The following is a 57,090-nucleotide window of genomic DNA, read 5'->3' as shown; positions in this document are numbered from 1 at the left end:
AGGTATAGGCATTGATCCAACTCAACAGCACAAACTATTTCGCCCCTTTGTGATGGTGAATGGCACAACCACGCGCCAGTTTGAAGGTACTGGACTGGGACTAGCAATTTCACGAAACTTAATCGAACTTATGGGAGGCAGCATTACTCTTGAGAGTGCGGGACTTCATCAAGGTACGACACTGAAAATTACCATACCTTTGATTGATATCTCGCTGTTAGCTGTTCCAAAGAAAGAAGGAAATGTAGGGGATCTTGGATTTTCCTCTGGGAATGACGGGGGAAAAGCAAGCCACTACCCTAGCCTACAGGAGTCTGGGGGAAGTACCTCTTTGGGGATCAATAAGTCTGTGAAAGTAGAGGTAGATAAAGAGATGTTCCCCAAGTCTCTGCTGCTACTTGGGAAGGATACTTGCGAGATTCGTCTTTCGCCGCTGCAAACTATCCTAGTAAGTCTTCCAAAAGGAGGAGTTTGTGCTAATGGGACTTTCAAGAGATAATTTAGTCAAAAGTCCATATTCAAGAGTCACTAGTTATTACTGTTGATCCTTGACATCATTCAGAAAAACAGGTTTGCCGCCTTGCTCAAGAGATACTGTTAGTGCAGCAAGAATTTCTACTAACTGTGTGCCTACCCAGCCAGACGAAACCTCTGAGGGAGTATTGTTGAGAATAGAGACAACAAAGCCGGAGCAAACTCGCCCCAATGGTTCCCCTGGCTCTAATTCCAGCACTACCTGCCTTTGATTTACAGGAATAAATTGATTGCCCTGCTGTTCAAACTCCCCATGTAGCAGCGTTAGAGGTAACGATCGCGACATTTCATCAAAAATCAAACTACCAAGGCTACCCACAATCCCCAGGCGTCGCTGCTTATCAGGATTCAGCCAGCACAAGTGAATATAAGCTTGAAAGCCATCTGGGTATGTCAGTGTTAACCATACTAGATCAGCTAATCCCTTCTCCCCGCATCCCTGTAGCCATACCGTACCCGTTGCTTGTACTTTCACAGGAATCTTACCCAGCCAAGCGTTAAAAATAGCAATATCGTGAATCGCTAAGTCCCACAGCGCATCAACATCTTGCCGGACAGGCCCCAAATGGGTGCGCGTCGCGTAGCCATAACGTAAATCACCTAATTTCCCCGCTTGTACTACAGTTTTGCCTCGCTCAACTGCTGGATGAAATAAATAAGTATGGTCAACCATGAGTATCAAATGATGTTGCTCTGCTAAATAGCAAAGTTCCCGACATTCTGCTAGGTTGAGAGTTAGGGGTTTTTCAGCTAAAACATGGTATCCCAGTTGGAGAGCGTCTTTAATTAAAGCATAGTGGGTGGTAGCTGGAGTTGCGATCGCCACTCCTTTCAACCCTGGTACTTTCTTTAAATCTTCCCACTGAGTTGTTAAGACTACATTTTCATCCAAGTCAAACTGCTGCTTTATCGCCGCCAATCGTTCTGGATGGGGGTCTACTACAGCAACTACATTTACTTGGGGATGTGCTAAAAAATTCCGCAGTAGATGCACTCCCCAACGCCCAACTCCGATGACAGCAATTTTAATTTGGTTTGTCATTAGTTATTTGTCATTTGTATAGAAAGGACGAGGCACAAATGACAATCAACTGATTATCGGCTAATCACCCGTCTTTTAAGCTCAGGGTTTTTCCGGATTAAGAATTGCTAAAAAAGCTACCTTAGCTGCGGCTTGTTCAGCGGTTTTGATCGAGCGTCCCTTACCAACTCCTAGCTTGTTGTCGTGCAGCCACACTTCAGCGACGAAACGTTCTTGATTGCGGTGCGGTTGAGTGAGTTCCACAACTCGATATTCTGGTAAAACTTTAAATTGCGCCTGAGTCCATTCTTGGAGAGCAGCTTTGTAATTAAGTCTGGCAGGATCGAGGCGAATTTCTGTGGTTAGTTGTTGGAAGTGGGGATCTAGCCAAGAGCGGATTAGTTCCAGATTTTGAGTACTTAAGTAAAGCGCACCCAGAACTGCTTCAAAAGCATCTGCCAGTCGTGACTCTTGACCAACTTTATCAGCGGTAGCACTGCCAGCGACTAGTAAGTATAACTCCAAACCATAAACTCTTGCCAATTGGGCGAGGATGCGATCGCTCACCAACACCGAACGAATTGCCGCAAAATCCCCTACTGGACAATCAGGATAATTTTCCCATAACACAACAGCCGACACCAGCCGCACCACTGCATCGCCAACAAACTCTAGCTGTTCATAATTTGCCGAATCAGAGACAGTGGGATGAGTTAGCGCTAAATCCAACAGCTCCCACTTTATAGGTGCTTCTAGCGACAAACCTAATTTTTGGATTAAACTTTCGAGTTGCCGTTGACGGCGTGGATAAGCAAGGGGCATTACATGACAAGGGGAAAGGGGCAGGGGGAGTAGGGGAAGGCTACTAGCTATCTATCTTACTTATATCTCTAAAGTTCTTGGAGTATTACTCTAGCAACTTTTCGCTACTTCTCTCTATCTAGCTTCTCTTGGATAGCTTGACGGCAAAACTCAGGAGGATCGTCCTTAGCTTTTACCTCTTCCTTCATTTCCTTGGTGACACGCAAATGTAGATATTCAGTTAGTGGTCGCTCTCTGTGCGTGGTGAATGGTTTTAAGTTATCTGGATTACCTTTATTTTTAGACATTTAGCTTCTGTATCAGTAATTATACATTTTTTTATAACTAAATATACATGGCTTTTATCGTGCCGACCTACTTACTTCCTTTTATTTCTATCTAGCTTCTCTTGGATAGCTTCTCTACAGAATTCAGGAGGGTTATCTTGTTGCTGCACTTCCTCTTTCATGGATTTTGTCATACGTAAGTTCATCTTCTCAGTCAGAGGTTCTTCCCTGTCAGTTTTGAAACCATAATTTTTAATATCTGGATTACCGCGATTATCTTTAGACACTTTACGTTACTTAACAAAGCTGTACTAATGTGGAAGCCCATTGAATAATGATTAATTGGTGGATGAAACTTTCTGAGGGTATGCATCCACCGATTCCCACTTTTACAAGAGGTAACTCTATTTTATGTTTACACGCACAGAATCAGAAGTGAAAAGCTTGAGAGCATTACGCGATTTATGCCTGATACAGTACAGCATCCAAGCAATAGGGAACCCTGCTGATAAGGCATCCTATATTAACGCACTCCTGACCTTCCCTGTTATAGCCTGTAAGCAAGTATCAGAGAATAAAGGATTGAAGACTCCTATGCTCTCTCAAGTACAAGCGCTAGAAGCAACGCTAGAGGCTATGGGAACACCTACACCAGAACAGTCAGCATTGCTCAGGGTGATCGATGGAGGAAAGGAAGCTAGAATACCCAGCCCGGTACAGTCAAGAGAAGCTGTTTGGACTATATCGGGTGAAATGGCATCTGGATACAGCATTAGAGATACTGGGAATGCTTTAAATTATGAATTAAACATCGTCCAAAAAAGAATGGAGTACAAACCGTTAAAGGTTCATACTCCATTGCAGGGGAAAGACTAGGTAGTAAGCCGGGTTCTGTTCTCTTGCGAGGGCAGTTATCTATCTGGGACGCTTGTTACCAAACGCCTCTAGCGGCTCTCGTTGAGCGGAACTGGTAAAAGACCAACCGTAGTTCCTATCGCCTTGCTCCCAACCGGGGTTTACCGAGCCAGTACCTCTCGATACTGCTGGTGCGCTCTTACCGCACCTTTGCACCCTTACCAAATTTAGTTAGGAGTTATGAGTGATGAGTTAAAAGTTAATAATTCCTAACTCCTAACTTCTAACTCCTAACTGTTTTGGCGGTATCTTTCTGTGGCACTATCCTCACGATCGCTCGCACTGGACGTTATCCAGCAAGTTTGGTCTTTCGGGAGTCCGGACTTTCCTCAAACCAGTTACTATGACTGATCTGCAACCGCCTGCGCCTACTCTCTCCTTAGATCCAGTGTAATCTTCGATGGCATAGTATGTCTGGTTGCTATTGCTTTTTTTTATTCCAAGGTAGAGCGTAAGTCCAAGGTAGTTTCCTGACTGTGAAAGGACAATTGATAATACTAATGGCAGGAAAATCACGACCTGGGGCTAGACCTAAACGCACCTCAGATATCCTAAGCACCAGTTGTAGAGAAAAATCCAACTCCTTTCTTCTGTTAATAAAGTCGTTGTACAACTTTTTTTGCCCTTTTTGCAGCCCGTTGATATCAATTAGTGGTTTTTTCGCTAAATAGGTTCCAGTTACTTGATCGCGCTCGAAAACATCTTCTGCTGTCACCGTCTCAGAAAGTGTTTTCTTGGGGGCAATCAGGCTAGGACTTTGGGGGACTGCTAAGTCGCGGGTTAAGTCTGGTGATTTCCGAATCACGCGGCGCGATTGCTTGCTATGTTCAACTACTAAAGAGCTGTTGTCCCAATCAACGTATACGGCAATATTTTCAGATTTATTTTCAATGCCAATTCCTAAATCTTTCAAATCGTCAATTGGGTATGAGGGTTTGAGTTTAAAGGAAATTCCAATTTTATCGTCGAGATTTTGTTCTTTCAATTGTTCGTCAACGGTTCCTTTTTTAAACTCAAATTTAACTTGGTCATCGATGGATTCAACCATGCGGTTAAAAACATAGGAAACACCGATAATATAAATCGTCAAAACTACTAAATTCTGGTCGCTACTCCTCATAACTCAGAATCTCAACTCCCGGTGCTAATGAATGTATATTTGAAAAAAAGAGGGAGTGGGGAGTAGGGAGTAGGGAGTAGGGAGTGGGGTAATATGGGAATGAGTGCTACTCCAACTTGGTACAAAGGAACTGAATTTATTCATGGAAAACAAAAAGATATTTGTTTTGAGACTATTGCCCGAAAAAAGAAGACATCCTGATCCTCATCCCTTAAATTTATTTATGGGGTTCCCCATTCCCCATTCCCCATTCCCCATTCCCCACTCCCCACTCCCCATTCAATCATTGTGTATCTGCAATTATTAATTACGCTTAATTATTACAGAATTTTGCAGCCAGCCTCGGCGCCAAAAAAAGAATAGCAAACCAAGTGCGATCGCAGCCATTACTACCAAGCAAACTGGGTAGCCCCAATACCAATTCAATTCAGGCATATTATATGGCGATTTTTCAGTACTGAAATTCATCCCATATATTCCGGCTACAAAAGTCAGTGGAATAAAAATTGTTGAAACTATCGTTAGTACCTTCATAATTTCATTCATTTTGTTGCTCACTGCCGAAAGGTACACATCCATTAATCCAGATGCTAGTTCTCGATAAGTTTCCACCATATCCATCACTTGTACCGTATGGTCATAACAATCTCGCAGGTAGATTCGCACTTCTTCACTAATCAAATCACTGCCATCTCGAATTAAGGAATTAATTGCATCCCTCTGTGGCCAGATAGCACGACGTAGTTGCAGTAATTCTCGCCTAATTTGATAAATATTTTGTAGTGTTTGTGGGGTTGGTTTGACTATTACCTCCTCTTCTAACTCTTCGATTCGCTCCCCATATAGCTCTAGCACTGGGAAAAAGCCATCAATAATCGCATCTAACACAGCGTAAGCTAAATAATCCGCTCCCTGTTTACGGATAGTACCTTTATTTTTTTCAATTCGCGATCGCACCGCTTCAAAACAATCATGCTCTGGTTCCTCTTGTACTGTCAGCAAATAATTTTTCCCTAATATTAAACTCACCTGCTCACTATAAAAACCACATGTTCTTTCCTTTGCTACTACCATGCGGCTAATGAATAGCAATTGGTCTTCATAATCCTCTGTTTTGGGACGCTCCGGTACATTAACTACATCTTCTAAAACTAGAGGATGTAAATCAAAAACTTTACCCAATCGTTGTAATATGTCTTGACTGCCTAAACCTTGTACGTCTACCCAAGAAACCGATTCCATCTCCAGATATGGAACACACTCCTCTGGAGTTGCTATTTGTTCACGGGTGAAATTAGTTTGGTTATAGTCAATCAAGAAAATTATCGGTGGCGGAGCATCTGCATCAATAATAATGGTTCCTGGTAGAGTCCCTGGTTCGTGATAGAACTCATTTTCATATGGTCTAGTTACTATTTTGGGGAGGCGGCGCAGTTTTCGTGCCATTAAATATTACCTAATAGTTATTTGTGATTTGTCAGTCGTAAAAACAACTGACAACTTACAGGTAAGTTTACAAAATTTAATAATATAAAGACGTTAATTTCTAGATTAAGCAATTATTTAGGTGGCTAATTTGATCATCAGCATTTTGTTGGTAATCAGTTATACTCATAATTAATCATTGAAAAGCGCGGTAGAGAACATTGTTCATACGGATCAAGTTAAGGTGAAAGCTAGTCTATAACAAGCTTTCAGAGATGATCTCTGATCTCGTTCCCAGTCTGAGACTGGGAATGCCCGTCGTTGAGGCTCCGCCTCCCTTAGTGACGACAAAGCCGCAATGAAAAAGCATTTCCAGCCTCAGACTGGAAACGAGGTTTGAAAAGGGTTTTACCTTAAGTTGACATCAATGAGCAATGTTCCGTACAACACGTGTGGTTCAAATAGATCAAAACTGATGTAAGTTTATTTACGTTCAGTGAGTTACCAGCAATACAGATAACATATTGCTTCTGAATCAGCAATGCTATAAAAAACAGTTTGCCTTGGCAAGACAAACTGCTTAAAAAATATTTATCTGGGTGAGCAGAAGTTAGAACATGCCCATGCCGCCCATGCCGCCCATGCCGCCCATGCCGCCCATGCCGCCCATGCCGCCCATATCAGGGGCAGGAGCAGCCGATTTTTTCTCCGGCTTTTCAACAATGATCGCTTCGGTGGTTAAAACTAAACCAGCAATGGAACCAGCGTTTTGCAAAGCTGAACGCACGACTTTGGCAGGGTCGATAATACCAGCAGCGATCAAGTCTTCAAATTCCCCGGTAGCAGCGTTGTAGCCAATGTTGAAGTCGCTATCCCGGACTTTAGAGACGATCACAGAGCCTTCAGCACCGGCATTGTCTGCTATTTGGCGCAAGGGAGCTTCTAGCGCTCGTCCGACAATATCAGCCCCAATTCTTTCTTCTTCATTTTGTAGGCTGTTTTTAATCGCTTCTACGGTTTTAGCCAAGTGAATTAGGGTCGTCCCACCACCAGGAACAATACCTTCTTCCACAGCAGCTTTAGTGGCGTTCAGCGCGTCTTCAATCCGCAGTTTGCGGTCTTTGAGTTCGGTTTCGGTTGGCGCACCCACTTTAATCACTGCCACACCGCCAGCAAGCTTGGCGATGCGTTCTTGCAGTTTTTCTTGATCGTAGTCAGAATCGGTTTCTTCCAACTGTTTGCGAATTTGAGCAATCCGCTTTTGCACCTCTGGCTTAGTGACACTGCCAGCTACAATTGTGGTGGTTTCTTTGTCAATGGTGATTTTGCGGGCAGTTCCCAGCGCTTCTAGAGCAGCTGTATCCAAACTTAAGCCGATTTCTTCAGAAATCAACTGTCCATCGGTGAGAATAGCAATATCTTCTAACAAAGCTTTGCGGCGATCGCCAAACCCAGGCGCTTTAATCGCAGCCACAGCTAGTACACCTCGCGCTTTGTTCACCACCAAAGTTGCCAAAGCATCACCTTCGACATCTTCAGCGATAATCAGCAAGGGCTGACCAGAACGGGCGACTTTTTCCAAAATTGGCACTAAATCTTGGATGCTGCTGATTTTTTTATCTGTCACCAAGATCCGGGCGTTTTCAAATTCCACAATTTGCCGCTCGTTGTTGGTGACGAAGTAAGGAGAAATATAACCCCTGTCAATCTGCATCCCCTCAACCACTTCTAGTTCGGTGGTTAGGGATTTGGATTCTTCAACGGTAATTACACCATCTTTGGTGACTTTTTCCATTGCTTCGGCTAACATTTGGCCAACTTCTTCATCATTACCAGCTGAGACAGTGGCAACTTGAGCGATCGCACTTCCTTCTACTGGCTTGGCTACCCTGGCAATTTCTTGTACCAGTGCCTCAATGGTTTTGTCGATCCCGCGCTTCAAACTAACTGGGTTACTACCCGCCGCGACGTTCTTCAAACCTTCCCGAATCAAGGCTTGTGCTAAAACTGTGGCGGTGGTGGTGCCATCTCCAGCAACATCTTTAGTTTTTGATGCTACTTCTTGCATGAGTCTTGCACCAGTATTTTCCAAAGGATCTTCTAATTCAATTTCCTTGGCAACAGTGATACCATCGTTGACAATTTGAGGTGCGCCAAATTTTTTCTCTAAAAGGACATTGCGACCTTTGGGCCCCAAGGTGATTTTTACGGCATCGGCAAGGGCGTTAACACCCCTTTCCAGAGCTCGCCGCGATTCCTCGTTAAATGCAATAATTTTCGCCATGTTTTATTTCTCTAGCGCTTCCATTAGACAATTTAGCACTCACAGAGCAAGAGTGCTAATCTCCCAAGCCGCTCAATTTATAAATGGAAATAAAAAAATTGATTAATATACAGGTGATGCTCATATTAGATACTGGCAGTAATGCATGAATTGGGAGATGAATCTAGAGAACTCCCTTAAGTCCCTTGGTATTGCCGACCCTGGCGGCACCGGCTGGTTGGCAGTAGTATTTACATTCCTCTTGGCTTGGGTTGTAACTTGGCGTTTAATTCCGACAGTCCGCAAATTCGCCTTGCGGGTAGGTTGGGCTGACCAACCCAACGCCCGGCGACTAAACCGAGAACCTTTACCCAATGCAGGGGGGCTGGCTATCTATGCGGGTGTGATTGCCGCGCTCGTATTAGCTAGCCTTTTACGACCGATCGAACTCCAAAACGTATTGGCTCAGGTGCTCACTATTCTGTTGGGGGGTTCGATATTAGTCCTTGTGGGCTTTATCGATGATCAGTTCGGCTTACCGCCCTCTGTTCGATTGTGGGCGCAAATTGTCACGGCACTGTTGCTGGTCGCTAATGGCATCAGCGTCAAAGTGATGTTTGGTACCCCCATAGACTCGTTCCTGTCCATGTTGCTAACAGTACTATGGGTAGTAGGGATTACCAACGCCATCAACTTGATGGATGGTATGGATGGCTTGGCAGGAGGAATCAGCTTTATTACCGCCATGAGTTTGTTGGCCGTTGCAGCCCAATTTAACAATCGTGCAGCCGCAATCTTGGTACTCGCAGCCTTGGCAGGTGCTGCACTGGGCTTTTTGCGCCATAATTTCCATCCGTCACGAATTATTATGGGTGATGCCGGAGCATACTTTTTCGGCTATGTGCTGGCAGCAACTAGTATTTTAGGCAAACTGCAACAAAACACAGTTTATGCACTAATTCCTACGGTTTTATTTCTGTTGTTACCAGTGCTAGACACCACTCAAGTATTTGTGCGGCGGCTACTAGCAGGAAATAACCCTCTCAGTACTCCTGGCAAAGACCACCTGCACCACAGCTTGCTTGCTTGGGGACTCTCCCAGCGCCATGCTGCATTCACGCTTTGGTCAATTACCTTAGTTTTCAACTTGCTGGCGATGAGAATACAAGGTATGAGTTTGGCTGTAATAGTGACTACCGCCAGTAGCATTATCATTCTTTTGGGCTTTACTGTCTGGCAAAGGATACGCCAACAGCCCTAGTTGCTTGTAGGGTGGGCATTGCAATGCTAGCCCTACTATGCTTTATTCTCTGCATGACCAAGATATTTTACCAATGGAAAACGATGTCTACAACGGGCTAGTCGGTGATATGGAATTATACCTTGACCAGTCCATCAAAAATTCAAGCTTGAGTTAAATTGTCTTGCAACCAAGCGACTAAATCTCCTTCTGTGGAAAAATCCAACAGTGCCTCAGCTAGATTCTCAAGCTGTTCGATAGATAGCTGACTGATGCTGTCTTGCAATTGCTGAGTCAAATTGCCAATGCGTCGTCTCAACTGACGCATGACCACTTCTAGAGTCTGTTCTTGCCTGACTTCATCACGGACTTCCTCATAAATTCTGGTAGTTTTGATATCAAAATCACCGAGTCCAAACATTTTTATCAACTCCTGACGACTGATAAGCGGTAGTTTGTAGACTACAATTGTTTCTATTAAATCTAGCACTTTTTGTTGAAGTGCTTTATCCAGCACTTCTGAACGTGTCTTTGTAATCAAATTTTTGGCTAATAGGGGAGTTTGTTTTTTATTCACAACTACTAATTTGATGATACCAACTCCCAAAGAATGTTCAGTTACTTCTCCAAGCTCATTTAGATATAATCGCGTGACTAGTTGGCTTTCGAGTAAGACTCGATACGGTTGCACTTGGGTTGGTTCAAAGCTGCGGCGAGGAAATATAACTACTGTTCGCCAATCTTTAGTAGGTGCGTAAAGTCGTAAATACAGAAAAAGTTCTGAAAATAAACGAGCATAAAATTCGTTATCTTTTTGAAATTGAACCTCCACAAAATAAATCGCGTGACTGCTAGGATCAGCAACAGGAAGAAAGACTCCATCGATACGAAATGCTGTTTGCTTCAATTCTACTGAAGCGAAATTATATGCATTTGCTGCTGATGCTTCCAGATTAATTAATTCAAAAAAAGCACTGGGAAAAGTTTGAAATAAACGATAAAAAATGGAGTCTGTTTTCATAATTAGTTTGTCAAGTTTGATTTAATAAGTTCTTAGTTGGCGCTGTCTTCGCTAAAGCGCCAACTAAGAACAATCCCTAACCCTCAATTATTTATTGATTATTAAGGAACACATTTTATAACCCTTAGCTAGTAGCGATCGCCAGATAAAATCGGTGCGTTAGCCTACGGTGTAACGCACCTAGCAAAATTACTAACTCCTAACTCAGCACTATTTACGCCATTACCATACCGCCATCGACGTTAAAAACTTGTCCAGTGACGTAGGCGGCGGCGGGATCGGCGGCGAGGAAGCGTACCATGCCAGCGACTTCTTCAGGCTGACCAAAGCGACCGAGTGGGATGTATTTGAGGATATCTTCGAGGTTGTTGAGATTGCTGGTCATGTCGGTGGCAATAAAGCCAGGGGCGACGGCGTTAACGGTGATGCCGCGAGAAGCAAGTTCTTTGGCAACGCTTTTGGTGAAGCCGATTACACCTGCTTTGGCGGCGCTGTAGTTGGACTGACCTGGGTTGCCCATTTGCCCAGCAACAGAGGTAATGTTGATAATCCGCCCCGATCGCTGCTTGAGCATGATTTTACTGACGGCGCGTGTACATAAGTAAACACCAGTAAGATTAAGGTCTATCACAGCTTGCCAATCTTCTGGCTTCAAACGCAAAAGCAGTGTGTCGCGAGTAATACCTGCGTTGTTGACTAAGATATCCACGCGGCTGAACTTTTCGATGACAGCGTTAACTAGTGCGTCTACTTGATCGATTTTAGAAACATCAGCTTGGATAGCGATCGCCTGACCTCCGGCTGCTGTAATTTCTGCAACAACTGCCTCAGCTGCTGCACTCGAACTGGCATAATTAACAACTGCGATCGCTCCCTGTGTAGCTAATTCAATTGCGATCGCTCGGCCAATTCCTCGTGATCCACCTGTGACAATTGCGACTTTATCTTGTAATAGTGTCATTTAATGTTCCTCAATCTTAGAAATACCGCGCTAATTATCTTATGGTGATTTAGGGAACATCTGAATATTGTCTGGATAAAATCTAACTCTTGGAGGGTGACAATCTTGCTAGCATGATGCAATCGAGATATCTAAATAGATAACAAATAGTCAGTTTAAGATTTATTTTATAAATGGTCTCTAATGGCTATACACAAACGAAAACTATATGTGTATTTTATTATAATTTTTTAATATTTTCTTCATGGCAAATCAGTCTATATTAGATTTATCCGAAAATTAGATTTTGACCCTTGATTGATAAGGCTTTGAGGTTAATTCGCGGATATGTCTATTGATTAATATAGTCCTTTCCCAAGAAAAACCCATAAACCTATACCGATTTTATTTTCTAAGAATTACTATTGAAACAAACAATTGAAAATCGGTGTGTGTCATATGGCAACTAAAAAGCAATTTAACAGCTTTGAAGAGATGCTGTCTGCTTCTGATGTACCTGTATTAGTAGATTTTTACGCTGACTGGTGTGGTCCCTGTCAAATGATGGTGCCAATTTTAGAGCAAGTCAATGCCCAACTTAAGGATCGCCTACGGATTGTCAAAATTGATACAGAAAAATACACAGATTTGGCCACTCAGTACAAAATTGCCTCTCTCCCAACCTTAGTACTATTTAAGCAGGGTCAGCCTGTGGATCGGATAGAGGGAGTGATGCAAGCACCGCAGTTAGTGCAATATCTACAAACAAAGGTTTAAGCTAACACTTAGAATTTGGGTTTTGGTTTTTAGAGGCGCGAAATATCGCGTCTCTTTCAGTAAATAGTGATTAAACTTCTAGCAGATAAAACCTTAAGTAAATATTAAGCATATTTACTTATACGTCTAGAGAAAGTAGTTTAGAAATTGAGACGGCTATATCGTATGGATATAACAAAATATTTAGACAAGCGAAGCAATATATGGATAATAAACAGGAAAGACCTAACAAAGCCGATATTTGGGTGAATATTGATTTTGATAAGGTTAAACACAGAATAAATGCGGTGACTTGCCAGATTGAGCGGGTTATACAAAAGCACCAACTTTCAAATCAAGCTCGTAACTCAGGCAAAAGAAACAATTAAGTTATCTGTGGGGTAATGTCTAAGATAAGCTTATGCCTATGCACTTTATTTTTAGTTTAGCGTAGGCGTAGCCCAACCTAGACATCGCACCAGTTTTGCACAACACATTTTGGGCAAAGCGACTATATTTTTGGAAAACACCAAACAATATTCTTTGATAATCGTCCACCAAGTTTCTACTTATTTATTAGTCATTATTTTATCCTCGACACTCCTGAAAAGGAGTGTTATTTTTGGGAGGATATCTGCTTGCTAGTTATGCTGTGAAAGGGTGTGAAGAAATGATGGGATGGTTATTTGGAGGTCTTGTTAAACAATTTGAGGGTGCAGCCAAGGAGGTCGTCAGAGAGACTAGCAAAGAAATAGCTGACTTGTTTGATGACAAACTTTACCCTTTAGCCGATAAGCTTGATTATATAGCTCAAGAAAGCATTAGTCATGCAATAGAAAAAACTGAGCAATTAGAAAGTAAGGTTAAAGCTGACATTGAACATCTGCTAAATACAGCAGATGAAAAAGTTAAACATCACCTTTATAAAATAGATAAGATTCGTGAAAAAGCCCTCACAGAGACTATTAGTAAAACTAATTTTTATCTAGAAAACAGAATTAATCAAATGTCGCTAGCTGTAATGCAGGCAATTAGCTTGTCTCAAAACAGCATTGAGCAGAGTTTGGAAAGAATCGAATATTTGGAAAATAAGTTATTTCAAGATACTAATCAAGTAGTTGATAAAATCTCTGAACTGATGGATGGCAAACTTGAACTAATTCGCAATGAATTAAAAAAATACTGAGTCGGCTCGCCACTTTTTGCCCAAGTCTAAAAGCTCTGACACTTTTGTGTCTTGGTTCTCTGCAAGGATGTATAGCGTATCAGCAGGATAAGCAATGAAATGGATGATGCTTGTTTCAGGCATGGGACGATAGTTTGCCATTGCAAGGAGGGTATCAACCATGCCACCGAAGCTTAAACCGTTTTCGTCTGGTGCAAAGATTGGTTTTGTAAACAGAAAGCTTGCCCATAAATTCGTGTGGTTGGAAAGGTCAGTAATCACTTCTTCGCCATCAAACTCATTGAACCGACGCTGCCAAACCAAGGCAGCAAAGAGTTCTTGAGGAGAATAGGATTGAGCAATCGATTGGATTTTGGCTAAGTCAAGCATCGCATTTACGATAAGTAGTATTTTTAACAAAACATTTGTAACTACCCTTGCAGTTTATTTACTCAGCGGCTGTTATTCTTATAGCTACTTCGGTCTGTCATAGCAGATAGATTATCCTCGATAATGTTTTTATTTATTAGCGCTCATATACCATCGTGGTCATGTGGGTGCTTTTACTTTATCCCCTGATGGCATAAAACTGTCCGGTTCAATTTTGAGGCGATGTCTGGTGTTTGGTACACTAAGCTGACACTGAAGCTTTAACTTGACCAAAACGGCGATCGCGACTTTGGTAGCTCAACAAAGCCTGAAAAAATGCTTCTCTATTAAAATCTGGCCAAAGGATATCGGTAAAATACATCTCTGTATATGCCATTTGCCACAAGAGAAAATTACTCAACCGCATCTCACCGCTGGTACGAATCAGCAAATCAGGTTCTGGAGTATCTGCTGTGTAAAGATGTTGTTCTACAAGACTTTCATTAACTTCTTCGGCACTGAGTTCGCCCTGTTCTACGAGTTGAGCTACTTGACGACAAACTCTGGTAATTTCATTGCGGCTACCGTAGTTGACTGCAACAGTAAAGTGAATTGCTTGATTGTTCAACGTCTCTCTCATTGAACGTTCCATTTCCGTCTGTAGAGACTTGGGTAAAGCTGATAAATCTCCAATAAACGAGATTCGCACTCCTTCCCGATGCATCTGAGCCAACTCGCGGTGTAGTAATCGCTCAAACAACAGCATCAGAAAATCTACTTCTTCAACCGGACGCTGCCAATTTTCTGTTGAGAAAGCGTATGCTGTCAAGGCTTTGATTCCCCAATCCTTGCAGCAACGCAATAGTTCTTTGAGTGTTTTTGCTCCTTGGCGATGTCCGGCGATGCGCGGTAATCCTCGACTGGTTGCCCATCGTCCGTTACCATCCATGATGACGGCGATATGTTGGGGTATTTTTTCGGGATTTAAATCGGTGGGTAATTTTGAGGAAAGTTTGGAAGTCATGGATTTTTTGCTTTGATGAATAAGATTTACGCACAAGAGATCCCCCCAACCCCACCCTTAAAAAAGGGGGTTTTTAGAGCAATACGCTTGGGTTTGTGATATTTTGATCTCCCCAACCCCCTTAAAAAGGCTTGCTCTAATTCCCTCCTTGAGGCGCACAGGAGAGTGCAAAAGGTTTATTCAGTAATTCCAAATAAATCTTGTAAATAGTCTGGTGTTAGGCTATTGTTCCAACTCCACAGACGACGCATTGTGTAGGTGAAGGTAAAGAGGAGAGTTGTTTTGTTGGTCAATGACCAAGCATTCCAGTTAAGGGTAGCCATCATGCGGCGGAGGGTACGCATGAGGTTGTTACGCTGATAGTTTGGCGATCGCGTTTTGATCAGCGTGCGTCCAATTCGCATCAACCCAGTATCAGGGAAAGTCCAGACTCCAAACCCCCAGAATTTGGTCATGTGGTTGATTTCATCCTGTGCTAGTTCCTCTAAAACATCTTGGAGTGCGCCAGTAGTGTGAGCCATCAACCAAATATAAAGACAGGTTGCACTGTATTCTGTGGCTATGCGGTGTAAGCCGTGGCGATATAGGTCTTCGTCAGGATCATCTGTGGGGAGATAGCTTCTAACAGTCCGAAGTTTTGGGGTAATTTTCTTGCCTGTTAATTGGGTGTAGATTTTGATTAATGCGGGTGTGTGCTGACGTTCTTCCTTTTCCCACAAACCAAGTTCCAGCAATTCGCCATCTTCACGGACTGTTCCACCAACAAACCTAGCCATCTGAGGATGCAATTTTTCCAAATACTGCCGACTTGTTTGGGTATAGCCACGAATGGGAGCTTCTGTATCCATCGCACCTATCAATAGAGATAGAAATACCTCTGCGTCTAAGCCGATAATTTGATTGCGGTTAATTGTTTGCCAGTCGATAAGTTTCCAGGCACGCGGTTGGGGATTGGCAAACTGTATCGGTAAATCTTGCAGATGTTCATGTAGTTTTTCGACTGTAATATATCTGTCTATGAGGGAACGAATACGATGTTGTGTTTGAAGGTAATGACGGCTGGGATAGCTTTTGACTGCTAATTCTTCTGCGACGGGGCTGAGAGTATTAAGCATATTTTTATACTTTAATTTTTATCTCTATGCCCAATAGCCTAAGCGATCGCACTTTGTTTTGTCAGTCGGCTGAAGTCGGCAGTTTTATGTGATGTGGTTGCAAAAGTCGGGGAAAAAGTTGGTTATAGAAAATTTGGGTTTAAAAACTCGCTTTTCTAGGGCTACTTTACAAAGTTAGAAGAGAGAATTGCAGAGAATGTGGCGAAATTGTTAGAACAAGGGTAGATAAAAGTTGAGTAACAGGATAAATCATGAACGTTTATAAAAGATATATCACCATTGCAGATCCAAAGCAGTTAGTATTATCTGATTTACCATTTAAAGCAGGACAGAGAGTTGAGGTGATTATTTTGACAGAGGATAATCAAAGGGTTACTTTAGCAGAAGAATTAAAAAAGTTATTCAAAGAAATACAAGCGATACACGCAGATAATCCCTTAACTGATGAACAGATAGCAGCAGAAATTGAAGCTTCGTAGAGAAAAGGTGATCGCGCTTGAAAACAAATTTAGCGCAATCTAAAAGTTAACCATAGTGTGCTTTTCTATGGCAATTAGGACATACAGCAATAGCATTATCCACCGTATCGTCCCCTCCTTGGGCTAAGAGCTTTTTATGATGAACCTCCAAGTAAGGCGTACCATCAGAAGCGCGAATAAAAGGCGCTGGACTTCTACAGGCTTCACAGATTCCATTTGCTCTATCTAAAACTTCAGCAATAACATCAGTATTTCTCTTAAATACTATTTGATTAATTTGAATACTTTCAGGTATTTTATGAGCTTTTTCAAGTCGTTCTCTTCTTTCTGACTTACTAATTTTTTGAGAATGTCTAACCTTTTCTTCTAATTCTTGTAAATATCCATTTTTCTCTTTCCTGGAATTAGCAATCCAGAAATCACTCAATCTTTTTTTGACCCGGCTTTTCTGAATTGAATCACGAGGGCTAGAAATTCCATAGTTCAGAATTTTTTCTGAGGCCTTAGCGTAAGATTTCCATATATCACTATTCTCAATGATTATTGAAACTATGTCGAAAGAATCAGCGTATGCCCAAATTAGTGAAGCTTCATACTTTAGAGTTGATTTAACAGGTCGATAGTCTAATCCATAGACTTTTGGTGGGTATTGATCTACTAAGAGCCATATACCTTCTCTTAAATGAACTGCTGCCAAAAAAATTCCACCTATAACAAGACTGATAACTTCTTTATGAATACCAAACCATGCTTGCTCTGGATAACATGTATTAATAAAAGCATATTCAAAGAAAGTAATAAAATCTTGTTCTAAATCTGATTGAATATTTTTTTTATGTTTAGATAACCATTCTTTGACTTCTTTTTTCCATTGATAATCGTTCATATTGATATGATTTTCACTTCGACAAATGTATATTTTATGGTTGAAATTAACTTTTTATCGAACATATAAATTACATATAATATAAATTACAATCAATCTTAATATTTTTTAATAGATAGCCAACTTATATAGCGCTCGCACTGCTCAACCCTCTGGCAGTTCACCAAATTGCTGACGATAACGCTCAAGTTGTTTTTGCGCTAATTCAAGCTGTTCTTCTGGAGTTTGATAGCGCTTCCCTTGTTGGTCATACCAATACAAAACCTGACGCTGGATATTACCAGATACGTATTGAGATCGCCCAATTCCCAAACCAATTTCTGGCATCCAAAAGGGTTCACCAATTTGCAATTGATAGCTACCATCTACTAAGCGATAAATTTCAAAAGGTTGGTGGCGATCTCTTTGCCAATACTCTGGATTGTAAATAATGTAGTAAAGTACACCTAACTTGGCATAAATGTCTAATTTCTTGTCGTATTCTCCACCCGGAGTTAAAGAGACAATTTCCAAAGCCAAGATAGGTACAATGTAGTCTTCTTCCCAGAGGACATAACTTTTACGAGATTTCCCTGCCTTGCGCCGTTCTACACCCAAGCTCAAAAATCCGTCTGGAACAATTGGCACAAGTGGACTAACCCCTGTGGTATGGTAAACGCCCATATCCACGCTGAAAAACCAGTCATTACGGTTTGCCCAAATATATTGCAGCAAGAAAAGAAGCAGGTTAGGAATAAAATTCTGGTCTTCATTATCCACAGGGGTATCGTCTGAACAAGGAAGTTCAGCACTACTAGGCAATTGACGGGGATCTGATTTCACCATAAGTAATGATGGTGCTGAGATGACCTAATGATTTTTATTTTATTAGACGAGAAGGCTTTATTTGGAAAAGTCGGGAAAAAAGTCGGATTTACAGAATCTTATCCGAAAACTCTAGCAATATAACTGTAGAGTCATTTATAGTTGTCCCTAAAATCTGAACTATCCTCGTCGTTACACAATGGACGCCCAAGCAGCATTAGCATGGTTAGATGCCATAATTCCCCCTCAGACTGGGGAACGGTTGAGCGATTTGCAAAAAGTGATTCTTGTGCAAGTTTGGTTGGGTAGAAAATACTTAGATATCGCTCATTCTTACGGTTGTACGGAAGGACACGCCAAGGATGCTGGCTCTCATTTATGGAAGCTGCTTTCTAAAGTATTGCGAGAAAAGATTACCAAAAGTAATTGTCGCGCTGCTTTGGAGCGAGTTCTGAGAAAAACTACAGCGATATCCAGCCTGATTGATTACTCGCGATCGCCCCAAAATCCCATCCCAAAATTAGATGATACCAATTTTATTGGACGAACAGAAGCGATCGCTCACCTGAATACTTTGGTAAATCAGGGATCGAAAGTCATTGTTATCCAAGGTGAAGGCGGTTTAGGCAAAACCACTTTAGCCCAGCAATATCTCCAAACTCAGGGGTTTGACTTGGTTTTAGAACTGCTGATGGCGAAGGAAACACAAAATATTACCCCTGCGGAACGGGTAGTAGAAGAATGGCTCAAACAAGACTTTGATCAAGAACCTGGGGTAGAATTTGGCGTAACTTTGGGACGACTCAAGCGCCAACTGCACAATCGGCGAATTGGGGTATTAATTGACAATCTCGAACCTGCATTAGATCAACAAGGCGGCTTGATTGCTTCTCACCGCAACTATGTGGAACTATTGCGGGTGTTGGCTGATGCTAGGGTGCAATCTGTTACTCTGATTACTAGTCGCGATCGCCTTTGTGAACCTGGGCTAAATGTGAATCACTATCGGCTTCCTGGTTTGGATCAAAGCGCATGGCAACAGTTTTTTAGCAACCGGGGATTAGCCATCAACTCGCCAACTTTGCAAATCATGCATCGCACTTATGGCGGTAATGCTAAAGCAATGGGAATTCTTTGTGGTTCGATTCAGGAAGATTTTGACGGTGACATGGTTCTTTATTGGCAAGAAAATCATGCCGATCCGCTAGCAGCAACCGACTTAAAAAATTTAGCGGTTAGTCAAATCAATCGTCTGCAAACCCTCGACCCGCAAGCCTATCGCCTGCTTTGCCGTTTAGGATGTTATCGTTACCAAGATATACCCACCATTCCATCACAAGGGTTGTTTTGTTTACTTTGGGATGTTCCACCTGCTCAACATCGCCAAATCATCGCTTCCCTAAGAAATCGGTCTTTGGTGGAGTGCGATAAAGGTGAATATTGGCTGCATCCGGTGATTCGCGCAGAGGCGATCGCGCGTTTACGCCCCAGCGATGAATGGGAAATTGCCAACCACAAAGCCGCAGAATTTTGGACAACTAGTGTTAAACAAATTGAAACCTTTAAAGATGCTTTGCAAGCTCTGGAAGCGTATTATCATTATATAGAAATTAATGATTTTGAGCTGGCTGGAAAGGTCATTTTAAAAAGCCGAAATAATCAATGGCAGCAGTTTTTGCCTCTTGGTAGTACGTTGTATCGTATGGGTTTAATTCAACCGATACTTGCGGCAATTAATCAAGTTGTTAACAATCTGAAAAATGACCAAAATCTCAGCGAACTTTACAATATACTGGGTGATTTATATTGGATAACAGGTAAGATTAATCAAGCGATCGCCTGTCAGGAAAAGACTATTACTCTGGCAACGCAAGCACTCAAATCACTTGTACCTCAGCCAGAAAATAAACATCCAGTTTACTATTTGAGGATGCTAGAAGTAGATTCTTTATTAAGTATTGGTCTTTACAAAATAGATTTGTGGGAACTAGAGGCAGCCGCAAAGTTATTTCAACAAGTAATTTATCTGGCTCAAAATACCGAGCATCATCGCTGGGCAGAGAAAGCTTCTGTCTGTTTAGCCTTGGTATACTCTTATTTAGGTTTGTGTGATGTCTCCTATGCATTAGCAGATGTAGCTTATCAAAATATTAAGAACGAAAAACTGGTGAAACAGACTGGGAGATTTGTCTATTTCATGCAAATTTTGGGTCAAACCTACGTCAATTTAGGAGAATTTTCCCAGGCAAATCAAATATTACACCAAGCTTTGACCTTTGCTGAAGAAAGTCACTATATGCAGGTAAAAGCAAAAACACTGAATGGTTTAGCAGAAATCTATCGACAACAAGCAGATTTTGCATTAGCCCTGGCTAATCATACAGAAGCCATCGAACTTTTGGATAAAATAGGTGCTAAGTGTGACCTAGCTGAAGCTTATTTTCAATTGGGTTTAACTTATCAAAAGATGGTAAAGCGTGATGAAAGCCAAATGAATTTTAATCAAGCGATTCAGCTATTTACTGAAATAAAAGCTCCGAAGCAAGTTGAAAAAATTTCAACCTGCGCTGAACTATGCGTAGACGCCCAAGAGCTTGTCGTCCATCATTGCTGATCAAGCCTTCCTTCATTTATAGCTCAATACGCTTGGGTTAAGAAGAAAAGTAGGTTGGGTTGAGCAACAGCGAAACCCAACATCCTTAGGACTTTGTTGGGTTTCGTTCCTCAACCCAACCTACATCAGTTTTAGTTTTTAGCCTTAACCAAGCGTATTGATTTATAGCTAAGTAAGTCGGCGAGAAAAATTCAATGTATATGAAGAAATATAAATTTGAAGTAGGGTGTGTTACGCCGTAGGCTAACGCACCTTGAATCGTTCACTGTAATATCATCTTTGCATAATTAGTTACAATTCCCACAGTCATTGCACCCCACCCCTCCCCGCTTTTCGGGAGGGGAGACAAAGCACAGCTTTGGCGGGGTGGGGTTCTTGGGGTTTAATAAGTAATCAGGCGGACATGATATAAAGCGATCGCCCATTCTCGACAAAGAGCGATCGCACTACAACATCGGTGAGCGCATTAACAGTGCCTTTGCTGCAAGCCACACAGCATCATCTTTTGCTTCGTTTCGTGGCGGCAACCGTCGATATGCAGTGAACTTATCAGCATCATAAACTTCTGGGTCTGCTCCTGCTTGTAAGAGAAGTTCAATCATTTTTAAATCAAGTCGTTTTGCGGCTTGCCCAAGTGCTGTCATTCCACTCGCCCCGCCAGCATCATTGAGCGTTTTGGTCGCTCCACAACGAAGTAACATTGCTGCTGTGCCGTAGTCCCCTTGTTCAACGCACCAGCGTAATGGTGAGTCACCCTCGCTGCCAACAACGTTCGGATCTGCACCAGCAGCAAGCAACAAGCGAACAGCTTCTATTTGCCCACGGAAAAGTGCCATCAAGAGTGGTGTAGAATCATGATTAGCATCCCAAGTATCAACGGATGCATCATGCCGAAGTAACAAAACTAAGGGTTCCATCTCACCACCATCTTCAAGTTGCTCAATTGCCTCATGTAGCGGTGTCCATCCTGGAGATTCCGGGCGAAGACTGTTTGGATCAGCTCCGTGTGACAGTAATTGTGCGATGGAGTCTAAATTCTGATTTTCGATCGCTTCAAAGAGATCCATTAACATAATTCAAAGATTTGCCATTGGGTGACCTGGTGCACAGTTGACCTTTTCAAGATCCAAACAATGTTGAAGTCCACTTCTAAGTTGTTCCATAACGTCTTTATGGGTTTGATCGGGTTTATTATCAAAACACTGATCCTGGATATCTTGTCTGAGACGCATACATTCCTGCACTGCCTGAATGCGTTTACGAATCTCTGAGCAGGGTCGCCGCGCGAGTTTTTTTCGACTTACTTTGCTGGGGCTACAGCTTTCACCCCCAATCGTATCGCAAAAATCGTGCATCTTTTCTTGCAATGTATCAAGCACCGAATCCTCACACGTCTGGTTTGGATAACGTCGAGGCACAGGAACAGGCACAGGCACAGGGATAGGTTGTGGAACTGGTTTAACTTCAGGTTCTGGGGTTGCTGGGGTATCAGAAGAGATAACAGCACCAACACCAATAATGACTACAGCAGCAACAGCAATACCTAATCCGATAGCCCAACCAGGAGGGCCCGTTACTGCTTCGACGGGTGCAGCTTCGGCATCTGCGACAAGTAACGCAGTTCCCAAGGCAATGAGTTCTTCTCCTCCTGAAAAGCGATTAATACTACCCTTTGGAGAATGTTGGCTGACTGCAACTGATTTGCCAGAAGTTACTACTTCAGCAACTTGGTCTGCTTCGATTTCTGCGGCATTCTGCTGTGAACTAATTGTCAGAGATTTGGTTGCAATACTGATTGGCGCTCGCTGTATGCTTGCAGTTGCACTTGACTGGAAGGAAGACCCAGACACTGCTTGGACTCGATTCGACGCCTCTACCTGGGCTGTTTGCATAGCAGATGGGGTAAACGCTCCTAGAACCTGTTGCTTCAAAGTTTCGTCATCGCTACGGGCAACTGCTCGTAGTTGCTCCAAACCATTAGACAAAGTGCCCAAATGCTGCTGACCTTCTTTTTGCAAAGGTGGATTGTCACTAGACTCAGTACTTGCCTGTGACACTATTTGTTTGTCCGAATGAGTATGCAGTTGTTCTAAACGGGCAATTAAATCTAGAAGTTTTGCGGTGCTGTTGGAGGACTGTGATGCATCACCATTGGAAGGAGTACCAGTTAAAATTTCCTCATTTTCTTTTCTTCTAATTTGATCATCTTCTTCTTGGCAGGTAGTGCATTTTCGTTGTAGGGCTACTGTTTGCTGCACTACATGGGTCAATTCATGGGCAGTCAACTCATTATTACCTGGCGATTTCCCTGCTCCAAAGTAAACATCACTACCATGTGTAAACGCCTGTGCGCCCAACTCCTGGTTCATCTGCACCGCTTCAGTACCCGTATGCACCCGCACCTGACTAAAATCATAACCAAAGCGGGGTTCCATAAAGAAGCGCACGTCACCTGGCAAAGAACTACCGCCACCTTTACTACTATTCAACCGACTCTCAATATTATCCCCAGCCTGCAAGCTGCCATCGGTATAACGTTGCAGCGATGGTTTAGCTTGCAGTTTTTCTTCTTCCTGCTCACACGCTGCACATTTTCGCTGCAAGGAATCTTGTACAGGCTGTACGCTAGGAACCTTAAGTTTATCAGCTATAACCATTCGCATCACCTGATTAGCCACCCGATCTGCTTCCTGCTCATACTGGTCATCCGGTTCTCCAACTGTGAGTTTTGCCTGTGGACGACGCAAGGATATGCGACTAATGTCGTGAGTAAGGGGCTTTTCTTGGATAACTTCTGGTTCCAATAATTGCTCATCAGCAAATTGGGCTTCTTGAAGGTCTGGTGCTACCTCAGTTACTGTTTGGGGCGGGGCAGTATTGATTTGTGAACCAAAGCCGCGGATTGGATTTGCAAGCGTCGGAGTTGTTGGTGAGACAAGCGACGAATTCGTAAAACTTAATGCGGCTGATTTCTGGCCTTGAACGGTGCGTAGACGCAAAGCAGCTTGTATTTGGACATCGCTCATCTCACCCTACCTTGATCAAAAAGGGGATTTTTGAAACAGATTATACAGTTTGTCTAATTGCGATCGCTATCGACTTAAGTGGAAATTATTTTGTCAAGCGATCGCACATCCTCGACAAAGAGCCATCTTTGACGACATAAGGGTTTGAGCGCACGGTTGGCAGTGCCCACCCGACAAAAGAGTTTAGGGATTATGACACTAAGTTCGTCTCATTGCCCATAATAATAAAAGTAACCCTTCAACAATTTCCCGTTGTACTCTATTAGTAAATCGTAACTATATTTTTAACTATGACTACGCAAACACTGCCTCCACCAGAAGTTTATCAAGGTCAGTTTGGGGAATTTACAATTACTCAGAGCGATCGCACTGGCGTAATTATCTACCGGGCTGGGTTAATGGTAGCAGCACTGAGCTTTGCCATCGGCAGCGCTTTGGTTTTGCTCAACAATAACCAGACTGTTTTTACCGCACTTACACCTCTATATGCTTGTTTTAGTCTCGCTCTCGGTGTAAGTTTATTTACCATTCATATCTACATGGCATCACTGCACCGAATATTGCAAATTTTTTGGGCGATCGGTAGTATAGCATCAGTTATTCTGGCAATCTCTAATAGTGAACCTTTGGCTCTCACTGTTTACAATCACCCTATTACCTTATTTGGAGTTGGTTTGATCTTCGTTGCTTTGACAGGTATTTTTTTTAAAGAGGCTTTTTGCTTCAATCGCTTGGAAACCAAAGTATTAACCCTAATAGTCCCGCTACTGTTGTTAGGACATTTGGTGGGAATTCTACCAACTCAGGGGGAAAATGTTTTATTAGGAATTTGGGCAACGTTGTTTTTGGTGTTTGCGCTGCGAAAGACAGTACAAGCAATTCCTGCTGATATTGGAGATAAATCTGTCTTTACCTACTTGAAAGAGCAACGTTTAGCTAAGATTTAATGCAGACCAAAAATCGTCGGCGTCAAAAATTTCCAAAAATCAAACTAATAAAACGCCAAGAAATGTGGACACTTACGGCTCCGGGGTGGGCGATTGCGATCGCTTTGATTGCTTATTTAATATTTTTCACTATTACTCATGTGCACTCATTTCTCGCCGTAACTTCCCCGGTCAAATCAGCAGAAGTATTGGTTGTCGAAGGATGGCTACCAGATTATGCCATACAACAAGCTTTGGCTGAATTTGAAAACGGTTCTTATCGTCTTGTAATTACCACGGGAGGCACAATAGAAAAAGGAAATTATCTTAGCGAATACAAGAACTTTGCAGAAGTATCAGCCGCCACCTTCAAGAAACTCGGTTTAGAATCAGAGAAGGTGGTAGCTGTTCCGACACCTATGGTAATTAAGGATCGTAGTTATGCATCTGCTGCCGAATTTAAGCGCTGGCTATCTAATTCAAATTTAAAGCTACAATCAATTAATCTTTTTTCCTTGGACGTTCACACCCGTAGAAGTTGGTTGCTGTTCAGAAAACTACTTAACCCTAACGTCAAAGTTGGTGCGATCGCTGCTAAAACACAAGATTATGATCCAACCAAATGGTGGGATTCTAGCCAAGGAGTACGCACAATTCTTGATGAAGGTATCGCTTATATTTATGCGCGGTTTTTGAATTGGAAAGCCTAAAAGTGATAATTCGTAATTCGTAATTTGGCAGCGTTATTATGTCCACTAAATTAACCATAATTCTCCTGAACCCCACCCCTTAATCCCCTTCGGGGCCCCCTCTGGGGATTAGGGGCAGGGAGACAAAGCGTCGCTTTGGCGGGGTGGGGTTCTTGGGGTTTAATAAGCAATCAAGCGGACATCATATTACTTACCCAAGATTTGTAATAATGCTTGTCGATAAATTTTTAGACCCTCTGCATTTAAATGGTCGCCATCACTCGTCAAATTCTGTTTAAGAACATTATTTTCATACAATGGTGCTAGTCCTGCGGCTGCAACTGGCACTTTTTCTGTTTCAGCAACTTGATTAATCAGAGCATTAATTTGCTCAACTTTAGGAAGTGGAGCTGATACAGTTGGATCTAAGCTTGCTGCAACTGTTGAATAAAAAGCCGGAATCAGAAAAATCTCTTTATTTCCCATTGTGCGGACAAGTGCGATCGCCTCTTGCAGATTTTTGCTAAACAACTGATCGCTAATTCCATACCAAGCATCATTTCCACCTATGGCAATAATCGCTTTTTCGCATTTCACCTTGGTAGGAATTAAACTTTTGAGTTGTTCCAGTAATGAGATTGTACTTAGACCATTTAATCCAAAATTAAAAGTACCATCCCCAAGAGTATTACCAAGTTCAGCCGAAATAGAATCGCCAAATAAGCAACCTGAGAATTGTTTATCTTGGGCGGCAAATATCTGATATTGTAGTGCAATTTGCCCTAAAGGTGAAGAACTTACATTGTCCTTGGGAGGTGCATCAGCAGAACTAGAAGATGAATTTGCCATGCCAACTAGCTGGGAAAATTTTGACACGTCAAGAACTAGTTGATTACTGGGATAGGCTTCTAGAAAGCTGGTTATTCCTAAACCTTCTGGTGATTTTGCTCCTAAGATAATAGCAGATCGTAGGGCTTGTATACTGCCTTGATCGCGACGGGCGATCGCAGAGCGTGTCGGAAAGACAGTCGCTTGGGAAGCAAAAGATAAAATTTGCTTGCCCATTCCTGTATTTATCAGCTTATCTAAAGCCGCAATATCAAGAGACATTTTCACCTGAAGTGCATCTTGGAACTTCTGTTTATCTTTAGCGCTGAGATAACCTAAGAAAGATTGTAAATCGGCAGAAACCTTTTGTGTCTCGGCATACTTGCGTATATCTGCCACCGGGAGCGATTGCTCAAACAATCCGTACCTGGCAACAATCTTTTCGGCGGCGAAACTGGGCAACAAACCAAAGCCACTATGCAGCAGTAAAAATATTAAGCACCCAGATAGGCATATTAAAAGACGGTAGAAATATTGCATCGCAGAAGATAAAAAGATAGATACTCAATAGTTAATAGTCAAGAGTCAAGAGTCAAAAGTCAAGAGTCAAAAGTCAAGGGTCAAAGGTCAAAGACTCAATTTCTACCTTCAAAGGCTCAACTTCCACCCTCAAAGGCTCAATTTCTACCTTCAAAGGCTCAACTTCCACCCTCAAAGGCTCAACCTTCACCCTCAAAGGCTCAACCTTCACCCTCAAAGGCTCAACTTCCACCCTCAAAGGCTCAACCTTCACCCTCAAAGGCTCAACTTCCACCTTCAAAGGCTCAACCTTCACCCTCAAAGGCTCAACTTCCACCTTCAAAGGCTCAACTTCCATCCTCAAAGGCTCAACTTCTATGTTTTAAGAAACTTTCCCATCTCCCCCACTCCCCTTTTATATCAACAGCCAAACCTAATTTGGGAATACTCAATCCAGTAGGCGTGAGGATGGAACTGTGGTAGAAGAAGGTGCATATTGGCTAGCTTGGACGCAAATTTCTGGAATTGGCCCCGTATTACTGCGACGGCTGCAACAGCATTTTGGCACGCTGGCAACAGCTTGGAACGCTACCAAGGTACAGTTAGGAGAAGTAGAGGGTTTTGGTTTTCAAACACTAGAAAAAGTAGTACAACAGCGATCGCGTTTGCACCCAGAACAACTATTCATCAAACACCAGCAGGAAAATTCCCATTTCTGGACACCAGCAGATGCAGATTATCCGCGCTTACTGCTGGAAACTCCGAGTCCGCCGCCGATTTTATACTATCGTGGTGAAGTCGAACTCCAAGAAAATCTCGGACAAAGACCGATGGTTGGGATTGTCGGAACACGCCAACCCTCAGAATACGGTATCCGTTGGACTCGCCAAATTAGTACAGCTTTGGCTAAAAATGGCTTTACAGTTGTTTCTGGGATGGCAGAGGGAATTGACACAGAAAGCCACATCGCCGCCATAAAAGCAGGTGGACGCACGATCGCAGTTTTGGGGACTGGTATAGATGTCATCTATCCACATAAAAATCGGGATTTGTACAAGCAGATTTTGACGGCTGGGTTAGTCATGAGTGAGTACCCCACGAAAACCCCACCCGATCGCACCCACTTTCCCCGTCGCAACCGAATTATTGCAGGTTTAAGCCGCGCCATCCTGGTAATGGAAGCGCCGTTAAAATCTGGTGCTTTAATAACAGCTACCTACGCCAATGAATTTGGCAGAGATGTCTATGCACTGCCTGGGAGACTGGACGATCATCCATCCCAAGGGTGTTTAAAGTTACTCAGTCAAGGAGCTTCTTTCATTGTTAAAGAACTAGATGAACTGTTAACAATGTTAGGAGCAATACCACAAATTGATGGAGTCGAGGCTTCCACAGTACCAGAACAGTTAAGTTTACCAACTTTGTCGCCAGAATTGCAAACGGTAATGAATGCGTTTTCTTGTGAGGCTTTATCCTTCGATTTTATTGTCCAACAAACCGGCCAGGCTGCTGGCTTAGTTTCCGGTGCCTTGTTACAGTTGGAACTTATGGGTTTAGTTTCACAACTGCCAGGAATGCGGTATCAAAAAAGTTAAGAGCATGGTCTAATTGACAATTAAAAAATTCTTTAATAATAAGAATTCAGGAGTCAGAATTGAGAACTCAGAATAGTTAAAGAATCAGACAAAGATTTAATGAATGAATATCCAAATCATACTAAGGATCGTGGATTAAATAAAATGCAAAACTTCATCCTGTCTCACGATCCCTCTCCTTTATAAGGAGAGGGATTGAGGGTGAGGTAAGCCAGGAACATAAATTGTATGTTAATTAATTTCTGCAAATGTCTAATGCAAAAATGCAAAATTCAAAAATCCCAAATTATCTTGGGGGGTAATATTGCGGATTCATAACTGGAGATTGATAACCGTTTGCCGGTACTGTACCTCCCATACTGTTGGTTGCAGGATTCACAACAGGGGGCTGATAACCATTCATCGGTACAGTGCCTGTCGTACTGTTGGGTGCAGGACTCACAACAGGGGGCTGATAACCATTTGCGGGTATAGTGCTTGTGGTACTGTTGGGTGTAACAGCATTTTGGCTAAACTCTTGGTAGGCAGCACGAGAAATTGAGCTAATCAGTTTTTCGGCGCGAGGGTCGTTATTAGGGCGTTGTACCATGACAGCAGCTATGTAGCGCTTGCCAGTTGGAACAACTATTAAACCTGCATCTGCCAACATTGTGCCAATATCACCCGTTTTGTGGTATACTCTTGCGCCTGTTCCCAAACCCGATGGTAGCAGAGTGTCTCTCTGAGTGCGACGCAAGATATCGAGCATGAGATCGCGTGATGGCATACTCACCAAATTTCCCTGACTCACAATCGCCATCAAATTCCCCAATTCCCTCGAACTAGTGGTGTTTGTCCCTTGCAAATCTGGGAGTTGATTACGAATTGTTGTGTTTGTCAATCCCCAAGTGCGGAAACGCTGGTTTAAAGCATCCATTCCTCCCAATCGGGCAATCAACATATTTGTCGCTGTGTTGTCGCTGATAGTAATCATTTGAGTGGCGACTTCCAAAGCAGCGTACTTGGTTCCAGCTGGTTTGTATTGCAGAGTTCCCGAACCGCCAGCTACCATATCTTGTTGCATGGTCAGCATTTCATCCAGGCGAATTTTCCCTGCATCCACATCCTGGAAAAAGGCAATTAGAATTGGCACTTTAATTGTGCTAGCTGCCGGAAAACTGGTTGAGCCATTGACATCTACATAATTACCAGTATCTAAATCTACTAAGAAAACTCCGGTTGTAAGATTTGGGTTGCTGTCCGCCAAATTTTGCACGGCATTTTTCAAAGGGATAATTTCCTGGGATAGGTATAGGCTAGAAACTGCGGCTGGGGGAGTTTGAGTAGGTTGTGGCTGCGATCGCACCACATTACTATTAGATTGCGGCGTCGAATTTGTGCTGATGCGATTAGCCGGGTCTAATACTGACAACACCGTGCCCACGATTGCACCCATTCCAACACCCACAATCAACAACCGCACAATATATAGTATAGTTTTGGCCATTGGCTTTAACCGCGTTTTGTGCGATGATCGCCGGACTCTTTTTGGCTTTTCCATCCGTACTGATTTGACCATCACAGCACCTGGTCGAAAGGGAGGAATTTTCTCCTTCACACTAGGTATTGGTTTTACAGCCGATGGCATGACTAACCCCGATTTTACCCGACGTGTAGCACCGGGGATTGGGGGAGGACTGATTTGATTTTTTGGGCGTGTTAGCGCCGCTTGCCGTCCATTGGCACCTTGCTGCTGGCTGTTAGCTTTAACTTTCTTCTTTACCACTTTTTGAACTTTTTGTGGACGCTGGCGGCGATTTAAGGGTTGACGCCGCGAGAAAGCTGTTAGTTCGTCACTTGACTCTGACACCGTTACTCCTTGTGACCCACTTGGCTTTTTTCTTGCAGACTCCTGACCCAAAACTTAATCTTTAAGGAATATTAATACTTAAATTCTACTTTGCCGCTATGTAGCATTTTTCTGTTTAGTTTAAGCGTAATTATTTTGGGAGGATGATTGCGTATATATTAAACGAATAATTACAAGTTTTCACCATCCCTCTGGTTTTTAATCGCCCATTCTACCTGCTGCAAAATCCCTCTCAACATGGCTACTTCCCCTGTTTTCAAGTGGGCGCGATTATACAGTTGGCGAAATTTTTCCATGCGACTAGCTGCCGTATGCGGATACACATAACCAATTTTCAATAATAGTGATTCTAATTGCTGGTAATATGCTTCCACAACATCTATTGGTGCAAGTTCAGTTTGGGGTTGGGTCTGAGTATTAAGTTCTTTTACAGATTGTGACAATTCATAACAACAGATTGCCACAGCAGTAGCCAAATTCAGGATTAGATAATCTTGACTTGTGGGAATGCAAACAAACCTCTGAGCATAATTTAATTCTTCATTGCTTAATCCCCGGTCTTCTCTGCCAAAAATAAGTGCTGTGGGTTTTTCTGGTTCCTCCACTAACCAGGGTAGTGCAGTCCGGGGGTTTTCTAAAGGTGTTTGCAAACTCCGAAAGCGACCAGTGGTAGCGATCGCTCTGACACATCCATGCAATGCTTCTGGTAAGGTCGGCACTAATACCGCAGATTCTAAAATTTCCGTAGCATGAACAGCCATCATCAAAGCTTCCGACGATAGCGGATCGCATTGGGGATTTACTAATACTAAATGATCTAGCCCGAAATTTTTCATTACCCTGGCGATCGCTCCGATATTTATCGGCCCAGCTGGTTCTACCAACACAATTCTTAATCCACCCAAGCCCATTTTTTGCCTCCTGCGATCGCACCATAAGATATTTCAAGGAAACTTTTCAGCATTGTGGTTCTGCTGAAAAGTTTCCTTGAAATCATTTTAGCTGTGTCAGGTCTGAACAGTTCAGCGCAATCTCTGCCTTTGAGCTAGTCGTTCGTCGCTATTGATTTGTAGCAATTTAATTGTTGTACGTCCCGTAGGAATTAATCCTACCAGATCCACTTCTAATCATCTTCAAGTGCGAAACTTTACATTCTCAAAGCTTTTAACCACATATAACCAGCTAAAATAACCAACAAACATGTAAATAAATATCTAACTAAATTATCTGACAATTTGGGCAGTAGTCTAGCACCGTAATTTGCACCCAATAACGATCCTACCCCCAACATCAATCCTGGCACTATCAATACATTAGTAGAATCTGCGATTACATAACGACTAACTGCCCATAAAGAAATTAATATAATCGCTCCGTAGCTGGTTTGTACAGATTGTTTGATTGGCATTTTAAGAAGCAGAACTTGTAGGGGAACCATGACAATACCCCCACCTACTCCAAACAAACCAGATAAAGCTCCAGCTATCAGTCCAATGCCTTGAGTTTTGAAAATAGGCGTTTTTAAATTTACCGGGGATTGAGATAATTCAATTAAGTTGGCTTTTTTATCATCTTTTTGAAGTTTGTTTTTTAAGTTAATCAGCCAGATTGCAGTTATCTGAAGAGCGGAAAAACTCAACAATAGCCATTTACTAGGTAAAACGCTAGCTATGCTGACTCCTATTTCAGTTGTGAGCATAGCAGGGAATGTTAATAAAAAAACTGTTTCAAGTTGAAGTGACTTCATTTGCCAATTCTGGATTGTCCCAGAAATTGCGCCAAGGGTAATTGCAACTAAGCTAGTTGCAACAGACTGAATTGGTGACGCTCCAACTGCTGCAAGGGCTGGAACATAAAGTAACCCGCCTCCAATACCCAGGAGGCCAGAAATTATTCCAACAACTATGCCAATCGGAAACAAATATAACACGCTGAAAATACTGCTAACACTTACTTGTGTCATGGTAAAAATCTTTAAAAAAAGAGGAGTATGGGGGATCTGAATCTGCAATTGACAATTTACAGTTCACAATGATTGCTATAAGTAAGTCGGCGAGAAAAATTCCATGTATATGAAGAAATATAAATTGTTCGTAGGGTGTGTTATGCCGTAGGCTAAGGCAGCTTGAATTGTTGACAACACTCAGTCCTGAGTGCTGAGTGCTGAGTGCTGAGTGCTGAGTGCTGAGTAAGTAAAAAAACTACTCAGCACTTATGTACTTGGTACAAGCCCCGCCCCTTGTGGAGCCACTGCGGTCTTGGCTTGTAGCCAAGAGGAGCAAGTGGCGTGGCGGAATCTTCTTGACTCAAGAGGTAGGTTGATACCCCAGCCCTTGCGGGTGGTCTTTTAACTCAGCACTCAGCACTCAGCACTCTTCATGGTGCGGTGCTTGGCGACAAGGCTACGCTTAGAGCGTCGGCAACCTTGGCAACGCTCTGGCTCCCATACATTTAAATTTCTTAACATAGTTTGAAATATTAGCGCCGACTTACTTAAATAGAAACTAATTGTCGCTGTGGCGACTGTTGCAGCCCGAGGATTTGGCGAGCTAGATCGGGTGTTGCGATTGGACGTCCTACTTTTTCGCAAAGACCTCTTAATTTAGCCACTAATTCTGCATTTGATTTCGCTTTTTGTCCCTTACTGACATAGGTTTCGTCTTCAAATCCTGTGCGAATATGCCCACCAAGTAAAGTGGCTTGCTCTGCTATAAAAGAGTTATATCGACTGCCAGTTCCCAATGCTGTCCAGTGAGAAGTTTCTGGCAATTGTTTAACCATGTACTCCAAATCTTCAGAGGTAGCTCCAATCCCTGAATAACTTCCTAGAATGAGCAGTAAATGAAGCGGCTCTCTTAAAATGCCTTTTTCCAGTAATCCTAAAGCTACTCGGCTGTCTCCTATATCGTAAATATCACATCTAGGAATAAGCCCTAAACTGTAAATACGCTCAATTTGATCTCTGACCTCAGATGGCGGGTTTAGGAGAACTGTTTGTTCGTCAATATTCCGTGTTGACAGGTTGAGCGCGCACATTTCAGGCTTGAGTTCTGGCTTATTGCCCCACATTGCAGCAGATATTTTTACCAGATTACCCCGTTCAAATTTTACAGGTCTTGGCATTAAGCTATCTGTTCCACGCGGGGTGATTTCGATAATGGGAGTAGGAACAATCTGTTTGATCTGAGAAATTGTTTCGCAATATCGCTCTGGCTCGAAACATTCTTCGCCATTATTGCCGCGAACGTGCAGGTGTATAATGGACGCTCCATTTCTAACTGCTTCTTCTGCAGATTTTGCTTGCTCCTCTGGCGTGAACGGAACAGGAGCTATTGCCCTAGTAGTACGATGTCCATTGATTGCACAGGTGATAATGACAGGTTGCTTAAACATCTAATTTCAAGACAGATTAAAAACATTAAAAAAAGCTCGTACTCACATTCCGCACTTGAATTTGTAACGTTTTAGATTATTGCACAGGGGGGATTTGTGACAAATTAAATAAAGTTTTTTAGGTTTTGTCAAGAGCGGTATAAAGGATCTCGAAAAACTGGGAAACTTAGTGATAGTGCAAGCTATACGTCTCAAGTGCGACAGTTGAAATTCAGCCCAGCTTTTCGCTGTGCTTGCAAATATCTAGCAATGATGAAAATGACTAAAGCCTTTAATTATGCTTTTGTCTTCTAGTTATGGGCGAATTTTTAAACCGTCTTTTACTTGTCCGTATATCTATTTAGATTAATGTTTAATTTATTAACTGGCTAGAGTCTATACGTGGATTTACACAATCAATAAATTCTCCATTTAGAGCGAATAAAAGCCAGAAGTTAGATTTGATATAAATTACAGGCGAAATGATCGGTCAATAATCGGATAAAACTTTGTAAACTAAATGGCCTGCTTAATAAGTGCAAACCCTTAAGATAATTGGATGAGATGGTGTAAGAGTGCCATTCGATCAAGTCAGATTGAATGCGATCAAATCAATGCTGTTTGCTCTACTGTAATATCAGCCTTGTAACATAGCGTGATTTCACTAAAGAATGCCACAACAAGCCAAAATAAAAAGCTCCAGGAAATGTTGGTTTCCGAAGATGCTCAAAAGAACTCTGATTGTGCTGTTAGTGCTAGGTTCGTTGTTGCTGGGGTTTGCTACCTACACTATACGTCAGTCCTTTCCGCAAGAGAAAGGGACAATTCAACTACTTGGACTAAAGGCTGAAGTTACTGTCCAGCATGACAAATGGGGAATTCCTCACATTTATGCTGCCAACTCCCACGATTTATTTATGGCGCAAGGTTATATCCACGCCCAAGATCGTTTTTGGCAAATGGATTTTTGGCGACACATCGGTTCTGGGCGACTCTCAGAAATGTTTGGTTCCTCTCAGGTTGAGACTGACAGATATCTGCGAACAATGGGTTGGGCAAGGGTGGCGCAGCAAGAAGTTCAGGAAATTAATGCAGAGATGAAGGCATACCTGGAAGCTTATGCAGATGGTGTCAATGCTTATCTGGCAGAGCATCAAGGCAGCGCTCTCAGTCTAGAATACGCTGTGCTAAAATTTCTCAATCCTGGGTATAAGCCAGAACCTTGGCAAATACTGCATTCCCTGACTTGGGGTAAGGTGATGGCTTACGATTTGGGTAGAAATTTCGAGAGCGAAATTGAACGTGCCATCCTGCTCAAAACTCTTACTCCCACCCAAGTAGAGGAACTTTTTCCACCATACCCTAAAGACTTGCCAGTGATTTTGCCTGAGTTGCAGCAAGGGAAAACAGGAGAGGATGAAAATTCCGACGATACGCCATTCACCGCCTTTGGTATCGAGGAGGTAATAGAGTCAATTACTAAGCCAATGATGGCTTTGGAACAAATAATCGGGCCCACGGGAATCGGTATTGGTTCCAATAACTGGGTAATATCCGGTGAGCGTACAGATACAGGTAAGCCAATTTTGGCAAATGACCCCCACTTAGGTGTGCAAATACCTTCTATTTGGTATGAGGTTGGTTTGCACTGTACATCTAAGAGTGCAGAATGTCCATACAACGTTACTGGCTTTTCTTTTGCGGGAATGATTGGGGTAATTATCGGTCATAGCGATCGCATTGCCTGGGGTGTTACCAATGTACAATCTGATGTGATGGATTTATACATCGAGAAAATCAATCCCAATAATCCCAATCAGTATGAGGTAAATGGCAAATGGGTTGATATGAAACTCGTGCAAGAGACGATTCAAGTTGTGGGAAGTCAGCCGATTGTACAAACGGTTCGCTATACCCGACACGGGCCGATTCTCTCTGATGTTTCGCCCAATCTGAAGGAGTTCCAACCAAGTCAGCCATTAGAAGTACCGCAAAACTACGCTGTAGCCCTGCGCTGGACAGCCCTAGAACCTTCCAAACTAGCGGATGCCATTCCCCAGATAAATCGCGCCCAAAACTGGCAGGAATTCCGCACTGCTGCTATTAATTATGATGTCCCGGCTCAAAATTTGGTCTACGCTGATGTTGATGGCAATATTGGCTACCAAATGCCTGGTAAATTCCCCATCCGAGCCAAGGGAAATGGGCGTTACCCCGTTCCTGGTTGGACGGATGAATATGAGTGGGAAGGCTATATTGACTTTGAGCAGTTACCCAAAAGTTTCAATCCATCTCAAGGCTATATTGCTACTGCCAATAATTTAGTTATGCGTAAATTTCCTTACTTAATTACCACAGACTGGGTTTATGGCTATCGGGCAAAGCGCATCGTTGAGATGATTTCACAACAAAGCGAACCGATTTCCCTGGAAGATGTGCAGCAGATACAGGGTGACGATCGCAATCTCAATGCCCAAACATTAGTACCGCTACTGCAATCTATCACTGTTGAGACTCCCCGCTTGCAAGCAGCCCAAAAACTTTTACGAGATTGGAATTTGCAGTTGGGAATGACATCGCCTGCTGCTGCCTTGTTTGAAGTATTCTGGAAACACTTGCTAGCAGATACGTTTCACGATCAATTGCCTGAAAAGTACTTTCCTGATGGAGGCGATCGCTGGTATGCTGTGGTAGCAAATCTGGTAAAACAGCCTAATAGTTCTTGGTGGGATAATCGCAACACCCCAAAAGTTGAGAACCGCGACCAAATTTTGCGGCAATCTTTTACAGAAGCCGTGGATGAACTAGAACGTATTCAAAGCAAAGACCCGAAAAACTGGAATTGGGGCAAACTACATACTGTTACTTTTCGCAATGCCACCTTGGGTAAATCTGGGGTTGCACCGATTGAAGCTTTATTTAATCGTGGTGCATTTACTACGGCTGGTAATGGCGAAACAGTGAATGCTAATCGATGGAGAGCAAACAAATCCTTTGAGGTGACTGATATTCCTTCACTGCGGATGATTGTAGATTTGGGAAATTTGGAGAACTCAGTAGCGATTCATACTCCTGGACAATCAGGCCATGCTTTTCATCAGCACTACAACGATATGGTTGACTCCTGGCGCAAGATTGAATATCACCAGATGCTTTGGGAACAGAAGACTGTTGCAAATAATACTGCTACGACATTGAAGTTAGTTCCAAAATTGCAAGAGTAGAGAGCAAGCTGACTATGCAATTTTAAATTTAGCTAATTAAGTGTAATTACATACACGCTTTCGGAAAAATGAAGTATAAAGTAACAGGGCAGAAAGAAAGTTAGAAACAGAAATAAAGATTCTTTTGAGAAAAACGTATTTTTGCTGACCATCCGTTTCCTCTGCCCAACTTGAGCGAAACATCATTGGAGATAATAGAACCTATGCAATGCGTGTTTAAACAAAGTTTTATGCTTTCAGCAACTACTGCGATCGCATTATTATTTGCAGGTTGTGGAGAAAGTAAAGTTGCCCAATGTAACAAAGTCATAAAGGTTGCCAATCAGACATCTACTCTCGGTCAGGAATTCGGTAAAAATCCCAATCCAGCAAAAGGTTCTAAAGCTTTAACTGAACTTGCTTCTAAAATAGACTCACTCGTCAAAGAGATGAAAGCACTAGAAATAAAGGATGAAAAGTTGCAAGGTTTTCAAGGACGCTTTCTCACACTCTATCAGGACATCAGCAAGGAGTTGAATAATGCAGCAACAGCTATAGATAAAAAGAATCTACCAGCAGCAAAGGGCTTTTTGGTATCTCTGAAAAAAAGTAGTACTGAAGAAAGTTCAATAGTCAACGAAATTAATAGCTACTGCTCTGGTAAATAATCAACTCTGCAACGAATTATTGTAACAAATATAGCGGTTAAAATAATTCGTAATTTGTAATTGAATTAGTTGGAGATTTATACCACAACTAATTCAAGATCACCAATTTTATAATTTAGTGGGGACTTAAACCCAACAATTATGAATTACAAATTAGTAATATCATGTCCGCATAATTAGTTACGATTCCCACAGTCATTGCACCCCACCCCGCCAAAGCTATGCTTTTTCTCCCCTCCCGAAGAGCGGGGAGGGGATTAAGGGGTGGGGTTCTTCGGGTTTAATAAGCAATCAAGCGGACATGATATAATTAGTTAAATAGTTGGTCGATAACCACCAAAAACAGCAAAGCTAAAATTTTTGTACCAGCAATCCACATTTTGAAACCCCGCCGCTTCTAACCAGCGAAGTTGAATATCAAGGGTTGCCATGCGATCGTATTCCATGCGTTTTTGTGCAGCTTTGAGATCCTCTTCTGAGATACCCTTAGCACGGATAGAATCTAACCAGTGTTGGCGATAAAGTTGTTCTAAATCAGGGGTTTTGCCGAGAACTTGATCGGCGTTGACAAATATCCCTCCAGGATTTAGGGCATCATAAATCCGTTGATAAAGAAGTTCTTTGTCAAAATCTGACAGATGATGAATCGATAAAGCAGAGATTATCAGGTCATAGGAACCAGCTAAATCAGTCTTAACGTAGTCACCAATTAAGATTTTGGGAGATTTACCCATCTTGCTAAATCTAAACTTAGCTTTCTCTAACATCTCAGGGGCTAAATCCAGCAGGGTGAACTCTGCATTGGGGAAGACGGATTGCACCATACCTGAGTAAAGTCCAGTACCAGCACCCAAATCTAGAACCTTCAGCAGTGCAGTGCCATTGCCTGGTATAATTTCAACGGCTGTTTTGTAAAAGTCATCAAAACAGGGAATTAGAATGCGACGTAAGTTATCGTAATCTCCTGCGGCAGAATTAAAAGCTTCTTGAATATTCATTTCTTAATTTTTAATATAGGTAAAACTTTCTGTTTTAACAACTCAATTAAAGCTGGTTCCATATACTCATATTCGTCTGGTATATCTAAACAGATAATTTTTTTATCTTTAAGAAAGGGCTGAAAATTTTTTGATAGCTTATTTTTATGGGATTTTTCCATCACAAAGATCATATCAGCCCATGCGATCGCCTCTGTTGATAATGGTACTTCAGCATAGCGATCTAAACCTGCGGAGTCTGTTTCAAGTCCTTCATATTCAGAAAATACAGCCTCGGCGGTGGGACTTCGTAGTTTATTCTGGCTACAGATAAATAAGAGCTTTTTCATTAGATGTATCCATTTTGCTCTCCTGTGCAGCATCCTAAACTTATTCTAATTGCGCTTAGGGTTAGCGTAGCTCTACAGTTTAACAGTTCAGATAAAGTATTTTACTTTGCGATCGCACCACAGACAATCCCAAAACTATGCCAAGTATAAGCGATCGCATCCTGTTCAGCTTGAGAAAGTTGCATTAGAGTGTGGTGTTAGACAAATAAAATTTTATTGCTGTATGTGTAATCCATGAACTATAACCGCCTTCAGAATCAAATTTTTAGACAATAAAAATCAGTTTGGGGTATAACAACTGTCCCAAACACTGCCTGTAAAATATCAAGACGATTGATAGCAGCAAAGTTAATCAAAGGCGTGGCGTTGCAAATAACTGTCACAACTACCAAGAACCTGTTTTAATTGATTCAATATCATCTGCTAAATCCATTTCAGTATAATGGCGAGTAATTTTTTGTTGCCCTAAAAGTTGCTGAAATTTCCATACAGATACATTAGCCAAGCGGCGTGCTTGACCAAAAGTAAAAATATTTTGGTCGTATAACTGCAAGGCAATTTCTTGACGAATAGCCTGTTCACCTTGACTTATGGAATCTGGAGATAATTGCAGGTTAATTGAACTCATAAATTGACTCCTACCTAAAAAACTGAGTACCTACTTTCAGCATAAAACATCCGATCGCTTACAATACACTCAGATAACTTGGCTCCGAATTCATCGGCAAAACCCGCAACTTACGATTTTTAAGGTCTGGATTCTAACCCTAAAACTTCCATTGGCGTTAAGCCCAAAAGGGCATAGGGTACTTCTGTGAGTTCCAGACAATCAAAGGTTCCTTGGCGTTCTCCAATACTAAGTTCAACATCTCGGAAAATTCGCCCCTGCTGCACTCCAGCCGCAGTCTCTACCTGGGCTTCTCCACCTTGGACTAAACCTAGTTGACTAATAATGCTAGCAGGTAAACACAGCAAAGTTGCGATCGTATCAACTAAAACATTATCCAGAATATAAGAGCGAACTTCCTCTGGAGAAATAAAGCCTCGTTGAGCCAAAACTTGATCAATTCGATTCGTGACAGTGAGGGTAACTATTACTTGCCCCATTTGCTTACCTTGAAGATTTGGCAGTACCAGCTTACCCATTTCAGCAAACTCCTAGTTAGGATTTAAAATTTATTCTAGTTGAGGTATAAAACGAAGAAATAGTTTTACGTAAAAAGACGTGTTAACCAATTGGTAAATCTTCTAGCGATATCTGTATTTGGGCGTAAAGCTTGCTTAGTAATCGCTTGCCCCATAGGGCGACCAGGTTCATCTTGCCAAGCAAGATATGTGTGAATAACTGCTTTACTAATATCTAATGGTTTGAAAGTTGTTAAGTTCTTTGCTTGTGCTTCTGCAATACATTCTCTTGCAAATGCTAAAGCTGTTGGTTCTGCTAGTTCGGCACAGAAATCTTCTAACTTACCAGAATTTTGATTATTTGGCATCAGCCAAAATCCAAGTTTAGGTTTATCTGGAAGACTCTCAACTATTGTTCCATAAATATCAGGGATATCTGGTAATTTATAGCTATAGTGACTTAATTTACCTTTGATATTTGCCCATCTGTCTTCGATAGAAGTATCAGCATCAAGCATTACTCCTATCACTTGAGGATATTCAGGACGTACAATCAAAGCATTCAAACGTTTTAAAACTTTTGTATCTCCACCACACTCATATATTCCAAAAGTTTCAGGAACTTGGTGAGCAGCACACAAAGCCATTACGACATGGCAATCATCTATCCCTTCAACAAGTAATATTTTATCGGAATCTTTCTTACAGATATCACTCATATTATTCAGCGTATTTCTACGTCCGTTTCAAGAGAATCAGTAAGCGTCTCGCAAGTGTATTCTGTTACCTTAATGAGATTATCTTTAGCTTCAAATCTGAAGAAAGCACCAAGTGAAGGATACTTATTCCATGCGCTGTCAAAACCATTTACACAATCTCGACTATGTGTTGTTGCAAATACTTGAACATTCAATCTTTCTGATAAATTAAAAACTATATCCCAAACTTTAGGCTGTACTGTCCAATGCAATCCATTTTCAAATTCATCAATTAAAAAAATGCCATTTCGAGCATTTACGAGGGCTAAAATTATATGTAATAAACGAGTCATTCCATCACCCATACTTTTTAGAGGTAATGGCTCATCTATACCTTCAATTTTTACTAATGGAATACGATTATCGCCTCCCTGTCCACGATTATTACCTCCGCGTCCTTTACTAATATCCTCTACAAAAGCAATTCCAGATACTTTAGGTTCAATAAGTTTAAGAGCAGAAATAACCTCTGATTCCAAATTAGTTAAACTTGTCAAATCCCAAAGAGCGGCTAATTTCCGATTAGGCATATTTTCTGTCGAAACAAATTGCCATGTGTATTTAAATTCAGCATCTCTAGATGTGATCCTCGTATTTCTAAAATCACGATTTAATCCAAAAAGTCTCCGAACTCTTTCACTTTCTTCTGCTACGAGAACAACTTCAATATCTGATAAATCCTCATGAAACTGCTTATCAGTAATGCGGATTCTTTTTATAATCCCTTCATCATCAGATTTAATCTGATATGCAGCAACACTAATATAAATCTTTGCGTTTGAGGAAACTTCTCCCAGAATGATGCCTTCTTTTCCTATGTCGGGTAATTTATGACCAAAAAAGAGATGGCGTATGGGATTACCAAGAAAAGTTTGGGTATGTGGTTGTGCCTCACTAACCCAAGATTCTTGTCTCGAATCTACAAGCTCAAGGAGACTTATAGGTGAGGCGTTGCTGGCATAAAGTTCTACTGCTTCGAGAAATGTACTTTTACCAGCATTATTCCTGCCCACAATGAGGTTAACATTACCTAATCTTTTAACCTCAAGATGATCAAAAAGTCTGAAATTATGTATTTGGAAGGACTCTAGCATATAGGCTCGACCTCATCCTTTTTGATTAACTTACAAGATACTGCAATATACAGCATCCTCAATCAAGAACGCTGATTACTGGTGAACAAACTGGAAAAGAAATGCTTTTTCTTTGATAAAAGCAAGGGATTTGCTCTTTCAGTAACAATACTCAAATGATTCTTCTGCCAAACGAATGCACTACTAGCATAAAACAAAGACGCAAAAACGCCTCTGCGCCTCTGCGTCTCTGCATCAGATATGGGACTACCTACACCATCTCAGACGAAGGCTGCATCATCTGCTGCGGCTGCGGCTGGAACATGAACAACGAATACACCACATCTCGGCGAATGTTAACCATCATATCCAAGAAGAGTTCGTAACCCTCGCTCTTATACTCAATTAGCGGGTCTTTTTGCCCATAACCACGTAATCCCACCGATTCGCGCAAAGCATCCATTTGTTGCAAGTGTTCCCGCCACAATGTATCAATGCGTTGCAAGATAAAAAAGCGTTCAGCTTGGCGCATCAGTCCGGGTTGAACTTGGTCAATCTGCGCTTCTTTGAGGTCGTAAGCAATTCGCACCTGTTCGTGGAGGAAGGCTTTAATCTCACTAACAGACATATCCTCTAATTGATTTGGCTGCAAATCCGCTAGCAGATAGACGAATTCTTTGACTTTCTCAACCAACTTTTCTAACTCCCACTCTTCCGAGGGTAAGTCTACGTTGATATAGTAGTCAACGATGTCATCCATCGTTTTTTCAGCGTACTTGATTACCTGTTCTTTCAAATCTTGGCCTTCTAACACTCGGCGGCGTTCGGCATAAATAGCACGACGTTGATTATTCATCACCTCGTCATACTCAAACACCTGCTTACGAATGTCGTAGTAATAGGTTTCGACTTTTTTCTGAGCGCCTTCCAAACTGCGGGTAAGCATCCCAGATTCGATGGGCATATCTTCTTCCACTTGGAAAGCATTCATTAACCCAGCAACACGTTCGCCACCAAAAATCCGCAGTAGATTATCCTCTAAACTTAGGAAGAATCTTGTGGTTCCAGGGTCGCCTTGTCTTCCTGCACGTCCGCGCAGCTGGTTGTCAATCCGCCGCGATTCATGGCGTTCTGTACCAATTACGTGCAAACCGCCGATTTCCACTACCTCATTATGTTCGCGGGTAGTAAATTGTTCGTATTCCTGCTTAACGCGATTGTAAGCTTCCCGCAATTTCAGAATCACGCGATCGTCAATGGGAGCTTTTTCTGCGGCGATCGCTACCTTGTCTTCTGCTTCCAGTTCCGGTAAACTGCGATCGCCATACTCACGCACCGCAATTTCTACTGCTTCTTTGATTAGTTTTTCTGTTTCTTTTGTCAACTGGGTGGGGAAAATTTCTGGCGAAGCCCGCCAAGTTTTGACTTTTTTGCCGGGGGCAAAACCTTGACCACTGCCGTGTCCTGTTGGTAATCCGGCTGGTCTTTGAACGCTAAAGCTGTCTTCATCTTCTGGCATGACAATCCGGGGCATGAAGTATTCCCGCAGCTTCAGACGCGCCATATATTCGGAGTTACCACCGAGAATGATGTCTGTACCTCTACCAGCCATGTTAGTAGCAATGGTAACAGCACCTTTGCGTCCGGCTTGGGCAACGATTTCCGCTTCACGCTCCACGTTTTCCGGTCGGGCGTTGAGTAGTTCGTGGGGAATCTCCAGTTGCTTCAGCAGTCGGCTGAGAAGTTCGGATTTTTCTACACTAGTGGTTCCCACTAATACAGGTCTGCCTAGTTCGTGCATTTCGGCACATTCTTTAGCGATCGCCCCCCACTTGCCCGGTTCTGTCTTAAAGACCATATCAGACAAGTCTTCGCGTCTTCTGGCTTGATTGGTGGGAATTACCGCGACTTCCAGTTTGTAAATTTTTTCAAATTCTGGTTCTTCTGTTTTTGCCGTTCCGGTCATTCCACCGAGTTTTGGATACAGCAAAAACATATTTTGATAAGTAATTGTCGCTAGAGTTTGAGTTTCTGGCTGAATTTCTTCGTGTTCTTTGGCTTCAATAGCCTGGTGTAGTCCATCACTCCAACGCCGTCCGGGTAGCACCCGACCGGTAAATTCATCCACAATTACCACTTCTCCATTGCGGACTATGTAATTTACGTCCTTGAGAAAAAGTTCTTTGGCTTTAATCGCATTGAAAACAAAGTGCGCCCAAGGATCATCTGGGTCAAATAAATCTGTGACTCCCAAAAGATTTTCGGCTTCAGCAAAGCCTTCATCTGTCAATAGCACGTTACGAGCTTTTTCATCCACATCGTAATGCTCGTCTTTCTTGAGTGTGAATGCAATTTCAGCCGCTTGCAGATACTTTTCTGTAGGTCTTTCCACCTGCCCAGAAATAATCAGTGGTGTCCGCGCTTCATCAACTAAAATCGAGTCTACCTCGTCAATTACACAATAATTGAACGGGCGTTGCACCACATCTGCCATTGATGTCGCCATGTTATCCCGCAGGTAGTCAAACCCGATCTCACTGTTAGTGACATAGGTAATATCGCAGTCGTAATTTTTCTGGCGTTCGCTGGGAGTCATGCTTGCCTGGATTAACCCCACACTCAGCCCCAAGAATCGATGCACCTGTCCCATCCATTCCGCATCCCGACGAGCCAGGTAATCGTTCACGGTGATGACGTGTACACCTTTACCAGTGAGGGCATTCAAATAACTCGGCAAGGTGGCGACCAATGTTTTACCCTCGCCGGTTTTCATTTCGGCAATTTGCCCTATATGCAAAATGATCCCGCCAAGGAGTTGGACATCAAAGTGCCGCAAGCCTAAGACGCGTCGTCCTGCTTCCCGGACAACGGCGTAAGCTTCTGGCAATAGGTCATCCAAAGGTTCGCCTTTGGCAAGCCGTTGTTTAAATTCGGCGGTTTTACCTTTTAGCTCCTCATCGGAAAGAACTTTAATTTCTTCCTCTAAAAGGTTAATTTCAGTAACAGAAGGTTGGTATTTTTTAAGCTTACGAGCGTTGGGGTCGCCCAACAAAAGTTTTAGCATGGCAGATTATAGAACTGAATCAAGGGGGATGGGGATTAAAGGTTCGGCATCGATTATAAACATTTAACCCAACCCAACCGTCTCGGTCGTGGATGGGTGTGAAATGAGAATTACCTCAAAAACAGGAGAAAAACTACGTAATCAGTTTACTAAATGATTGGTTTTAACTCTTATCTTATATTTACTCTTTCTTCATAGTATCATTTTGCCCCCAGATGAGGCCAGAGAAGGAGTGGAGAATAGAGTGAGGAGTTATGAGTTAGGAGTTATAAGTTATGAATTTTTCAACTCCTCACTCCTAACTCCTCACTTCCATTCTGCTGTCAGGCGGCGGAAATTGTAATCATTAGCACTGGGATGACAGCTGACACAGCTGCCAATCTGGACGGGACGTGGTAACTTAACTCCTGGATGCAAAGCTTTGAAATAACGCGAGTCGTTGACGCGATAAGGTGTTTCTTCGTCGTCTAACTGGACACGGGAGAAAGTTGAAAGATATTTCCACACTAAGATGCGCGGCGGATCGACTAAAGGCTTTAGTTGTGCGCCGTAGTGCTGCGAGTCTTGCAGGAGATTTTTCCAAGTTTGAGTGGGTAAAACGGCTGGTGGTAAGCCGATGTGGCATGTGGAGCAGTTTTCTAAATACAGTTCTTGCCCCAGTTGATACTGTGCAGGCACTACGTCAACAGTGCCAATTTCAGCGGTAGGAGTAGCACTTTGGGCGTTAGTTGCCAAGGCTAGAAGCCAGCCCATAGCTAGGCTCCACGTTACAATTACCAGAAGTAAACCGAAAAATTGGCGTTTGAATTGGCGTTCCGCGCTTTGCTGTAGCGCTTGGCGTTGGCGTAGCCCGCCGTCGGCATCGCTATAAGGCGATCGCTTTTCGCCATCGCGGGTTTTGCGCTTAACAAAAATTGACATTCCTCACATTCCCAGATATTTAGAAGTGGCGCTTGTGCTAATCATAGGACTTACGCAGTCTTGGCAGTGTTTCAGATTTTGTGTAAGTATTTTTAGTAATGTGGCGAGTCTATTGGCAAGCGCTCTGTGTCTACGCATATCTCCATGAATAACAGTGGCGTACCACTGACTGTGCAAGGAAAAATCTCTTGGTAGTTTTAACCTGACTGGCTAAAAAAATCAGCGACGATATTTAAGATTTCATTTGCACCAATATCTTCTCGGTCAGACTTGGAATAAATCGTTAGTAGCAAAATACTTGTAGGTGACTCAAGTTGATAAATCAATCGGTATCCAGCCCTCTTACCTTTTTGGATACTACTGTTGCGAACTCTCACCTTGTAAATAATATAATCCTCACCAATGCCCCAACGCGATCGCCGACAATATTTCCTTGTTGTAATTGCTCCCAGATTTCCCTGAGGATCAATCCTGCCGGTAACTTCGATCGCTTTCATCTGTTGTTTATCTCATTTTGTCGGATATCCTAACATCTGAAATCCAAGCAGGATAGGGAAATTTAATTTTATCCCTTACTTAGTATAGGGTTGCAAAAGCTTAAGTGTTTTCAAACTCCAAATTAGACTTAATTGTAGGTTGGGTTGAGGGACGAAACCCAACATCTACTTTGGTTTGTTGGGTTGCCCTTCGCTCATTTCTTAACTCACATCTCAACAGAAATAAATTGACAGTATTCTTTATAACCAATACTTTGGTATAAACCGCGAAATCCAACCGTCATAAAATTAACAGAATGCAATATCGTCGAGCCACAATAGAAGGTGGCACTTATTTTTTTACACTTATAACACATAAAAGACAAAGACTATTATGCTTACCGACTAACGTATCTTTATTGAGAAATACTTTTCGGTATATAATGCGACAACACCCATTTATAATTGATGCCTTTGTTTTATTACCGGATCATCTGCACTGTATTTGGACATTACCACAGGGCGATTACAATTTTTCTACCCGTTGGCGTTTGATCAAAAGCTATTTTAGTCGCAAATGTAATACTCTACCACAGGAAAATCTATCTACCTCTAGGCAAAATAAAAAAGAGCAGGCTATTTGGCAACGTCGTTTTTGGGAACACTTGATTAGAGACGAGGTAGATTTGAAAAATCACCTTGAATATATTCACTACAATCCTGTCAAACATGGTTTAGTGAAAGCTCCAAAAGATTGGGAATATTCCAGCTTTCATCGTTCTGTTCGTCAGGGGACGTATGATATTACGTGGGGTGCTGGGCAAGAAATTGTATTTGACTCTGATATCGGTAAAGAGTAGGTATCGCCTAAATTGTAGCTGAAATTGTAGGTTGGGTTAAACGAAGTGAAACCCAACATCAGCATTGGATATTGTGATGCGTAATGTTGGGTTTCGTTTGTTAGATGTTGCGGTTGAAATGTTGGGTTTCGTTCCTCAACCCAACCTACGAATTACTACGAATTACTTTGTAAAATGATTGAGTCGAACAACTGTTCGGTTTTGCAACCTACCAAGCTATCCGACTTGGTTTTATATTCGGAGGTTGTCGCCTTCCTCGCTGGTTCAGGTCTGGACTCCCTGGTGTACGCTCGATAAATTCCCACTTATCAACTCTGACTTTGCGGAGGACTCACGCCACAGCCACCGCCACCACGCGAAAACCCACAATTTTGACACGACCCGTGCGCGCGTTCCTATCGCGATTCGCAGAACGGCAATACCTAGCAAAGTAGAACCAACTACCGCCACGCAGCAGCCTCATGTCATTATCTTTACCAGTTAACCACGCACTACCATCTTTTGGCGCACTCTGGTAAGTGTCATTATATACATCTTGACACCATTCCCATACATTACCATGCATATCGTATAAACCGAAAGAGTTAGGCGGAAATTTTCCTACATCTGTTGTTTGTTGACGATATTCGCCCTTTGGTGCAGAGCCGTAAGGATAGTTACCGTTGTAGTTAACTAAATCTGTGGTAATCGTTTCACCAAAATAAAATGGGGTCTTCGTTCCAGCCCGACAAGCATATTCCCATTCGGCTTCGCTAGGTAATCTATATTTACGTCCTGTCTTCTGGCTTAGTTTTTTACAAAATTCTACCGCCTCATCCCAAGTTACTTGTTCTACAGGTCGCTTATCACCTTTAAAATTGGAAGGATTATTGTTATTACCTATAATTTTTTGAAAAATATTACTATTACTACCCATAATTGCTTGATACTGCGCCTGGGTGACTTGAGATTTACCCATGAAAAACCCAGGAACTGTTACCTGATGCTGTGGACTTTCATCTTGATATCTCTCTGCTTCTCCTTCCGGTGAACCCATCATAAAGGTTCCCCCTGGTATCTGCACCATTTCCAGGGTGATACCATTTCCTAAGTTTTCAATAAAGTCTTTTGGTTTCTGTTTTATTTCTGGTGTACTTGATTGTCGCTGTTGTGGCGCTGACGGTTTGAGTGCTTCTAACGCTTCCACTGCTGAAGGGTATCTATCTCGAAAGTGATAATTCACCATCTTATTTAACACCAGAGCCAGTTTCTCAGTGACATTTGCCCGATTGCGCCAAATCACTTCACCGTCAGTAGGGTCTTTTGGTAGTTCGTGTGGTTGTAACCCTGTTAAAGCTTGAATCCCTAACATCCCGACCGCATAAACATCGCTGCTTAACTTTGGTTGTCCGGCTGCTTGTTCACTTGGCATATAACCACCAGTACCAACCATAACGCTGACACTAGTTTGACCTTGGGGATTCACCCTCATGGTGTTTACTTCTTTGACTGCACCAAAGTCAATTAGCACTATTTTATCGTCTTGCCGACGACGCATTAAATTCTGGGGCTTGATGTCGCGGTGAATGATATTTTTTTTGTGGACTACTGCTAATATTTCTAAGATTTCTTTTAATAGTTTGGTGACTGCTATTTCTGTTAACTTTTGACCGGGAATGATTTCATGGCTTAAGTCTTTGCCATCTACAAATTCTTGGACTAAATAAAATTCGCCTTGTTCTTCAAAGTAGGCAAATAGTTGCGGTATCTGGTCGCTATCATTACCTAAGCGGTATAAAACTTGGGCTTCGCTATTAAATAATCTTCTAACGATTTGTAATACTGCGGGGTCGGAGTTGGGTTTGAGGTGTTTGACTACACACTGGGGTTGGTTGGGTAAGTCTAGGTCTACAGCTAAATAAGTGTCGCCAAAACCGCCACTTCCGAGGATTTTGATGATTTTATAATGGTTACGGAGGACTGTACCAGTCGTAGGCATAGTTTTTGACTTGGTAGTGGGGGATTTGGTTTATTGTGCCAAATTTCTTGATGTTAGACCAAGATAATTGTTTTCACGCAGAGACGCAAAGGCTTAAAGAGAAAGAGGAGGAGAAACATCTCTCGCTTTGGCTCTTGCCTTTTGAAGGTCAGCTTTATTGCTGCTTTCCCAATACTGCTCGGTTAAGCCTCTAAAAAATCACGTTGGGTGTAGGTGTAGGTTGGGTTGAGGAAGGAAACCCAACATTTTCCGGGCTTTGTTGGGTTTCACTCCGTTCAACCCAACCTACAAATTTTCTTTATGTGAAATACCAAAAACATAACCCCTCTCCGCCACCGGAAAGGGGTTAATGACTGCCGAAACTCTGCACTATCTTGTACAGACGCGATTCATCGCGTCTCGATTCAGCAATCTCTAATAAGCGTCTTGCAACTCGTAGAAATCAGGCGAGATATAATCCTTCCGTAAAGGCCAACCTACCCAATCTTCCGGCATCAAAATCCGCTTGAGATTTGGGTGTCCTTGGTAGACAATGCCCAACATATCGTAAGACTCGCGCTCTTGCCAATCTGCCGTCTTCCAAATCCAGTACACAGAAGGGACTACAGGGTTTTCCCGTGGTAAGAACACCTTCACCCGTACTTCTTCAGGGCGATCGCTATTATCACCCACTTTAATCAAGTGATACACACTCACCAATTCCTGTCCTGGCCCAAGGTCAACACCACCTTGAAACTGGAGATAATTAAACCCGTAGGCATAAAGGGCTGTAGCAGTGGGAAGCAAGAAATCTGGCTCCACCTTAATTATCTCTACACCATTCTTGTCTGGTGCTAAAAACTCATGGTCAAAGCCATTTTCCGTCAACCACTGGGAAACTTTACCGGCTTGTACCAATGACTCTTCTTTGGCTGCTACTGGTTTAGATTCTTCTTCAGCCACGGGTTTAGATTCTTCTTCAGCCACGGGTTTGTTCCTCCTTTTGCGCCTTTGCTGTCAGCAGTGCAGGTGGTATTGGCATACCGATCGCTTCCGTCAATTCCTTCGGTGGTACAGAGCGAGTTTCTGACTGCAAATACTTACCAGTTAAGATTTCTTCTACTGGCTTCAAATTATGAGTCGTGCTGTAGTAGCGGTGAGTTTGCTTAATTTTATACCGCTCTTGCATCGATTCATTGGCGATTTTCTTCCGCAGCTTAATGATTGCGTCGATAATTGCTTCTGGACGGGGAGGACAACCAGGCAAGTAGACATCCACAGGAATCAGTTTATCAACTCCGCGCACTGCTGTGGGGGAATCAACGCTGAACATCCCGCCAGTAATTGTGCAAGCTCCCATCGCAATTACATACTTCGGCTCTGGCATTTGTTCATAAAGACGTACCAGTTGGGGGGCCATCTTCATGGTGATAGTCCCTGCCGTAATAATTAAATCGGCTTGGCGGGGGCTAGAACGGGGAATTAGTCCAAAACGGTCAAAGTCAAATCGTGAACCAATTAAAGCTGCAAACTCAATAAAGCAGCAAGCAGTACCAAACAGCAACGGCCACAGACTAGAAAGCCGCGCCCAGTCGTAGAGATCATCAACCGTCGTCAAAATGACGTTTTCTGAAAGGTCTTGAGTGATTGTAGTCCGCTCAATGGGGTTGATGATTCGCTCTTTATCCTGAGTTGTTAAGTTAGAATTCAAGACCATTCCAAAGCTCCTTTACGCCATGCGTAAACTAAAGCGACTACAAGAATTGCAATAAAGACTAGCGCTTCAATAAATGCCAATAGCCCCAAACGGTGGAAAGCTACCGCCCAAGGATACAAGAATACAGTCTCCACATCAAAGACGACGAAGACCAGAGCAAACATGTAGTAGCGGATGTTGAACTGAATCCAGGCTCCCCCAATGGGTTCCATGCCAGATTCATAGGTGGTGTGCCGTTCTGGGCTGTAACCACTGGGTCGTAGGAGCTTGGATGCTGAGAGCGCTAAGGCAGGTACTAGGCTACAGATGATGAAGAAGCCTAGAAGGTACTCGTAACCGCTGAGGACAAACACAATGAGTATCTACCGCTTATGGAGTATTTTAAGTAGTGACCTAAGATTGGTACTGAGACTAGAGATTAAGGACTCAGGAGTGGGAGGACAAAGAAGTTTTCTTTCCCATGCCCCATGCCCCATGCCCCATGCCCAATCCCCAATGCCCAATCCCTTGAATTACGTTACTTTCTTTTACATTATATCTGTTTGGTTTTTCTGAAATCTGGGAAACAGACGCATAACAGCTTATTTAATTCGCTTTTGATAGTGATAGAAAAGTCTAACAATTATGTCATAATTTTTAACGTATATTTAAGATTTCTCCTCTGCGAGGACTTAGCGATGAGCGAACCAGCTGTTGAGACTCCGGTGTTAGACCGCTACGAGTGTCGCGCCTGCGGTTATGTTTACGAACCCGAAAAGGGAGACGACAAGTATGATATTCCTTCAGGGACACTCTTTGCAGAACTGCCCATACATTGGCGCTGTCCAGTTTGTGCTGCTAAAAAAACCGCTTTTGCCAACATTGGCCCTGCGGGTACTGCATCCGGCTTCAAAGAAAATCTCGGTTACGGTTTTGGTGTCAACAACCTAACGCCAACTCAAAAGAATATCCTAATTTTTGGCGCTTTGGCTCTTGGCTTCTTGTTTTTTATCAGTCTCTACGGCTTACAATGACAGCCGTTAAGCAATTCAAAATTCACGCATTCAAAATGAAAAACCCAGGATTGTCCAGCATCCTGACTGCCGACTCCATGCAAATTCAATGTGGAACAGTTTATCTCGGTAGCAGGGAGTTTTGCGTATAATTAAAATCACATAAATGCGCCGTGTTACCAGTTCCGTAGAGCGGCTATAGCCCTCAATACCATATTGGGTTAATATTTTTTGGAATTTTTGGAACGCTTTTTAATAAGGACTTTTAATCCAAAATCCAAAATCGTTCGACTGAGCGCTCACGCAGAAGTCTAAAATCCAAAATTGGTATAAGGTAAACCTTTTTAGAGAACACCTACACAAATTTAGAAACAACTTAAGAAATACTAATGCATTCAATTGTGAAAAGTTGGCAACGAATAGCTGCCTTGTTAATAGTAGTCATCATGTGCATAGGTTGTAGCAAAATCCCCTCTGTTAGCTACAATCCCTGGAAAATCATTTCTGTGCCAACAGACTCGAATCTATTGGATATTGCTTTTACTGATAATCCTGAGCATGGCTATTTAGTAGGTAGCAATGCCACCCTATTGGAAACTAATGACAGTGGTAATACCTGGAAACCAATAACATTGCAACTGGATGAGCAAAAGTATCGCTTTGACTCAGTAAGTTTTGTTGGTAAAGAAGGCTGGATTGCCGGAGAGCCTGGACTGTTGCTGCACACTACTGATGAAGGTGATTCTTGGTCGCGTATCCCCCTGAGCGAAAAGCTACCAGGTAGCCCGATCGCAATTAAGGCACTGGCAGACAAGACAGCTGAAATGGCTACTGATGTCGGAGCCATATATAAGACCACAGATGGCGGCAAAAACTGGAAAGCCCAGGTGGAATCAGCAGTAGGTGTAGTGCGTAATTTGGAACGTTCTGCTGATGGCAAATATGTTGCCGTTTCCGCTAAGGGTAGTTTCTACTCAACTTGGGAACCAGGGCAAGATGCTTGGGTACCCCATAACCGCAATAGTTCTCGGCGGGTAGAAAATATGGGCTTTGCTGACAATGGGCAATTGTGGTTGCTAGCCAGGGGAGGTCAAATTCAGTTTAGTGACCCCACAAAACCTGAAGAGTGGCAAAAGGCACAAAATCCAGAGTTATCCACCAGTTGGGGTTTACTGGATTTGGCATACCGCACACCCAATGAAATTTGGATAGGTGGCGGTAGCGGTAATTTACTACGGAGTGCCGACGGTGGCAAAACCTGGGAAAAAGACCGTGCGGTGGAAGAAGTTGCTGCTAATCTGTACAAAATTGTTTTCTTAGAGCCAAACCGGGGATTTATAATTGGCGATCGCGGCGTTTTGCTCAAATATCTACCAAACCCTGAAACAACTTCCCCAGCAGAGGCTGCTTAGGCAGTGGGGAGTGGGGAGTGGGGAGTGGGGAGTGGGGAGTTAGGAGTTTGGAGTTTGGAGTTTGGAGTTTGGAGTTTGGAGTAGAGACGCGATTAATCGCGTCTGTTAGGAGTTAGGAGTCAAGTGATTAATGCCCCATGCCCAATGCCCAATGCCCAATGCCCCATGCCCAATACCTAATTTCTGAGAAGAACGTTGCAACTTGTAACTCTTTCTTAACTTTGTAGGATAATAAACTCTATAACACTCTATGTATAAGGTAGGGATCTAAATGTCAGGTACCACTGGAGAACGTCCGTTTTCGGATATCATTACTAGCGTTCGTTACTGGGTAATTCACAGCATCACCATCCCGGCATTGTTTATTGCGGGTTGGCTATTTGTGCAAACTGGGCTGGCTTATGATGCTTTTGGCACACCTCGTCCCAACGAGTATTTCACACCAACGCGGCAAGAAGTGCCAATTGTGAAGAACCGTTTTGAAGCTAAAAAACAAGTTGAACAATTTATTGGAAAGTAGTTTGAAATCATGACTAGCGGCAATAACATCAATCAACCAGTTACTTATCCAATTTTTACCGTTAGATGGCTGGCGGTTCACACTTTAGGTGTACCAACTGTATTCTTTTTAGGCGCGATCGCCGCAATGCAATTTATTCACCGTTAGGAGCAATTATGGTCGAAAGATCGCCCAATCCCAATAATCAGCCGGTTGAACTAAACCGGACTTCCCTATACCTGGGACTACTACTAGTTTTCGTTCTGGGGATTCTGTTTTCCAGTTACTTCTTTAACTAACTGGAACCACTGTTGTTAATCTTTGTTTATTGAACGTGTGTTGATTTGTTGTTAAGGGAGGAGAGAAGCTGTGTCTGGAAGTGGGAGAATTCCCCTGTGGGTCGTCGCTACGATCGCAGGATTAGGTATAATTACAGTTTTGGGCATTTTCTTTTATGGTGCCTACGCCGGACTCGGTTCTTCGATTTAACATTAGTTAGTTTGAACCGAACACTATAAGTTAGAATTTTCTAGCATTTGTTGAGAAATCAACGTTAAAAAAACCGCCTGTCTCTATGAGATAGGCGGTATTAATTTTGGTCAATAGTCTAGAAACGTATCCGACAGAATTGATAACTTTCGCTTGTCCGAAACTTGACTAATGAATGCCACTTGCTTCTCCTGTCGGAGACGCTGCGCGAACAACTCTTGGAACCACTGCAACGCAGCGGCTCCTAATGACTAATGACTACATCAGCTGATATCGTCGCTTTCAATGTATAAAAATAGAAACGCGAACGTCACAGCTGGCAAAACCCAACCAATGATGGGAACTAAGATAGAAGGCAAAAAGGAAGCTGCCATAGTAAAGGTTCCTGTTAAATAACACTACAATTCAAAATGAGCTTACTGCAAATTCTGCCAGATTTTTGAAATTCTTTCATATTTTTAACACAGCCCATATTGGGAGATGGGAAAGATGAGGGAGAAAATTTTACCTTGTTCCCCTCATCCCTTAGTTACATACCCAGGAGTTCATCTAGCTGCAAGATTGGCAAGTCTGGAGGAATCACAGTTCGCACTATTGTGACTTTGTGACTCTCTTGTAGGGTTGTTAGATCAAGTGCGATCGCTTCCAAGCGAATTTCCAAACAGCCTAAGGGAATATTTAATTGCGTCATCACTTCCAACCCTCCCAATGCATTAGGTAGTAAATTTGTCAATAAATGGGGCCCATCTAGTAACCAGCGAGTTTGATAATCTTCAACCCATAACTTGACAACCACTTGGGGAGGTACTTCAGGCAGTACTACGCGCACTATGATAAACTTGCCAGCGATTAGTTCGCCGTCTGGCACATGCAGTTGTGGAATTGGCAAAGGCTCAATGGCTGCGGCAATTCTGGGTAGAAAAGGGGATAAACCTAACGGTGGTTGCTTCTCTTCTTCAAAAGGGTAATTCTTGGTTGCATCGGCTTCCAGGTCACTATATGTATCATCTACAACGATTTCTTGCGCCAACCAAGCTGACGCTATATTTATTTTTATCGGAGGAGGAGGCGTTAGCTGTGTTACCAGAGCCATTGAGAGTGTTGGTTCGGATACTTTTTCTACTACCGGATCTTCCACTGTCTCTAGATCAGTTTCCTTTGCTGTGTCTACATCTTCCTCAAAGTTCCCAAGATCAAAAACCGACTCTTGAGCTTCTTCCCATATCCCTGTATCACCATCCAGGCTTAAGGGCAAGTTGACATCAACATTGGGAGTTTCAGCACTAAGAAAAAGCTGGGTCTGCTGGGTTGGAACATAGTTATCGTAGTCTTGAGGTTGCAGATCATTAATGGATTCAGGCAAAGAGTATCCTTGGCTCTCCATCCACTTCCTGAGCAGGGGAGATGAGTAAAGGTTGCCTGTTGTAATGAATTGTGCATTTGCCTGGGCTTCTACCTCAGCAACAGATTCCTCCTGGAATTGTGCATTTGGCTGGGCTTCTACTTCAGCAACAGATTCCTCCTGGAATTGTGCATTTGGCTGGGCTTCTAGTTCAGCAACAGATTCTTCCTGGAATTGTACATTTGGCTGGGCTTCTACTTCAGGTGTATTTTCATCTTCAGCTACAATTGCCTCCAACTGCGAGAAGTCTTCAGCCGCTTGAACTTCCAATGCATCTGGGGGGACATTATTTTTTACTTCTTCTTCTGCATCACCTGGCAAAGCTTGTAACCGTCTCAAATATGGAAAAGTAGTGTCAAGTATTGGCATTCGACGTTGCTTGATGACCAACTGCTCTAAGTTGATGGCAGCTATAGTAGCATCCTTTTCTAGAAGCTCCTGCTGTGTAGGGGGTTCTGCAACAACATTTGTAGGAATTTTGGTATCGGTTTGAACAGGAGGCAGTTTCGGCAATTGAGGCGAAGTGGCTGAATTCTTGAGCTTAGATGTCCGCAGGGTGGCTTCTCGCAGAAGTTGCAGATTAATTTGCGGTGGTAGGGGTGTATTTGGGGATGGATTGAGGATCAGAGACTGGTCTGTTTTTGGAATATTGACCAGATTGAATAGTTTCAAATCGATCCTCACAGCGGACTCTGGTTCTGTGAAAGCAGCAGATGAGTCCGATGGTGCTATGGGGTCATTCAAGGATGTACTAGGTTTTGCTGCGGCTGTGATTGCCAGTAATTCTGTTACATCTGCTGTAATGGTGAAGGACTGGCTGGCTAACCGGATGACTTCACCAACATCGGCGAATGTACCATACAAACTGATATCTGCCAGAATTAACTTGGATTCAAAGTCAGCAGGAATATCGATTGAGGTATTGATGGTGAAAGGCAACTCCTGGTCTGGTAAGGGTTGCCGTACTTCGGTTAAGATTTTCGAGTTCTTAGGCGATCGCAGTTCAATTCCTAGTTCAAGCGCCCGCAGGCTTTTTGGAGATAATGTTTCAGCCTGATCTAGATTTGTCTTTTCTTTAAGTTCAATGTGTCCATTGATTGTAAGAGCTTGTCCCCAACGAGCAATGTAAGTATCCTGACTTAAAGTTAGCAGTAATGGTGGCGGTGGTTGTGTTGCTGGAAAATCTGTAACCTTTTGATCTTTTGGCAGGGGTTCAGAAGCGGGTAAAGCTAAATCTATTAAATTTTGTAAAATCTGCTCTGCCGTTTCACCTTTGAGCCATACAGGACTTACAGGCTCATCAATAACTACATCTTCTTCTGGTTCATCTGGCACAACAGTGGTAGCAGGGTTGCTATATGTTGTAATTGCCAGTTCTGTAGAAACAGCGATCGCTTCATCTAACGTAATTGCGGGTTCTGCTGGGGTAATAGATTCCAAGTTCCATTCATCTGGCAGAACAGTGGTAGCGGGGTTGCTGTATGTAGTAATTGCCAGTTCTGTAGAAACAGCGATCGCTTCATCTAACGTAATTGCGGGTTCTGCTGGGGTAATAGATTCCAAG

58 protein-coding genes and 1 other RNA gene (1 of these 59 only partly in view) are annotated in these 57,090 nt (G+C 42.6%); 21 read left to right on the top strand and 38 right to left on the bottom strand.

The genetic code is table 11. The annotated features are described in order from the left end of the window. Positions 1–499, top strand: the 3' portion of a protein-coding gene (locus tag V7K30_RS27320) for an ATP-binding protein (RefSeq protein ID WP_335004708.1). Its footprint begins 1,631 nt before the window's first position; the window shows 499 of its 2,130 coding nt (coding positions 1,632–2,130); its start codon lies beyond the left edge, outside the window; the stop codon is at positions 497–499. A 36-nt stretch (positions 500–535) separates the two neighbouring features. Here V7K30_RS27320 and V7K30_RS27315 read toward each other — a convergent pair whose 3' ends face one another. The 4 genes from V7K30_RS27315 to V7K30_RS27300 form a co-directional block, all read right to left on the bottom strand. Continuing rightward, the gene (locus V7K30_RS27315; RefSeq protein WP_335004706.1) at positions 536–1,576 is read right to left on the bottom strand and encodes a Gfo/Idh/MocA family protein; all 1,041 of its coding nucleotides are present in this window, start codon (positions 1,574–1,576) and stop codon (positions 536–538) included. A gap of 81 nt (positions 1,577–1,657) precedes the next feature. Next, entirely contained in the window at positions 1,658–2,377 is a 720-nt protein-coding gene (rnc, locus tag V7K30_RS27310; RefSeq protein WP_335004704.1) for a ribonuclease III, read from the bottom strand. A 104-nt stretch (positions 2,378–2,481) separates the two neighbouring features. Further along, complete coding sequence (locus tag V7K30_RS27305; RefSeq protein ID WP_335004702.1) at positions 2,482–2,664, bottom strand: hypothetical protein; 183 nt, start codon at positions 2,662–2,664, stop codon at positions 2,482–2,484. A 71-nt stretch (positions 2,665–2,735) separates the two neighbouring features. After that, a complete protein-coding gene (locus V7K30_RS27300; protein WP_322693778.1) occupies positions 2,736–2,930 on the bottom strand; it encodes a hypothetical protein in 195 nt (64 codons plus the stop codon). Positions 2,931–3,054: 124 nt separating this feature from the next. Between V7K30_RS27300 and V7K30_RS27295 the strand changes: the two genes are divergently transcribed. Further along, complete coding sequence (locus V7K30_RS27295) at positions 3,055–3,519, top strand: hypothetical protein (RefSeq protein WP_335004700.1); 465 nt, start codon at positions 3,055–3,057, stop codon at positions 3,517–3,519. Here V7K30_RS27295 and rnpB read toward each other — a convergent pair. The 4 genes from rnpB to groL form a co-directional block, all read right to left on the bottom strand. Further along, positions 3,508–3,934: RNase P RNA component class A (rnpB, locus tag V7K30_RS27290), an RNA gene on the bottom strand. The genes V7K30_RS27295 and rnpB overlap by 12 nt on opposite strands. A gap of 45 nt (positions 3,935–3,979) precedes the next feature. Continuing rightward, complete coding sequence (locus V7K30_RS27285) at positions 3,980–4,678, bottom strand: hypothetical protein (RefSeq protein WP_335004698.1); 699 nt, start codon at positions 4,676–4,678, stop codon at positions 3,980–3,982. 303 nt (positions 4,679–4,981) lie between these two features. Beyond that, entirely contained in the window at positions 4,982–6,124 is a 1,143-nt protein-coding gene (gene corA / locus V7K30_RS27280; RefSeq protein WP_335004696.1) for a magnesium/cobalt transporter CorA, read from the bottom strand. Positions 6,125–6,713: 589 nt separating this feature from the next. After that, on the bottom strand, positions 6,714–8,387 hold the full coding sequence (gene groL / locus V7K30_RS27275; protein ID WP_335004694.1) for a chaperonin GroEL: 1,674 nt from the start codon (positions 8,385–8,387) through the stop codon (positions 6,714–6,716). Between the two features lie 157 nt (positions 8,388–8,544). Here groL and V7K30_RS27270 point away from each other — a divergent pair, with 157 nt between their 5' ends. Continuing rightward, positions 8,545–9,627, top strand: a complete 1,083-nt coding sequence (locus tag V7K30_RS27270) for an MraY family glycosyltransferase (protein WP_335005234.1) — start codon at positions 8,545–8,547, stop codon at positions 9,625–9,627. Between the two features lie 142 nt (positions 9,628–9,769). Here the strand turns inward: V7K30_RS27270 and V7K30_RS27265 are convergent, their stop codons facing one another. Together V7K30_RS27265 and fabG are read right to left on the bottom strand one after the other, a co-directional pair. Then, entirely contained in the window at positions 9,770–10,627 is an 858-nt protein-coding gene (locus tag V7K30_RS27265; RefSeq protein ID WP_335004692.1) for an Rpn family recombination-promoting nuclease/putative transposase, read from the bottom strand. Positions 10,628–10,841: 214 nt separating this feature from the next. After that, a complete protein-coding gene (gene fabG / locus V7K30_RS27260; protein ID WP_335004690.1) occupies positions 10,842–11,588 on the bottom strand; it encodes a 3-oxoacyl-[acyl-carrier-protein] reductase in 747 nt (248 codons plus the stop codon). A 438-nt stretch (positions 11,589–12,026) separates the two neighbouring features. On the opposite strand from fabG, the gene trxA reads away from it, so the two are divergent. The 3 genes from trxA (at position 12,027) to V7K30_RS27245 (ending at position 13,509) form a co-directional block, all read left to right on the top strand. Continuing rightward, on the top strand, positions 12,027–12,344 hold the full coding sequence (gene trxA / locus V7K30_RS27255) for a thioredoxin (protein WP_229467763.1): 318 nt from the start codon (positions 12,027–12,029) through the stop codon (positions 12,342–12,344). Positions 12,345–12,547: 203 nt separating this feature from the next. Next, positions 12,548–12,712: a hypothetical protein gene (locus V7K30_RS27250; protein ID WP_335004687.1), complete on the top strand. Its 165-nt coding sequence runs from the start codon at positions 12,548–12,550 to the stop codon at positions 12,710–12,712. Between the two features lie 233 nt (positions 12,713–12,945). After that, on the top strand, positions 12,946–13,509 hold the full coding sequence (locus V7K30_RS27245; protein WP_335004685.1) for a hypothetical protein: 564 nt from the start codon (positions 12,946–12,948) through the stop codon (positions 13,507–13,509). On the opposite strand, the gene V7K30_RS27240 is transcribed toward V7K30_RS27245, so the two are convergent. The 3 genes from V7K30_RS27240 to V7K30_RS27230 form a co-directional block, all read right to left on the bottom strand. After that, on the bottom strand, positions 13,495–13,878 hold the full coding sequence (locus V7K30_RS27240) for a hypothetical protein (protein ID WP_335004683.1): 384 nt from the start codon (positions 13,876–13,878) through the stop codon (positions 13,495–13,497). The genes V7K30_RS27245 and V7K30_RS27240 overlap by 15 nt on opposite strands. A gap of 241 nt (positions 13,879–14,119) precedes the next feature. Next, a complete protein-coding gene (locus V7K30_RS27235; protein WP_335004681.1) occupies positions 14,120–14,881 on the bottom strand; it encodes an isoprenyl transferase in 762 nt (253 codons plus the stop codon). Between the two features lie 176 nt (positions 14,882–15,057). Beyond that, positions 15,058–15,996 carry a ferritin-like domain-containing protein gene (locus V7K30_RS27230; RefSeq protein ID WP_335004680.1) on the bottom strand — a complete coding sequence of 313 codons (939 nt, stop codon included), beginning with the start codon at positions 15,994–15,996 and terminating at the stop codon, positions 15,058–15,060. Between the two features lie 251 nt (positions 15,997–16,247). Here V7K30_RS27230 and V7K30_RS27225 point away from each other — a divergent pair, with 251 nt between their 5' ends. Next, the gene (locus V7K30_RS27225; RefSeq protein ID WP_335004678.1) at positions 16,248–16,475 is read left to right on the top strand and encodes a hypothetical protein; all 228 of its coding nucleotides are present in this window, start codon (positions 16,248–16,250) and stop codon (positions 16,473–16,475) included. A 46-nt stretch (positions 16,476–16,521) separates the two neighbouring features. Here the strand turns inward: V7K30_RS27225 and V7K30_RS27220 are convergent, their stop codons facing one another. After that, a complete protein-coding gene (locus tag V7K30_RS27220; protein WP_335004676.1) occupies positions 16,522–17,361 on the bottom strand; it encodes an HNH endonuclease in 840 nt (279 codons plus the stop codon). Between the two features lie 144 nt (positions 17,362–17,505). Next, the gene (locus V7K30_RS27215; protein WP_335004675.1) at positions 17,506–18,186 is read right to left on the bottom strand and encodes a Uma2 family endonuclease; all 681 of its coding nucleotides are present in this window, start codon (positions 18,184–18,186) and stop codon (positions 17,506–17,508) included. Positions 18,187–18,364: 178 nt separating this feature from the next. Here V7K30_RS27215 and V7K30_RS27210 point away from each other — a divergent pair, with 178 nt between their 5' ends. Next, complete coding sequence (locus V7K30_RS27210; protein ID WP_335004673.1) at positions 18,365–20,779, top strand: tetratricopeptide repeat protein; 2,415 nt, start codon at positions 18,365–18,367, stop codon at positions 20,777–20,779. Positions 20,780–21,225: 446 nt separating this feature from the next. Here the strand turns inward: V7K30_RS27210 and V7K30_RS27205 are convergent, their stop codons facing one another. Together V7K30_RS27205 and V7K30_RS27200 are read right to left on the bottom strand one after the other, a co-directional pair. Then, complete coding sequence (locus V7K30_RS27205) at positions 21,226–21,852, bottom strand: ankyrin repeat domain-containing protein (protein WP_335004671.1); 627 nt, start codon at positions 21,850–21,852, stop codon at positions 21,226–21,228. A gap of 3 nt (positions 21,853–21,855) precedes the next feature. After that, complete coding sequence (locus V7K30_RS27200; RefSeq protein WP_335004669.1) at positions 21,856–23,805, bottom strand: eCIS core domain-containing protein; 1,950 nt, start codon at positions 23,803–23,805, stop codon at positions 21,856–21,858. 11 nt (positions 23,806–23,816) lie between these two features. Here V7K30_RS27200 and V7K30_RS27195 point away from each other — a divergent pair, with 11 nt between their 5' ends. From V7K30_RS27195 to V7K30_RS27185, 3 genes are all read left to right on the top strand, one after another. Further along, entirely contained in the window at positions 23,817–23,945 is a 129-nt protein-coding gene (locus V7K30_RS27195; RefSeq protein WP_335004667.1) for a hypothetical protein, read from the top strand. Between the two features lie 150 nt (positions 23,946–24,095). After that, entirely contained in the window at positions 24,096–24,752 is a 657-nt protein-coding gene (locus V7K30_RS27190) for a DUF2301 domain-containing membrane protein (RefSeq protein ID WP_335004665.1), read from the top strand. Beyond that, positions 24,752–25,441, top strand: coding sequence for an ElyC/SanA/YdcF family protein (locus tag V7K30_RS27185; protein WP_335004663.1), 690 nt, complete (start codon positions 24,752–24,754; stop codon positions 25,439–25,441). Before V7K30_RS27190 ends, V7K30_RS27185 begins: the two co-directional genes overlap by 1 nt. Positions 25,442–25,627: 186 nt before the next feature. Here the strand turns inward: V7K30_RS27185 and V7K30_RS27180 are convergent, their stop codons facing one another. Both V7K30_RS27180 and V7K30_RS27175 read right to left on the bottom strand, forming a co-directional pair. Next, a complete protein-coding gene (locus V7K30_RS27180) occupies positions 25,628–26,788 on the bottom strand; it encodes an alpha/beta hydrolase (RefSeq protein WP_335004661.1) in 1,161 nt (386 codons plus the stop codon). Between the two features lie 73 nt (positions 26,789–26,861). After that, positions 26,862–27,125, bottom strand: coding sequence for a hypothetical protein (locus tag V7K30_RS27175; RefSeq protein WP_335004659.1), 264 nt, complete (start codon positions 27,123–27,125; stop codon positions 26,862–26,864). Positions 27,126–27,243: 118 nt separating this feature from the next. Between V7K30_RS27175 and dprA the strand changes: the two genes are divergently transcribed. After that, positions 27,244–28,362, top strand: coding sequence for a DNA-processing protein DprA (gene dprA / locus V7K30_RS27170; RefSeq protein WP_335004658.1), 1,119 nt, complete (start codon positions 27,244–27,246; stop codon positions 28,360–28,362). Positions 28,363–28,648: 286 nt separating this feature from the next. Here dprA and V7K30_RS27165 read toward each other — a convergent pair whose 3' ends face one another. The 4 genes from V7K30_RS27165 to V7K30_RS27150 all read right to left on the bottom strand — a co-directional run bounded on the left by V7K30_RS27165 (position 28,649) and on the right by V7K30_RS27150 (position 33,604). Further along, positions 28,649–30,211: a serine hydrolase gene (locus V7K30_RS27165; RefSeq protein WP_335004656.1), complete on the bottom strand. Its 1,563-nt coding sequence runs from the start codon at positions 30,209–30,211 to the stop codon at positions 28,649–28,651. A gap of 170 nt (positions 30,212–30,381) precedes the next feature. Then, on the bottom strand, positions 30,382–31,122 hold the full coding sequence (locus V7K30_RS27160) for an RNA methyltransferase (protein ID WP_335004654.1): 741 nt from the start codon (positions 31,120–31,122) through the stop codon (positions 30,382–30,384). Positions 31,123–31,358: 236 nt separating this feature from the next. Then, positions 31,359–32,174, bottom strand: a complete 816-nt coding sequence (locus V7K30_RS27155) for a sulfite exporter TauE/SafE family protein (protein ID WP_335004653.1) — start codon at positions 32,172–32,174, stop codon at positions 31,359–31,361. 530 nt (positions 32,175–32,704) lie between these two features. Further along, positions 32,705–33,604 (bottom strand): 3-keto-5-aminohexanoate cleavage protein, encoded by a 900-nt coding sequence (locus V7K30_RS27150; RefSeq protein ID WP_335004651.1) that lies wholly within the window; start codon positions 33,602–33,604, stop codon positions 32,705–32,707. Between the two features lie 650 nt (positions 33,605–34,254). Between V7K30_RS27150 and V7K30_RS27145 the strand changes: the two genes are divergently transcribed. Further along, positions 34,255–36,807, top strand: coding sequence for a penicillin acylase family protein (locus V7K30_RS27145; protein ID WP_335004649.1), 2,553 nt, complete (start codon positions 34,255–34,257; stop codon positions 36,805–36,807). A 203-nt stretch (positions 36,808–37,010) separates the two neighbouring features. Continuing rightward, complete coding sequence (locus tag V7K30_RS27140) at positions 37,011–37,454, top strand: hypothetical protein (RefSeq protein WP_335004647.1); 444 nt, start codon at positions 37,011–37,013, stop codon at positions 37,452–37,454. A gap of 314 nt (positions 37,455–37,768) precedes the next feature. Here V7K30_RS27140 and V7K30_RS27135 read toward each other — a convergent pair whose 3' ends face one another. From V7K30_RS27135 to V7K30_RS27095, 9 genes are all read right to left on the bottom strand, one after another. Then, complete coding sequence (locus tag V7K30_RS27135) at positions 37,769–38,452, bottom strand: class I SAM-dependent methyltransferase (protein WP_335004646.1); 684 nt, start codon at positions 38,450–38,452, stop codon at positions 37,769–37,771. Beyond that, on the bottom strand, positions 38,449–38,781 hold the full coding sequence (locus V7K30_RS27130; protein ID WP_335004644.1) for a low molecular weight protein tyrosine phosphatase family protein: 333 nt from the start codon (positions 38,779–38,781) through the stop codon (positions 38,449–38,451). The genes V7K30_RS27135 and V7K30_RS27130 overlap by 4 nt, the downstream gene beginning before the upstream one ends. 385 nt (positions 38,782–39,166) lie before the next feature. Continuing rightward, the gene (locus tag V7K30_RS27125; RefSeq protein ID WP_335004642.1) at positions 39,167–39,409 is read right to left on the bottom strand and encodes a UPF0175 family protein; all 243 of its coding nucleotides are present in this window, start codon (positions 39,407–39,409) and stop codon (positions 39,167–39,169) included. A gap of 119 nt (positions 39,410–39,528) precedes the next feature. Next, positions 39,529–39,927 (bottom strand): aspartyl protease, encoded by a 399-nt coding sequence (locus V7K30_RS27120; protein WP_335004640.1) that lies wholly within the window; start codon positions 39,925–39,927, stop codon positions 39,529–39,531. A 65-nt stretch (positions 39,928–39,992) separates the two neighbouring features. Beyond that, a complete protein-coding gene (locus V7K30_RS27115) occupies positions 39,993–40,625 on the bottom strand; it encodes a DUF3226 domain-containing protein (protein WP_335004639.1) in 633 nt (210 codons plus the stop codon). Positions 40,626–40,630: 5 nt separating this feature from the next. Further along, positions 40,631–41,758: an AAA family ATPase gene (locus V7K30_RS27110; RefSeq protein ID WP_335004637.1), complete on the bottom strand. Its 1,128-nt coding sequence runs from the start codon at positions 41,756–41,758 to the stop codon at positions 40,631–40,633. 250 nt (positions 41,759–42,008) lie between these two features. Then, positions 42,009–44,801 (bottom strand): preprotein translocase subunit SecA, encoded by a 2,793-nt coding sequence (gene secA, locus V7K30_RS27105; protein ID WP_335004636.1) that lies wholly within the window; start codon positions 44,799–44,801, stop codon positions 42,009–42,011. Between the two features lie 306 nt (positions 44,802–45,107). Beyond that, positions 45,108–45,722 (bottom strand): cytochrome C, encoded by a 615-nt coding sequence (locus V7K30_RS27100; RefSeq protein WP_335004634.1) that lies wholly within the window; start codon positions 45,720–45,722, stop codon positions 45,108–45,110. A 197-nt stretch (positions 45,723–45,919) separates the two neighbouring features. Further along, the gene (locus V7K30_RS27095) at positions 45,920–46,219 is read right to left on the bottom strand and encodes a hypothetical protein (protein ID WP_335004632.1); all 300 of its coding nucleotides are present in this window, start codon (positions 46,217–46,219) and stop codon (positions 45,920–45,922) included. A 296-nt stretch (positions 46,220–46,515) separates the two neighbouring features. On the opposite strand from V7K30_RS27095, the gene V7K30_RS27090 reads away from it, so the two are divergent. Continuing rightward, the gene (locus V7K30_RS27090; RefSeq protein ID WP_335004630.1) at positions 46,516–47,058 is read left to right on the top strand and encodes an REP-associated tyrosine transposase; all 543 of its coding nucleotides are present in this window, start codon (positions 46,516–46,518) and stop codon (positions 47,056–47,058) included. A 331-nt stretch (positions 47,059–47,389) separates the two neighbouring features. Here the strand turns inward: V7K30_RS27090 and V7K30_RS27085 are convergent, their stop codons facing one another. From V7K30_RS27085 to ndhC, 4 genes are all read right to left on the bottom strand, one after another. Then, positions 47,390–49,036: a bifunctional serine/threonine-protein kinase/formylglycine-generating enzyme family protein gene (locus V7K30_RS27085; protein ID WP_335004628.1), complete on the bottom strand. Its 1,647-nt coding sequence runs from the start codon at positions 49,034–49,036 to the stop codon at positions 47,390–47,392. A gap of 414 nt (positions 49,037–49,450) precedes the next feature. After that, on the bottom strand, positions 49,451–49,978 hold the full coding sequence (locus V7K30_RS27080) for an NAD(P)H-quinone oxidoreductase subunit J (protein ID WP_335005232.1): 528 nt from the start codon (positions 49,976–49,978) through the stop codon (positions 49,451–49,453). 16 nt (positions 49,979–49,994) lie between these two features. Further along, positions 49,995–50,732, bottom strand: a complete 738-nt coding sequence (ndhK, locus tag V7K30_RS27075) for a photosynthetic/respiratory NAD(P)H-quinone oxidoreductase subunit K (protein ID WP_335004626.1) — start codon at positions 50,730–50,732, stop codon at positions 49,995–49,997. Continuing rightward, entirely contained in the window at positions 50,723–51,085 is a 363-nt protein-coding gene (gene ndhC / locus V7K30_RS27070) for a photosynthetic/respiratory NAD(P)H-quinone oxidoreductase subunit C (protein WP_196526961.1), read from the bottom strand. Before ndhC ends, ndhK begins: the two co-directional genes overlap by 10 nt. 324 nt (positions 51,086–51,409) lie before the next feature. On the opposite strand from ndhC, the gene V7K30_RS27065 reads away from it, so the two are divergent. From V7K30_RS27065 to V7K30_RS27040, 6 genes are all read left to right on the top strand, one after another. Beyond that, positions 51,410–51,745 (top strand): rubredoxin, encoded by a 336-nt coding sequence (locus V7K30_RS27065; RefSeq protein ID WP_335004624.1) that lies wholly within the window; start codon positions 51,410–51,412, stop codon positions 51,743–51,745. 368 nt (positions 51,746–52,113) lie between these two features. Beyond that, positions 52,114–53,136: a photosynthesis system II assembly factor Ycf48 gene (locus V7K30_RS27060; protein WP_335004622.1), complete on the top strand. Its 1,023-nt coding sequence runs from the start codon at positions 52,114–52,116 to the stop codon at positions 53,134–53,136. 271 nt (positions 53,137–53,407) lie between these two features. Continuing rightward, a complete protein-coding gene (gene psbE, locus V7K30_RS27055) occupies positions 53,408–53,656 on the top strand; it encodes a cytochrome b559 subunit alpha (RefSeq protein WP_273762113.1) in 249 nt (82 codons plus the stop codon). Between the two features lie 9 nt (positions 53,657–53,665). After that, the gene (psbF, locus tag V7K30_RS27050) at positions 53,666–53,803 is read left to right on the top strand and encodes a cytochrome b559 subunit beta (RefSeq protein WP_012411801.1); all 138 of its coding nucleotides are present in this window, start codon (positions 53,666–53,668) and stop codon (positions 53,801–53,803) included. Between the two features lie 8 nt (positions 53,804–53,811). Beyond that, positions 53,812–53,934, top strand: coding sequence for a photosystem II reaction center protein L (locus V7K30_RS27045; RefSeq protein ID WP_012411802.1), 123 nt, complete (start codon positions 53,812–53,814; stop codon positions 53,932–53,934). Between the two features lie 70 nt (positions 53,935–54,004). Then, complete coding sequence (locus V7K30_RS27040) at positions 54,005–54,124, top strand: photosystem II reaction center protein J (RefSeq protein ID WP_012411803.1); 120 nt, start codon at positions 54,005–54,007, stop codon at positions 54,122–54,124. Positions 54,125–54,387: 263 nt separating this feature from the next. Here the strand turns inward: V7K30_RS27040 and V7K30_RS27035 are convergent, their stop codons facing one another. Beyond that, complete coding sequence (locus V7K30_RS27035) at positions 54,388–54,498, bottom strand: photosystem I reaction center subunit VIII (RefSeq protein WP_334813141.1); 111 nt, start codon at positions 54,496–54,498, stop codon at positions 54,388–54,390. A 155-nt stretch (positions 54,499–54,653) separates the two neighbouring features. Then, positions 54,654–57,089: a hypothetical protein gene (locus tag V7K30_RS27030; RefSeq protein ID WP_442941112.1), complete on the bottom strand. Its 2,436-nt coding sequence runs from the start codon at positions 57,087–57,089 to the stop codon at positions 54,654–54,656. Position 57,090 lies beyond the last annotated feature (1 nt).

Source organism: Nostoc sp., assembly GCF_036917655.1.
Taxonomy (GTDB): Bacteria; Cyanobacteriota; Cyanobacteriia; order Cyanobacteriales; family Nostocaceae; genus Nostoc.
The sequence above is the reverse complement of the archived record's forward strand: the minus strand, read 5'-3'. Positions and strand labels throughout refer to the sequence as shown.

Excerpts from the sequence above, each read along its gene's own strand:
- V7K30_RS27110 (WP_335004637.1), bottom strand. The coding sequence starts at position 41,758 with ATGCTAGAGTCCTTCCAAATACATAATTTCAGACTTTTTGATCATCTT.
- V7K30_RS27200 (WP_335004669.1), bottom strand. The coding sequence starts at position 23,805 with ATGAGCGATGTCCAAATACAAGCTGCTTTGCGTCTACGCACCGTTCAA.
- fabG (WP_335004690.1), bottom strand. The coding sequence starts at position 11,588 with ATGACACTATTACAAGATAAAGTCGCAATTGTCACAGGTGGATCACGA.
- V7K30_RS27065 (WP_335004624.1), top strand. The coding sequence starts at position 51,410 with ATGAGCGAACCAGCTGTTGAGACTCCGGTGTTAGACCGCTACGAGTGT.
- V7K30_RS27035 (WP_334813141.1), bottom strand. The coding sequence starts at position 54,498 with ATGGCAGCTTCCTTTTTGCCTTCTATCTTAGTTCCCATCATTGGTTGG.
- V7K30_RS27190 (WP_335004665.1), top strand. The coding sequence starts at position 24,096 with ATGACTACGCAAACACTGCCTCCACCAGAAGTTTATCAAGGTCAGTTT.
- V7K30_RS27160 (WP_335004654.1), bottom strand. The coding sequence starts at position 31,122 with ATGGGCTTGGGTGGATTAAGAATTGTGTTGGTAGAACCAGCTGGGCCG.
- V7K30_RS27240 (WP_335004683.1), bottom strand. The coding sequence starts at position 13,878 with ATGCTTGACTTAGCCAAAATCCAATCGATTGCTCAATCCTATTCTCCT.
- psbE (WP_273762113.1), top strand. The coding sequence starts at position 53,408 with ATGTCAGGTACCACTGGAGAACGTCCGTTTTCGGATATCATTACTAGC.
- V7K30_RS27155 (WP_335004653.1), bottom strand. The coding sequence starts at position 32,174 with ATGACACAAGTAAGTGTTAGCAGTATTTTCAGCGTGTTATATTTGTTT.
- V7K30_RS27305 (WP_335004702.1), bottom strand. The coding sequence starts at position 2,664 with ATGTCTAAAAATAAAGGTAATCCAGATAACTTAAAACCATTCACCACG.
- V7K30_RS27090 (WP_335004630.1), top strand. The coding sequence starts at position 46,516 with ATGCAATATCGTCGAGCCACAATAGAAGGTGGCACTTATTTTTTTACA.
- trxA (WP_229467763.1), top strand. The coding sequence starts at position 12,027 with ATGGCAACTAAAAAGCAATTTAACAGCTTTGAAGAGATGCTGTCTGCT.
- V7K30_RS27120 (WP_335004640.1), bottom strand. The coding sequence starts at position 39,927 with ATGGGTAAGCTGGTACTGCCAAATCTTCAAGGTAAGCAAATGGGGCAA.
- secA (WP_335004636.1), bottom strand. The coding sequence starts at position 44,801 with ATGCTAAAACTTTTGTTGGGCGACCCCAACGCTCGTAAGCTTAAAAAA.
- V7K30_RS27265 (WP_335004692.1), bottom strand. The coding sequence starts at position 10,627 with ATGAAAACAGACTCCATTTTTTATCGTTTATTTCAAACTTTTCCCAGT.
- V7K30_RS27150 (WP_335004651.1), bottom strand. The coding sequence starts at position 33,604 with ATGTTTAAGCAACCTGTCATTATCACCTGTGCAATCAATGGACATCGT.
- V7K30_RS27210 (WP_335004673.1), top strand. The coding sequence starts at position 18,365 with ATGGACGCCCAAGCAGCATTAGCATGGTTAGATGCCATAATTCCCCCT.
- V7K30_RS27175 (WP_335004659.1), bottom strand. The coding sequence starts at position 27,125 with ATGGAAGTTGAGCCTTTGAAGGTGGAAGTTGAGCCTTTGAGGGTGAAG.
- V7K30_RS27185 (WP_335004663.1), top strand. The coding sequence starts at position 24,752 with ATGCAGACCAAAAATCGTCGGCGTCAAAAATTTCCAAAAATCAAACTA.
- V7K30_RS27125 (WP_335004642.1), bottom strand. The coding sequence starts at position 39,409 with ATGAGTTCAATTAACCTGCAATTATCTCCAGATTCCATAAGTCAAGGT.
- V7K30_RS27205 (WP_335004671.1), bottom strand. The coding sequence starts at position 21,852 with ATGTTAATGGATCTCTTTGAAGCGATCGAAAATCAGAATTTAGACTCC.
- V7K30_RS27285 (WP_335004698.1), bottom strand. The coding sequence starts at position 4,678 with ATGAGGAGTAGCGACCAGAATTTAGTAGTTTTGACGATTTATATTATC.
- V7K30_RS27135 (WP_335004646.1), bottom strand. The coding sequence starts at position 38,452 with ATGAATATTCAAGAAGCTTTTAATTCTGCCGCAGGAGATTACGATAAC.
- V7K30_RS27225 (WP_335004678.1), top strand. The coding sequence starts at position 16,248 with ATGAACGTTTATAAAAGATATATCACCATTGCAGATCCAAAGCAGTTA.
- V7K30_RS27085 (WP_335004628.1), bottom strand. The coding sequence starts at position 49,036 with ATGCCTACGACTGGTACAGTCCTCCGTAACCATTATAAAATCATCAAA.
- V7K30_RS27220 (WP_335004676.1), bottom strand. The coding sequence starts at position 17,361 with ATGAACGATTATCAATGGAAAAAAGAAGTCAAAGAATGGTTATCTAAA.
- V7K30_RS27250 (WP_335004687.1), top strand. The coding sequence starts at position 12,548 with ATGGATAATAAACAGGAAAGACCTAACAAAGCCGATATTTGGGTGAAT.
- V7K30_RS27235 (WP_335004681.1), bottom strand. The coding sequence starts at position 14,881 with ATGACTTCCAAACTTTCCTCAAAATTACCCACCGATTTAAATCCCGAA.
- V7K30_RS27095 (WP_335004632.1), bottom strand. The coding sequence starts at position 46,219 with ATGAAAGCGATCGAAGTTACCGGCAGGATTGATCCTCAGGGAAATCTG.
- ndhK (WP_335004626.1), bottom strand. The coding sequence starts at position 50,732 with ATGGTCTTGAATTCTAACTTAACAACTCAGGATAAAGAGCGAATCATC.
- V7K30_RS27140 (WP_335004647.1), top strand. The coding sequence starts at position 37,011 with ATGCAATGCGTGTTTAAACAAAGTTTTATGCTTTCAGCAACTACTGCG.
- psbF (WP_012411801.1), top strand. The coding sequence starts at position 53,666 with ATGACTAGCGGCAATAACATCAATCAACCAGTTACTTATCCAATTTTT.
- V7K30_RS27145 (WP_335004649.1), top strand. The coding sequence starts at position 34,255 with ATGCCACAACAAGCCAAAATAAAAAGCTCCAGGAAATGTTGGTTTCCG.
- rnc (WP_335004704.1), bottom strand. The coding sequence starts at position 2,377 with ATGCCCCTTGCTTATCCACGCCGTCAACGGCAACTCGAAAGTTTAATC.
- V7K30_RS27100 (WP_335004634.1), bottom strand. The coding sequence starts at position 45,722 with ATGTCAATTTTTGTTAAGCGCAAAACCCGCGATGGCGAAAAGCGATCG.
- V7K30_RS27115 (WP_335004639.1), bottom strand. The coding sequence starts at position 40,625 with ATGAGTGATATCTGTAAGAAAGATTCCGATAAAATATTACTTGTTGAA.
- V7K30_RS27215 (WP_335004675.1), bottom strand. The coding sequence starts at position 18,186 with ATGGTGAAATCAGATCCCCGTCAATTGCCTAGTAGTGCTGAACTTCCT.
- V7K30_RS27060 (WP_335004622.1), top strand. The coding sequence starts at position 52,114 with ATGCATTCAATTGTGAAAAGTTGGCAACGAATAGCTGCCTTGTTAATA.
- V7K30_RS27130 (WP_335004644.1), bottom strand. The coding sequence starts at position 38,781 with ATGAAAAAGCTCTTATTTATCTGTAGCCAGAATAAACTACGAAGTCCC.
- V7K30_RS27270 (WP_335005234.1), top strand. The coding sequence starts at position 8,545 with ATGAATCTAGAGAACTCCCTTAAGTCCCTTGGTATTGCCGACCCTGGC.
- corA (WP_335004696.1), bottom strand. The coding sequence starts at position 6,124 with ATGGCACGAAAACTGCGCCGCCTCCCCAAAATAGTAACTAGACCATAT.
- V7K30_RS27180 (WP_335004661.1), bottom strand. The coding sequence starts at position 26,788 with ATGCAATATTTCTACCGTCTTTTAATATGCCTATCTGGGTGCTTAATA.
- V7K30_RS27045 (WP_012411802.1), top strand. The coding sequence starts at position 53,812 with ATGGTCGAAAGATCGCCCAATCCCAATAATCAGCCGGTTGAACTAAAC.
- groL (WP_335004694.1), bottom strand. The coding sequence starts at position 8,387 with ATGGCGAAAATTATTGCATTTAACGAGGAATCGCGGCGAGCTCTGGAA.
- V7K30_RS27295 (WP_335004700.1), top strand. The coding sequence starts at position 3,055 with ATGTTTACACGCACAGAATCAGAAGTGAAAAGCTTGAGAGCATTACGC.
- V7K30_RS27315 (WP_335004706.1), bottom strand. The coding sequence starts at position 1,576 with ATGACAAACCAAATTAAAATTGCTGTCATCGGAGTTGGGCGTTGGGGA.
- V7K30_RS27230 (WP_335004680.1), bottom strand. The coding sequence starts at position 15,996 with ATGCTTAATACTCTCAGCCCCGTCGCAGAAGAATTAGCAGTCAAAAGC.